The organism is Streptomyces sp. NPDC001902, from assembly GCF_042891295.1.
Lineage (GTDB): Bacteria > Actinomycetota > Actinomycetes > Streptomycetales > Streptomycetaceae > Actinacidiphila.
In genome coordinates, this window is record NZ_JBIATA010000008.1 from 57,672 (window position 1) to 115,342 (window position 57,671).

Consider the following 57,671-nt stretch of genomic DNA (forward strand, 5'->3'; position numbering starts at 1 on the left):
CATCCAGCCGTGCCATGAGCGCGGCGATGCGGCGCGTCGCCGTCCGTGTGCTCAGCCCCAGCTGACGGGCGATCGCCTGGTCCTTGAGCCCGGCACGGAGCATCGTCAGCAAGGCGACCTCCTCCGGGGTGGGGACCTCCTCGCCGGCCGCCGGTGCCGGTGCGCCGATCGGCTCGGCCCGCTCCCAGTACGCCTCGTACAGCTCGATGAGGGCATCCAGCAGACCCGAGGGGTGCACCACGGCGAGGCTGTCGTAGACCCCGCCGACCAGAGGGACGAGGGCCACCCGGCGGTCAATGATGTGCAGCTTGAAAGGGAGGCTGGGCAGGATCCGGGCCTGCTCGCCGAGCGCCGCCATCTCCAGCACCGTCTCGAAACGGCCGGGCCGCTCCATGGACTCCGGGCAGTAGACCGAGCGGACGTCGACGCCGCGGCGGGCCCAGGCGGCGGTCGACGCCTTCTCGGCCTCGTTGGTGTGGGGGAGCCCGTCCGCGCGGTCCAGGTACGGCGGCTTGTCGAGGACCCAGATGTGCGTGCTGACCGAGCGGTTGAGCTCGTCGATGCGCGGCGCGACCACGTCGCGTCCCGACAGCACCTCCACCAGGCTGCCCGGATCGCTGCGCAGCCGTCCGGCCCGGTACTCCTCGGCGAGGTCGTCGACGACCGACCGCAGCCCGGTGAAGGCCGCCTCGGCCTCCAGCCGCCGCTGGTCGAGCAGGGCGGTGAGCGCGGTGGCGGGACCCACGGGGCGGTACCCGCCGCTGCCGTCACGGCGCAGCAGACCGAGCCCGGCCAGCCGGGCCACGGCGCGACGGACGCGGTCCGGAGGGACCCCGGCGGTTCTCGCGTACTCCGTGGGACCGAGGTCCGCCCGGGCCAGGAAGGCGCGGTAGACCTCCTCGTCGAACCGGCTGATACCCAGGGCCTGCAGCACGTACGCGCTCCTCGTGGTGGCGTGGTCCGCCAGCTGTCCGAAGACGCCACAAGATTATCTGGACATCAACCCGCCGTGGGCCGTTCACTTTTGAATCGTTGCCAACACCCGTACCGCGGAGCGGCGGTCCCGCATCGGCCCCCGTGCACCCCGCCGCGCCCGGGACGCGCAGTGATGTCCCTGGCCTCTTCCCTCTGGAGGACCGAACGTGACCTCGAAGTCACGCACCAGACCGGCCGCCCTGGTGGCGGCCACCGCCGTCGCACTGGCCCTTTCGTCCGCCGTGCCCTCCCAGGCCGCTCCCCCCGCTCCCGCCGCCGGTCCCAGGCCGGTCCCCGTGGCGGGCCACCTCGCCGCCGGCCGCTACATCGTCACCCTCGCCGACCGGCCGATCGCGGCCTACCGGGGCGGAGTCGACGGCATACCCGGCACCGCCCCGGCGCCGGGCGCCAAGGTCGACCTGGCCGACGCGGACGCCGTGCGCTACCGCGCGCACCTCACCGAGGCCCAGCGCGCCACGGCCGCCTCGGTGGGCGCACGGATCAAGCGCCAGTACGCGGTGGTCACCAACGGCTTCACCGCCGATCTGTCCGCCGCGCAGGTGGCGGAACTCTCCAAGGCCCCCGGCGTGCTGTCGGTCGCGCCCGACACCCTCAACAAGGTCTCCGACGACCGCAACTCCCAGGACTTCCTGGGGCTCACCGGGCGGCACGGGCTGTGGTCCGCCCTCGGTGGCGCCAAGAAGGCCGGCCGCGGTGTCGTCGTCGGCGACATCGACACCGGCATCTGGCCCGAGAGCCGCTCCTTCACGGCCGCACCGCTGGGCACCGCGCGGCCCACCGCCAAGGACCCGTACCGCCCCTACCGCAAGGGCGACAAGGTTGTCATGCGGAAGGCGGACGGCGGCACCTTCACCGGAACCTGCCAGGCCGGAGAGGAGTTCACCGCCGGTGCCTGCAACAGCAAGCTGATCAGCGCCCGTTGGTTCGGCGACGCATGGCTGGCCCGCGTGCCACCGGAGCGCCGCGCGGACTACGTCTCCGCACGGGACGGCGAGGGCCACGGCACGCACACCGCGTCCACCGCGGCGGGCAACAGCGGCGTCGACGTCACGGTCGAGGGGCGCCGGCTCGGCGAGGTCTCCGGCGTCGCGCCGGCCGCCACGATCGCCGTCTACAAGGCGTTCTGGACCGGCAAGGCGGCCGGCGACAGCGGCGGCATGACCTCCGACATCGTCGCGGCCGTCGACCAGGCGGTCGCCGACGGCGTCGACGTCCTCAACTACTCCGCGGGCTCGATCGTCGAGACCGCGCCGGACTCCCCGGTCCAGGCGGCCTTCCGCACCGCCGCGGCCGCGGGCGTCTTCGTCGCCACCGCGGCCGGCAACTCCGGCCCCGAGGTCTCCTCCGCCGACAACGTCGCCCCGTGGACGACCACGGTGGCCGCGAGCACGCTGGCGCCCTACGAGGCCACCGTGCGCCTCGGCAACGGCGACACCTACGTCGGCGGAAGCACCACCGTGGACTCCCCGCTCGGCCCGAAGCCCCTTGTACTGGCCGAGAAGGTGAAGAACCCCGGTGCCTCGACGACCGACGCCGCCCTGTGCCAGGACGGCACCCTCGACCCGGCGAAGGCCGCCGGCGCGATCGTCGTCTGCGACCGGGGGGTCAACCCGCGCGTCGACAAGTCCCACGAGGTGCAGCGGGCCGGCGGCGTCGGCATGGTCCTGGTCAACGTCAGCGACCTCGACACCGACGGCGACCTGCACGCGGTGCCCACGGTGCACCTCAACACCCCCGGTGCCACCGACGTCCGGGCGTACGCCGCCACCGCCGGGGCCGAGGTGAGCCTGCTCCCGGGCGGCACGACCGGCCAGCCGTACCCGCAGATCGCGCCGTTCTCCTCGCGCGGACCGTCGACCACGAACAACGGCGACCTGCTCAAGCCCGACATCGCCGCCCCGGGCGTCGGCATCCTCGCGGCCGTGGCGCCCGCCTCCAACTTCGGCCACGACTACGACTTCATGACCGGCACCTCGATGGCGACCCCGCACATCGCCGGCCTCGCGGCGCTCTACCTCGCCGAGCACCCCACGTGGTCCCCGATGGCGGTGAAGTCCGCCATGATGACGACCGCCGTCGACACGAAGACGGCGACCGGCGCGAAGAACACCGACCTGTTCGCGCAGGGCGCCGGTGAGGTGCGGCCGGCCGGCATGTTCGAGCCGGGCCTGGTCTACGACTCCACGGAGAAGGACTGGCTCGCCTACCTGGAGGGGCTCGGTGTCGACACCGGCAGCGGTGTGAGGGCCGTCGACCCCAGCGACCTCAACTACCCGACGATCGCCGTCGGTCAGATGGTCGGCTCCCAGACGGTGACCCGGACCGTCACCGCCGTGGACCCGGGTACGTACCGGGCCTCCGTCTCGGTGCCAGGGGTCAAGGCCACCGTCCACCCGTCCGTGCTGCACTTCCGCAAGGCCGGGCAGAAGGCCACCTTCACCGTCACCTTCCAGCTGACGACGGGAAGGTCCGGCGAGACGGTGACCGGCGACCTCACCTGGCGGCACGGCCGCACCGCCGTGCGCAGCCCGGTCGTCCTCACCCCGTGGAGCCTGCTGGCCCCGGCGCAGGTGACGGGTCCCGCCGGCAGCGGCAGCGTCTCCTTCCAGGTGACCCCCGGCACGACGTCCCTCCCGGTGACCCCGCGCGGACCCGTCGCGGCCACCCCGGTCCACAACACGGTGTCCACGGACAAGCCCGAGCAGGACTTCACGTTCACGGTGCCTGAGGGCACCCAGGCCGGGCAGTTCTTCGTGACCCCGGACAATCCCGAGGCCAAGCTGTCCCTGCTGCTCGCGTACGACCCGGGCGACGGCCAGACGCCTTACGTCGTGGGGGACCTGGCGCTCGACCAGACCAGGCCGGTGGTGAGCCTGCCGAGCATGAAGGCGGGCACCTACCTGGCCATCGTCGTGACGCTGGGCAGCCAGCCGGAGCTGACGGAGATCCCCTTCTCCTTCCAGGCCAACCTGATCGGCCCGGACAGCCCGGCGACGGCCGGCACCTTCACGGTGACCCCGGAGCATCCCGCCACGAAGCCCGGCGTCCCGCTGACGCTGACCGCCTCGTGGAAGGGCGTCCCCGCCGACCGTCCCGCCACCGGTTACATCGGCTACCCCAACGCGGCGGGAACCCTCGTCACCATCGGCTGACGGGACCGCACGCGACGGCGCCGGCCCCCTCGTCACGAGGGGGCCGGCCGGCACCGGTCCGTTCCGGGCGGCCGGATCAAGGACGTACGGCCCCCGGCCCGAAGGGCCCGCCCGGCAGGCTCTTCGGCTTCCGGCGCGAGCGAGCGGCGGACGGGGCGTCGTCGTCGAGTCCGCCGCGGAGCCCCGCCACGGCGAAGGCCACCGCGGAGGCCAGCAGCGCCAGCGCCAGCGGCCCCCAGACCGCCGGGATCGACCACATCGGCCAGTCGTTGTCCGCCTGCACCCAGAGCGTCACGATCGCCGTGACGCCCATGGCGACGCCGTGCCACAGCACGGCCTTCGCCGCGTTCGCGTGACGCGGCCCCGGCGCGAAGAGCGACCACAGCGCCCCGACGAGCCCCACCAGGCCGAACGAGAGGCCGGCGAGCGCGCCGCCGAGGCGGTCCTCGGGCCACTCCAGAGGCCCGTCGCTCGTCTCCTGCCACGTCCCCGCGGCATTCCGTACGTCGACGACCTGCCCCCGCCAGATCAGGCCGACGACCTTGTCGCCCGGCTCCAACTGCGACAGCACGGGACCGGGCCAACGGAAGGTCAGGTGCCACGGCTTGCCGGACGGCAACGACAACTCCGCCTCGGGCGACTCCCGCTCACCGCTGTGCGTGTCCACCGACCGCACGGTGAACGACTGCTCCCACCGGCAGTCCGACACCTCGACGGGTACGGAGACGCACGGCGGCGCCGCGCGGAACTCCCGCTCCCGCTCCAGCGCACCGCGCGTCAGGAAGACCATCGCCACCCCTATGGCCAGCGCCGCCACGGCGATCAGCAGCCATGTCCAGGCCGGTGACTTCTGTTCCGCCGATCCCACTGCGTCTCCCCACCCCCGTGCGACCCCCGCGTGCCCATCCGACCACGTCGGGCCGTGGGCCGCTCAGGCCCGCGACCGGCAGCGTGGGACGCGCCGGATTGCCGGGTCAGGGCAACGAGGGGAGCTCCGGGGCAACGGCGACGCGGCCGGCCCCTCCGTGCGGAGGGACCGGCCGCGCTTCGTGCGGACGCGGATCAGGCCAGACCGGTCGCCCGGATCACCGTCTGCGTCACCGTGTCGCCCCGCTTGTCCGAGGCACGCACGCGCAGCGACAGGAACTCGGCCCGCCGCGGCGCGTCCAGACGGACGCGGGCGGCGCCGTCGTCCGCGCCGCGCAGCGCGAGCTTGTGCCACGTCCGGCCGTCGTCGTACGAGACCTCCACCGCGTCGGTGCCGACCCGCCCGGCCGACGCACCCGGCAGCGGGGAAGCGCTGACCGTGAGCTCGGCGTCGCGTCGCGCGGCGCCGGCCGCGTCGGTGCGGATCCCGTAGTCGAGCTGCAGCAGCGGGAGCACCTGCGGGTCGTCCGTGCGCGGCGTCGCGGAGGTGAAGCCCCACTCGGTGCGGGTCGCGGTGGAGTACGGGTACCCCTCCGTCCGCTCGGTGGACGTCACCAGCCGGTACCGGCCCGAGGCCGCCGGGACGTCCCCGCCCAGCCAGCCGCCCTCGGTGCGGGTGACCAGATCGCCGCCCCGGTAGAGCTCGTTCACCTGGGAGGTGGTGCCCGGCCCGACCACACCCGCGTGGTCGCGGCCGCCGTCGCCCCAGGCCGGGATGGTCACGTCGAGCGCGTCACCGCTGCGCCGGGGCAGCCACTGGCTCTCGTTGAGGCGCGGGTGCTCGACGGGGCCGAACCACTGGACGTCGGTGGTGCGCCCCGCCGGGTAGCCGACCAGCCCGGAGAACTGGATGGAGCGGATGCCGTTGGCGGCCTCCTCCATCCAGGTCGCCTCACCGGCCGGGGTGACCCAGTCGGTGCGCTCGGCGCCCGCCGTCGACAGCCGGGTGCCGCCGACCTTGACCCCGAGGTAGGGCTGGATGTCGTAGCGGAACTCGTCGACCTCCGTGCCGGGTTCGTTGCGGAAGCCGACGTCGACCCTGGCCAGTCGGTGTTCGGCGGGCGCGTAGGCCTGCGTCTGCGGGATCGTGCCGTGCCAGGTGTGCACCAGGTCGTACAGGTAGTCCGTCTCGGCGTGGCCGACGACGCGCATCGGCACCGAGCCGGTACGGCTGTCCTGGATACGGCCGATCAGGGTCTCGCCCTCGGTCCGGGAGACTCCCGCGATGACCAGGTCGGTGCGGCGGACGGGCTCCCGCAGCCGGCCGTTCTGGTCGTTCACCACGACGAGCAGCGCGACGCCGGCCTTCTGCGCGGCGGTGAACTGGTCGTCGGCCGCCGCGGCGGCGACCCGGTCGTCGTCGTCCGCCACGAAGCGGACCACCGCCACCTTGCCCTTGGCGCCGGCGGCCGCGTACTCCGCCGCGGTGCCGTTGCCCGCGAACACGGCGGGCAGGGTCTTGGTGCCCTCGGCCGGGCGCCCGGAACCGGGCTGGAGCCACAGGTCGTCGAAGACCTGGTCGCCGGAGGACAGGGCCAGCAGCGGCTGCTGCATGCGCCAGCGCACCGTGTACGCCAGGTCGCCCCCGGAGGCCTTCGGCATGGGCAGCGCCCACACGCTGTCGAAGCCGTCGCCGACGGTCGCGGTGTCGGTGATCGCCGGGGAGCCGTCCTTGAAGGACTGGCTGAAGTCCATGCGGATGTCGCTGTCCGTGGACGTCTTCGGCGTGACGACCTGGGTCCTGCGCAGCTTCGTCCCGTCCAGCGTCGCATCGGTGTCGGCGTCCGCGACCACGACGCCGGTGCGGGCCAGCAGCGCCCGGCCGAAGGAGGACTCGCCGTGGACGCCGCGGACGGCGCCCCAGGTCCAGACGGTGTACGTGCCCGGCGGGACGACGGTGTCCAGCACGCCGTCGAGGTCGGTGTAGAGGGCCTGCGCGAACTCGTCGCCCTTGCGCTGGTACATCACCAGGCCGACCAGCGGGTCGCCGGCGCGGTCGGTGACGTGCACGCGCAGGTGGTGGTACTCGTCCCGGGTGCTGACCGCGAGCAGGGTGCGCGTGGCGGCCTTGCCGTCGACGACGCCCTCCACATGCCCGGTGAAGCGGGATCCCGCAGGGGCCCGGTCGAGCGCGGTGGTCACGGTGGTGGAGGCGGTGCCGTGGGCGGGCACGGTGAGTTGACGGTCCGTCACAGTGAACAGACCCTCGGGTGCCCCCGGCGCGTCCACCCGTGGGGTTACGGTGACCGCGGTGTCACCGGAGTTGGCCCACTCCACGGTACGGGTCACGGTCCCGCCGGAAGCGCCGCCCGGGGGGTGGATGCCGGCGTCGGCCGTGGCGGTGGCCACGAGGGTGCTGCCGGTCGCGGCCACCGCGTCCACGCGTCCGTTGCCGCCGGAGTCCGCGGGGATGTCCGGGGTCGCGACGGACGTGGAGACCAGGGCGTCCTTGATCCGGGCCCCGTTCCAGTCCGGGTGCTCGGCCGCCACCAGGGCGGCCACGCCCGCGACGTGCGGGGTGGCCATCGAGGTGCCGCTGAGGGTGGCGTACGAGCCCGTCCCGAAGGGTGCCCACTGGGAGCGGGCCGCCAGGATGTCGACACCGGGGGCGGTGATCTCCGGCTTCATCGCGTCGTCCCGGAAGCGGGGGCCGCGACTGGAGAAGTCCGCGATGGCGTCGGAGGAGTCGACGGCGCCGACGGTGAGCGCGGCGTCGGCGGCGCCGGGCGCGGCCACGGTGCCCTCGTACGGGCCGGCGTTGCCGGCGGCTATGGTGAACAACGCGCCCGTCTCGGCGCTGAGTTCGTTGACCGCCTGGCTCATCGGGTCGGTGCCGTCGGTGGGCTGGTCGCTGCCGAGGCTCATGCTGACCACGCGGGCCTTGGCCTCACGGGCGGCCCACTCCATGCCGCTGATGATCCAGGAGTCGGAACCGCTGCCCGCGTTGCTGAGGACCTTGCCCACGTGCAGCCGCACGCCGGGGGCGACGCCCTTCTCCTTGCCGCCGGACGCGGCGCCGTTGCCCGCGATGGTGGACGCCACGTGGGTGCCGTGGCCGTGGTGGTCGTCGACGTCCTCGCCGGGCACGAAGCTGCGGGAGTCGGCGACGACGCCGTCGAGGTCGGGGTGGCCGGTGTCGTAACCGGTGTCGAGGACGGCGACGTCCACGCCCTGGCCCGTGTCGCCCCCGGCCCACACCTCGGGGGCGCCGATCTGGGCGACGCTGTCGGCGAGGTCGGCCTTGACCTTGCCGTCGAGCCACACCTTGCGTACGCCGCCGGACAGGGCGGGGCCGCTCGCCGCCGCCTTCGCGGCCGCCTGCGGGGTGGGCCGGCCGGTCAGGTCGGCCCAGAACTCCGCCGCCTGGTCGTGGTCCTGGGTGGTGGCGGTGCTGTCGATGCTGGTCAGCGCGCGTGCGCCGGTGGCCCCGTCGGGGAGGGACGGCGCCGCGAGCTTGCGCCGGGCGTCGGAGGAGTAGGTCAGGATGACGGGAAGGCCCTTGGACCGGTCGTCGTCGTAACCGTCGGCGATGAGCCGCGTGACGTTGAAGAGGTCGGTGTCGAGCAGTCCGGCCGCCACGTACCGCTCGGCGGCGAACGGGTAGACGTAGGTGTCGCCGTTCTGCGTGGTGATGCGGGCGTCCGCGCGGTGGCCGCCGGGGCCCTGCACGGTGACGGAGGCACGACCGTCGCCGCCCGGCGTGACGGTGACCCGGTCGCCGGTGATGAGGGTGACGGTGCGCGGGCTGGAGCCCGAGTGGGCCCGGCCGGTCACGACCACGTTGTCCGTCGAGGAGGAGGGGGTGGCGTGGTCACTGGCAGACGCCGGTGGGATCGCCATCAGCATTGCCGCGACGCCCGCGACGATCGGCAGGCCGGTTCGGCCCGGGAAGAGCGGTCTCACAGGGGATCCTTCACGTTAGATCCATCCAATGTCCGCCGCATGCTAGCGAGTTAAACGATTCAACGGGCCGGGAAACGAGAGTGGAACAGCGGCGTCTTTCCGCCCGCTGTCGGGATCACGACAGGGCGAGAACCCCGGCCGCCGTCGCCGCGAAGGGCACGGGGGCGAACGCCGTCGAGGCGTGCCACGAACTCCTTCTCGACGTGGCACGGTTCATGGCGGCCGATCTCGAGACCGTGATCCGTGGACGCCCCGTTCCGTGGTCTCGCGGTGCCGCTCCACCGCCTCCGTCGGGCTGCCGGCGCCGGGCCGCCGCCCGGGTTGGGCGGTGTCCGCCGCAGGCTCGGCGGTCGGATGCGTGCGAGAGGTCCTCGTGCCAGGGGTGGCGGCTGTGCCCGCGGGGCCACGGACGGCCCAACGAGCGGATCGGCCGAAGGTCGCCAACCTCGCGCGTAGTTACGATTCTCCCGATATGGCAAGTTTCGCTGCATATGAGCCGTGGCCGCTGCCGTCCGATCACCGGGAGCACACTTGTTCGCACTCCTGCTGTCTCGTCACCATGGTTCCCCTCCTTCGTCCCCCGGGGGCCGGGGCCTTCGGGGGAGGAGCGGCCGAATACAGCCCGGGCGATGCTCCCGTCGATCCGGGCGGCTCGTGGTCGCGGGGCTCCTGGCCGCCGGTCCGCTGTTCGTCCCCGGCGGGGAGGCCGCCGCGAGCGTGCCGGTGACGATCACGTTCACCTCTCCGGGCGAGCACGCCTTCACCGTCCCCGCGGGGGTGACCTCGCTGACGGTCACGGCCGTCGGCGCCCGCGGCGGCAACGCCGGCGGGTCGGGGGCCACGGTGACCGGGTCCGTCGCCGTGACGGGCGGAAGCACTCTCTACGCCAACGTCGCGAGGGGCGGCGCGGCGCCCGCCGCGGGAGGCGGAGCGGGTGGTGGGGGGAGTGATGTGGCCACGTGCAGTTCGGCCGGCGCCGCCTGCGTCCTGACCGGTGATCCGGCCACGGACCCGCGCCTGATCGTGGCCGCAGGAGGCGGCGGCGGGGCAGCCGAATCCGGGGGCGGGGCAGCCGGCGGCGCCGGTGGCGACACCGGCGAGGCCGGTGAGACCAGGGCGGTGGTCAATGCCGCCGGAGGCGGCGGCGGGGGAACCGCGACCGTGGGCGGGGTGGGCGGTGCGGCATGCGTCGGCGCCAACGGCGGCACCGGGAGCCCGGGTGGGGCCGGGCTCGGCGGGGCCGGAGGCGGTATCGGATTCGGCGGTGGCGGAGGCGGTGGCGGGTGGTTCGGCGGGGGCGGCGGAGGGAGCTGCGCGGTCAGCGGCTCGGCCTCGTTGGGCGCCGCGGGCGGCGGGGGCGGGTCGAACCGCGTCCCGGCCGGCGGGACGTCCGCGACGGCGTCCGACCCCGCATCGGTGACGATCACCTACCAGGTACCCGACCTGGTGATCACGACCACCTCGCTCCCCGGCGGCGTGGCCGGCAACCCCTACTCGGCGACGATCGCCACCTCCGGCGGCGTCGGCGCGCCCACCTTCGCGGTGACCTCGGGCTCGCTGCCTCCGGGCCTCACCCTGAACCCGGGCACGGGGCAGATCGCCGGGACCCCCACCACCGCCGGGGCGTTCACCTTCACGGTGACCGCCTCCGAGACGGCCCCCGCGCAAACGGCGCAGCAGGCCTTCACGTTGACGGTCTCCGCGGCGACGTGCGCCACCGTCACCCCGACCATCACCGGGACCAACAGTGCCAACGTCATCTTCGGCACCCCCGGCAACGACGTGATCTTCGCCCTGGGCGGCAACGACGTCGTGGACGGCCGCGGCGGTGACGACCTGATCTGCGGCGGGGCCGGCAACGACACGCTGACCGGCGGGGCCGGCAACGACCGCATCGAAGGCGGTGACGGAAACGACGCCCTGACCGGCGGTGACGGCGACGACGCCCTCTTCGGTGACGCCGGCAACGACGCCCTCTCCGGCGGTCCCGGCACCAACACCAACAACGGCGGACCCGGCACCGACGCCTGCGTCAACCCGGCCACCGGTCCCGGCTGCAATCCCTGACCGCTCACCGGCCCGCCGCCGCGGCGGCGGGCCGGACGTCCGCGCGGAGCCGACGGCGGCTCGACGGGGCCGACCGGCCGGGGCGTCGCACCGCGGCCCGGCTGACGTCCGGCGACGGCGCTACCGCGGTGTGCCGAGGCGGTCGACGAGGTCGTGCCAGCCGGCGTCCAGCCGCTCGATGGGCATGCCCCGGGCCGTGAGCAGGTACTCCACGAGCACGGTGTCGAGGTAGGCCTGCAGCGTGTGCCCGGTCAGTTCGACGTCGCCGGGGGCGCCCGCCTGCCGGAGCAGCAGGGTCAGGTGCGTGAGCCTGAGCTGGTACGACGGGTTGAAGCGGCGGCTGTGCTCCCGGCGCGCGGCGAGGTACAGGTCGCGATGGGCGTGCTCGTGGCGCATCACGGCGGGACCGAAGGCGCGCAGCCGCTCCAGCGGCGGGGCGTCCGGTCCCAGGGGCGGCGGACCGGTGAGGAAGGCCGCCTGGATCTGCTGCTCGATGTGGTCGATCAGCGCGAGCATCAGCCCCGTCCGGTCGCCGAAACGCCGGAAGACCGTCCCTTTGCCGACCTCGGCCGCGGCGGCGACGGCCTCCATGGTCACGTTCGCCGCTCCGTGCTCGGCGGCGAGTTCGGCCGCCACCTCCAGCAGGCGCCTGCGGTTCCGTGCGGCGTCGGCGCGCAGCCGTGGTGGCTCGCCCGCCGGTGTGAGGGTGAGGCCGGCGGGTCCGGCGGAGGCGTCGCGCACGGGGAGGACGGCGCGGTGCGGCTCGGTCATGGCCACAGCGTAGCGGTGGGAATAGAAGTGGACCGCGGTCCGTTTGGCTGGTACAACATGTAACCGGACCACGGTCCGCTTTCGGTTCCTAGCAGGGAGTTCGCCCATGTCCGTCCGCATCCTCGCCCTCGTCGGCAGCCTCCGCGCCGGTTCGCACAACCGCCAGCTCGCCGAGGCCGCCGTCAAGCACGCTCCCGAGGGCGTCGAGATCACGCTCTACGAGGGTCTGGCGGAGGTCCCCTTCTACAACGAGGACATCGACGTCGAGGGCGCGGTGCCCGAGGCCGCCGCCCGTCTGCGCGCCACCGCCGGCGCCGTCGACGCGTTCCTGCTGTTCTCGCCCGAGTACAACGGCACCATCCCGGCCGTCCTCAAGAACGCCATCGACTGGCTGTCCCGCCCGCACGGTGCCGGTGCCCTGTCCGGCAAGCCGGTCGCCGTGGTCGGCACCGCCTACGGCCAGTACGGCGGCGTGTGGGCCCAGGACGAGGCCCGCAAGGCGGCCGGCATCGCCGGCGCCTCCGTCCTCACGGACGCCAAGCTCTCCATCCCCGGCTCCGTGACCCGCTTCGCGCAGACGCACCCGGCGGACGACTCCGCGGTCGTCGAGGGTCTGACCCAGGTCATCGAGCAGCTCTCCCAGGCCGGTGCCGGCGTCGCCGCCTGAGCCCCCTCCACGCCCGGACCCCGCGGGCCGTCGCCCGCGGGGTCCTCGCGTCTTCCGATCCGGCCCCGTGCACGGCGGTGCGGGCGGGCCGTCAGGAGGCCCGCCCGCACCGATGGGATCCGGCGCCCCGCGTCAGCGGAGGCCGAAGGCCCGGATCACGGTCTGGGTGACCGCGTTGCCCGCGGAGTCGTGCGCACGCGCCCGGAGCGAGACGAACCGGGCCTGCTTCGGGGCCGACAGCTTGAAGCGGCCGTCGTGCCCGCAGGCGGTCTTCCGCCAGGTACGCCCGTCGTCGTAGGACACCTCGAGGGAGACGGCCGCGAGGGAGCCCGCGCCGACGGCGCCCGGGAGGTGGGCGGCCGTGACGGACAGCGCGTCGTTCCGGGCGGCCCTGCCGTCCGCGTCCGTGGCGATGCCGTAGTCGATCTGCGGCAGTGGCAGCACCGCCGCGTCGTCGCCCGCCGGGGCCTTGGACGTGAACTCCCACTCGGTGTGCGTGGTGGCGGAGTAGGGGCTCACCGAGGCGTCACGGCTCGCGTCCAGCACCAGGCGGTAGGGCAGCCGGCCCGTACCGGGGGCGGTGCCCCCCATGCTGGTGTTGGTCGTGCTCTGGCCCAGGCGCGTGCCGCCCTGGTAGAGCGTGAGCGTCTGCCGTGTGCGCTCGTAGTCCATCGACATGCCGACGTGGTCCGCGCCACCCCATGCGGGGATGTCGAAGGCCAGCCAACTGCCGCTGCGGGTCGGCAGCTTGTAGTTGTCGTTGAGGTACGGTCGCTCGACGGGCTTGAACCACTCCTGGCTGTGCCGGCTGCCCGCCCGGTACGTGGTGCGCGGTTCGACCTCGTACAGCAGACCGTCGACGTACGCCTCCTGGCCCCAGGAGTAGCCCGGTCCGGTGGAGACCCAGTCGACCCGTCGCGAGTTCACCGGCTCCCGCATCGTCAGGCCGATGCCCCAGTTGGAGTACACGGGCCAGTCGAAGCGGAACTCGCCGCCGCCCTGGGCCGGGTCGGGGCTGTCGAAGGTGACGTCGACCCGGGCCAGGTTCTTCTTGCCGCCCTTGACGACGAGGTGGCCGGGGATCTCGTTGTGCCACGTCCACATGAGGTCGTAGACGTACGGGCTGACCGGCTGCGAGCCCACCTTCAGCACGGCGCCCCGTGCCGACGCGCGGCGCAGGAGCCGTTCGCCCTCGTCGGTGCTCAGCAGCGCGACGTCGATCCGGGCGGGCGTGAAGGGGTCGTCGGTGTAGCTCCGCAGCTGGCGTCCCGGCTGGTCGTTCACGACGAGCAGGAGCCTGGCGCCCGCCGCGACCGCCGCGGCGGCCTGTTCGGCGTCGCCCACGGTGCCGCCCCGGCGCACGACCACCGCCTTGCCGCGCGCGTCGAGCCCGGCGTAGTCCGCGCTCGCGCCGTCACCGGCGGCCACCAGGGGGAACGCATAGTGGCCCTGGGCGAGTGCGGTGACGTCCTCCTGCCGCAGGACGTCGGTGAACGCGTCGTTCCCGGCGGTGACGGACAGCGCCGGCTGCTCCTTGCGCCAGCGGGCGCCGAGGTGGAAGTCGCCGTGGGTGACCTCGTGCGTGGTGGGCTGGGCCCAGAGGCTGTCGTAGCTGGTCTGGGTCTCCATGTAGTCGCGCCAGCTGCCGCCGCCCATCGCGCGGTTGTACTCCAGGCGCTGGTAGGTCACCTCGGTCGGCTGCGGTGTCGTCATGTCGACCCGCTGGAGCTTCGTCGCGTCCAGCGTCACCGTGCGGTCGCGGTCCATGACGACCTCGGGGTCGCCGAGCAGTGCCATGCCCATCGAGTGGGGACCGTGCACGCCGCGCACGTCCTTGAAGGACAGTACGGAGTAGACGTCGTCCGGGAGCCAGGTCTCCAGCCGCCCGGTCTGGTCGACGAGGTAGAACGCCGGGTCGAAGTCGCCGGAGCGCAGCACCTCGACGACCCCGGACATGGGCTTGCCCTCGCCGTCCTTGAGGACCATCGTCAGCCTGTGGGCGGCGTCGCCCAGCGACACCGCCGTGTGGGTGACCGTCCTCCCCGCCGTGTCGGCCGCGACGACCTGACCTGACCAGCGGCCGTTCCCGGTCGCCTTCGAACCGTCGATGGTGACGGTGACCTCGGCGGTGCCGTGCGCCGGCACGACGACCCGGGACGCGGACAGCGCGAACAGCCCCGCGGGGGCGTTCGGGGCCTGGACGGACAGGGCGAGCGTCACCGGGGAACCCCCGGTGTTGGTGTACGTGACCGGGCGTGCGACCGCGGCGGCACCGTCACCGGCCTCGGCCTGGCCGGTGAACGCGGTCGCCGAGGCGAACACCTCGGCGCCGAGCGCCGAGGGCACGTCCACCCGCCCGCTGCCCGCCTGGAACGCGTCGTACTGCGGGGTCTGCTTCGAGCTGCTCACCAGCAGGTCCTTCAGCTGGGAGCCGGTGAGCCCCGGGCGCGCGGCCGCGAGCAGGGCCGCGGCGCCCGCGACGTGCGGGGTGGCCATCGAGGTGCCGCTGAGCGTCTGGTAGCTGCCCTCGCCCTCCGGCGCGTACTGCGAGCGGGCCGCCAGGACGTCGACGCCGGGCGCGGTGATCTCCGGCTTGAGACCGCCGTCGCCGACGCGCGGACCCTGGCTGGAGAACCAGGCGACGTCGTCGGAGGAGTCGACGGCTCCCACCGTCAGGGCGGCGTCCGCCGCTCCCGGCCCGCCGATGCTGCCGGGCGTACCCATGTTGCCCGCGGCGATGACGAACAGCGCTCCGGTCTGCGCGCTCAGGCGGTCGACCGCCGCACTGAGGGGGTCCGTGCCGTCGGACGGGGTGTCGGAGCCCAGGCTCATGCTCACGACGTCCGCGTCCTGGTCCACCGCGGCCCATTCCATACCGGCCAGCACCCAGGAGTCCTGGCCGGAGCCCGAGTCGGCCAGCACCTTGCCCACGTGGAGGTCCGCGCCGGGGGCGACGCCCTTCTCCTTGCCGTCCGAGGCGGCCCCGGTGCCGGCGATGGTGGACGCGACATGGGTGCCGTGCCCGTTGCGGTCCGTCACGTCCTCGTCCGGGACGAAGGTCCGGGTGGCGGTGATCCGGCCGGACAGGTCCGGGTGCCCGGTGTCGACACCGGTGTCGAGGACGGCGACGTCGACACCCTTGCCGGTGTCGCCGGCCGACCACGCCTGCGGGGCGCCGATCTGGGCGGTGGTGTCGGCGAGATCGGCCTCGACCTTGCCGTCGAGCCAGATGCGGGCGATGCCGGAGCCGAAGGCGGGGGTGTCGCCGGAGGTGGTCTTGGCGGCGCGCGATCCGGCACCGGGCGCGGAGGTGACGGCCTGCCAGAAGTCGGCGGACCGGTCCCTGTCCTCGGTGAGGGCGGCACCCTGGACGCTGCTGAGGTCCCTGACCCGGGTGGCACCGGGCGGCGTCGTGGAGCGCAGGCCGGCGGCGGTGCCGTAGGAGACGATGAGCGGCAGATGGTCGAGGTGCGCGTCGTCGTAGCCGTCCGCGACGAGCTTGCTGATGTTGAACAGGCGCCGGTCCAGGGTGCCCGCCGCCACGTAGGGGAGGGCGGATTCCGGATAGACGTAGAGGTCCCCGCGGGACTCCATGATGTGCGCGCGGCTCTGGGACCCGCCCGCGCCGCGCACCTCGACGGTGCCTCCGGCGGTACCGGACTGCCGGGTGATAACGATGTCACCCGTGATCAGGGTGACCGTGTGGACGCCCGCGGGCACGTTGCCCCGTGCGGCCGGGGCGTCGGAGCCGGCGCTCCCGGGCGAGGCGGCCTGGGCGGCGGACAGGGCGGCGGGTTGCGCCATCGACAGGAGGGCGGCGCCGGCGGCGGCGAGCACGCCCCAGCGTCTGGGTGATGGTCTCAAGGGATCCCCTGGCTGTTCCGTGGGGCCGGGGTCGGCCCGACGACGGTTCCGACTGCCCCGGTGGGGGCGGTCGCATCCTGGCCCCAAACCCGGGGACGGGGGCAGGGCGTGCGAGGTGATCTTTCCCACGTCCGCAGTGCGACCGTACGGGTTTGGGGTCGTCAAACCCGTCCTCACGTGCGGAAGTTGCCGGCCGGACCGATGGCGCGGCGCACCGTTGCGAGCCCGGCGGGCGCCGAGGCGTCGGTGGCACGCGCCGGTGGCCCCGCCGTCCGGACGGGGCCACCTGACGCCGCGCTGCACGACCGGGCGCCATCCGCGCTGCTAGAAAGGGACGGAAATCCTCATATCCGGCAAAAAGGAAAGGGGGTCGGCGTGGGCTACGCCGCGTCCTTCGGAGCGGGCCTGGTCGTCGGCATCATGTACGGCCTCCTCAGGGTCCCGTCCCCCGCGCCGCCGTTCATCTGCCTCGTCGGCCTGGCCGGCCTCCTGATCGGCTCCTCCGTGCCTGAGTGGCTCGCGTGAGGTCCCTGCTCTCCCGGTGCCTCATCTCGTTCTCCGTGGGGGCCCTGGCGGGTTTCCTGTACTGGCTCATGGGCGTCATGTCGCCCGCCCCGCCGTGGATCTCGCTCGCCGGGCTGCTCGGCATCCTCGCGGGCGAGGCGGCGACGCGGCACCTGCTGACGCGCCGCCGGAAGCGGCCCGACGGCCCGGCGGAGGGGCCGCCCCCGGCTAGTCCGTGAAGGGGGCTTCCCGGTCCGGCCCCAGCCACGTCGTCAGGGCCCACCACCAGTGGAGGGCGTCCAGCGGCCCGGACGTGGCGTCCGCGGGCGGCTCACCGGTGATCTGCCGGTGCCGGCCGAGCCGGTAGCGCACGGTGTTGGGGTGGGTGAACAGTGCCGCCGCCGTCTGGTCCAGACGCCGTCCGTGGTCCAGGAACGCCAAAGCGGTGAGGGCCAGTTGGCGATGGAAGGCGTCCGAAGGATCCAGGGCGCCCAGGAGCCTGCCGGCCAGGAACGAGCCCAGCAGCGGTTGCTCCCCGGTCGCGATCTCACCGGCGAAGTCCGTCAGCTGCCGCACCCCGAGCCGTCCGCGCCGGCCGCCGGCGGTCAGCGCGCGGACGCACAGCCGGTGGACGGGCGGCAGTTCGTCCGGCGCAACGGCGGGGGAGAGGACGACGAGCCCGCCGGCCGCCTCCGGCCCGAGTTCCCCGCGCGCGGGCATCCGCGGGAGCAGGCCCGCCGGCCGGCCCTCGACCCGTCCGGCGATCCCGCGCAGCGCGGTGACCCGGTCCGTGAGGCGGCGGGCGCCGGCGGCGTCGAGGCCGTCCGCGACGAGGCAGTGGTACGTGCCGCCGGCCCGGAGCCCGGCCCGCGCCAGGTCCCCTGCCGGCGGCGGGGTGCCGCCCGTCAGGAGCCGGCGCAGCACCCGCGCCCGCAGGCCGTCGGAGGCGGGCGGCAGTTCCTGCTCGGCCGTGCGGTATCCGTTGATCACGTGGCGTTCGACGGCGTCGCCGTACTCCACCTCATCGACCTGGCCGACCTCAAGCGGCAGATCGACGCCCGCGACCGCGAGATCGACAACCCGTACACCAAGGACGCCCAGGTGATGGGGATCCGCAACGCCCTGGCGTACCCGGGCGACTTCCTCAGCCGTACCGCCACGGCCCACAAGATCATGGACCCGGCCGCGGGACCGCTGATCGCGGTACGGCTGAACATCCTCACCCGCAAGACGCTCGGGGGACTGCAGACCGACCTGTCCGGCCGGGTCCTGGACGCGGCGGGGGAGCCGGTGCCGGGTCTGTACGCCGCCGGTGAGGTCGCCGGTTTCGGCGGTGGCGGCGTCCACGGTTACCGCTCCCTGGAGGGCACGTTCCTCGGCGGCTGCCTCTTCTCCGGCCGTCAGGCCGGGCGTGCGGCGGCGGCCGCCACGGCGACCTGAGGGGCATGCCGTCCGCGGCGGGCCGGTGGCCATCGGCCCGCCGCTGTCCGGGGAGCGGGCGGAACGCTGATCGATTTCGGACAAGATTTGTTGCCGCCATGACAATGATGTCATCCCGATGTCACGCTGTGTCCGCACCCGCACACGGACGGCGTCATCCCGCACTGCGAGCTCCGCCCCGCCCGGCCCACCCCGCCGACGGGTCCGCACGGCCACCGTCAGCCGACCGCCGCAGGAGGAGAACTCCTTGTCCCACTTACGCACCCTGCCCCGTCACGCCAGGGCGACCGCCGTCGCCCTGACCGCCGCCGCCGCACTGCTCGGCGCGGCCCTTCCCTCAGGCCCGGCGCTCGCCACCGGCCAGGGACGGGGCAGCACGACGATCGTCGCATCCCCCCACACCGGCGCGTTCCCCGCGCGTCTGTCCCCGTCCGCCCGCGCCACGCTGATCCGCGAGGCCGGCTCCGCGGCGCCCGCGACCGCCAAGGCGCTGCGCCTCGGGCAGCAGGAAAGACTCGTCGTCAAGGACGTCGCCAAGGACGCCGACGGCACCGTGCACACGCGGTACGAACGCACCTACGCCGGACTCCCCGTGCTCGGCGGCGACCTCGTCGTCCACCGCGACGGCAACCGGCTGACCCAGGACCGCGCCACCGACGCGACGCTGTCCGTGCCCGGCACACGGCCCGCGGTCGCGGCGGCCACCGCCGGGAAGAAGGCCCTCGCCGCCGCGCCCCGGACCGGAAAGCCACGCGCGGCCGGGGAGCCGCGGCTCGTCGTCTGGGCCGCGACCGGCAGGCCGGCACTGGCCTGGGAGACCGTCGTCACCGCCACCCAGGCCGACGGCACCCCCAGCGAACTGCACGTCGTCACCGACGCCCGCACGGGCAAGGAGCTCTCCCGCTCCGAAGGCGTCAAGACCGGCACCGGCACCGGCGCCTTCGTCGGCACCGTCCCCCTCGGCACCACCGAGGCCGGCGGTGCCTACGAGCTCCGCGACCGCACCCGGGGCGGCCACTACACCACCGACCTGAACAACACGACTTCCTCCGGCACCGGCACCCTCTTCACCGACGCCGACGACGTCTGGGGCGACGGCACCGCCGCCAACCGCCAGTCCGCGGGCGTGGACGCCCACTTCGGCGCCGGCGCCACCTGGGACTACTACCAGGACACCTTCGGCCGCAACGGCATCTACAACGACGGCGACGGGCGCTACAGCCGCACCCACTACGGCAGCAACTACGTCAACGCCTACTGGAGCGACACCTGCCGCTGCATGACCTACGGCGACGGCTCGGGAAACACCCACCCCCTCACCGCCATCGACGTGGCCGGGCACGAGATGAGCCACGGCGTCACCAGCGCCACCGCCGACCTCAACTACAGCGGTGAGTCCGGCGGCCTGAACGAGGCCACCTCCGACATCTTCGGCACCATGGTCGAGTTCCACGCGGACCTCGCCGCCGACACCCCCGACTACCTCATCGGCGAAGAGATCGACATCAACGGCGACGGCACCCCGCTGCGCTACATGGACGAGCCCTCCAAGGACGGCGACTCGCGCGACTACTGGTCGTCCTCGCTCGGCGGCGTCGACGTCCACTACTCGTCGGGCCCGGCCAACCACTTCTTCTACCTGCTCGCCGAGGGCAGCGGCCCGAAGACCGTCAACGGCGTGGCCTACGACAGCCCCACCTACGACGGCGTCCCGGTCCCCGGCATCGGCGCCGCCAACGCCGCCGCGATCTGGTACCGGGCACTGACCACGTACATGACCTCGACCACCGACTACGCCGGAGCCCGCACCGCGACCCTCCAGGCCGCGGCCGACCTCTTCGGCGCCTACAGCCCGACGTACATCACTGTCGCCAACACCTGGGCGGCCATCAACGTCGGCCGCCGCATCGTCGACGGCATTGACCTGATCCCGCCCGGCGACCAGATCAGCGGCGTCGGCCAGACGGTCTCCCTGCAGGTCGAGGCGACCACCAGCAACGCCGGCGCCACCCTGGAGTACGAGGCCACCGGGCTGCCCGACGGCGTAGGCATCGACCGGGACACCGGCCTGATCTCCGGCACCCCGGACTCCACCGGCACCCACGAGGTCACGGTCACCGTCACCGACAGCACCGGCGACACCGCCTCCACCGCGTTCACCTGGACGGTCGCCTACGTCTACGGCAACAGCACCCGCGTCGACATCCCCGACGCCGGGGCCGCCGTCGAGTCGCCGATCACCGTGACGGGGCGTGGCGGCCACGCCTCCGCCGTCACCCAGGTCCACGTGAAGATCGTCCACACCTGGCGCGGCGACCTCGTCGTCGACCTGGTCGGGCCCAGCGGCAGCACCTACCCGCTGCTCAACCAGACCGGCGGGTCCGCCGACAACGTCGACCAGACCTTCACGGTCGACGCCTCCGCCGAGACGATCGACGGCACCTGGAAGCTCCGCGTCCGCGACGCCGTCGCGATCGACACCGGCTACATCGAGAACTGGACCATCACCCCGTAGCGGACCACACTCCGCTCCGCCGGCGGGCCGGGCCACCCCCCTCCCGGCCCGCCGGCGCCCCACGTCCCCGATAACCCGTTGCCGCGGGCGGACACGACGGGTGATCATCGCGGGATGATCACGACCCCGCCCGACGGCCGCGCCGGAATCGACGCGTCACTGGTCAAGCGCCTGCTCGCGGCGCAGTTCCCGCAATGGGGCCACCTGCCCGTCACCCCGGTGGAGGCCGACGGCTGGGACAACCGCACCTACCGCCTCGGGCACGCCATGACGGTCCGTCTGCCCACCGCCGAAGGCTACGTCCCCGCGGTGGCCAAGGAGAACGAGTGGCTGCCCCGGCTCGCGCCCTCGCTCCCCGTCGCCGTCCCGTCCGTCCTCGGCATGGGCGCCCCGGGCGAGGGCTACCCCTTCCCCTGGTCCGTACGCGGCTGGCTGCCCGGCGAGACCGCCGCGCCCGAACGCATCGCCGACCTCACCCGGTTCGCCGTGGACCTCGGCGAGTTCCTCCTCGCGCTCCAGGGCTGCGACCCCACCGGCGGCCCGTCCGCCGGCCCGCACAGCTGGTACCGGGGCGCGTCGCCCGCCCACTACGACCAGGAAACCCGCCGCTGCCTGGCCCTCCTCGACGGCCACGTCGACACCGCCCGCGCCCGCGCCGTCTGGGACGCCGCCCTCGCCGCCGAGTGGCACGGCCGACCCGTCTGGTTCCACGGCGACATCGCCTCCGGCAACCTCCTCGTCCGCGGCGGTGAACTCGCCGCCGTCATCGACTTCGGCACCTCCGGCGTCGGCGACCCCGCCTGCGACCTGGTCATCGCCTGGACCATGTTCTCCGGCGCCGGCCGCGAGGCGTTCCGCCGCACGGTCCGCCAGGACCCCGCCACCTGGGCCCGCGCCCGCGGCTGGGCCCTGTGGAAGTCACTGCTCGTGCTCGCCGACACCCTCACCACCGACCCGGCCCGCGCCGAGGTCAACCGGCACGTCATCACCGAAGTCCTCGACGACCACGACCACTTCGCGCGGACTGCCGTGGCGGGGTGAGGGGCCGGATCAGGCATCCGCGGCGGTGCCGGGCCACCGGAGGACCAGACGGGTGAAGACCTTGTCGATCACGTGTCCCGCCGGGAGTTCGTGGTCCGGGGTGCCCGCGGGATGGACGGACAGGGCCGGATACCCGGTGCCGCGGACGCGCCGGTCCCAGGCGCGCACGCATGCGACCAGGCGCTCGGCCGACAGGGGCCCGGCCGCGCCGTAGGCGTGGACGACGAGTTCCAGGCGCCGCCCCCGGGCCTCCGGCCCGCCCGGGACCTCGGCGTGGGTGAGATGGGCGAGGGAGCCATCCGCCACCACGGCGGCGGCGTCCCCGCTCCTGGGAAGGGCCACGCGCCCTGGACGCCGTGAACCGCCCCGCACCAGGCGGCAGAAGCCGGGCAACGTGGTGGCCGCGAACAGCTCAAGCGTCTCCAGGGACTCCTCGGCCGCGACGGTGACGCCGGCCCTCAACTCATGACGCCCGCCGCGCAGCGTGTCCCCGACGCCGGCCGTGTCCGGCACGGTGCCGTCCCCGAAGCGCAGCTGCAGCCCGGCGCCGGCAAGGTCGACCACCGGAAGGGTCCGTGCCGCGGCCCCGCGGTCGCGGACGAATCCGCAGTACGTCCATCCGCGGGAGCGCAGCACCTCACCCTCCTTCTGGAGGGCGATGGCGCGGGTGTAGCCGTGGATCTCCAGAGGCAGGACGAGGTACCGCCCGTCGGCGAGCTGACGGACCCACTCGGGGGAGACGTCCCAGGTCCGGTAGGTGATCACACTCGCGTCGAAACCGCCCCGCGGGACGTGACCCGGCGCCCCGTGCCCGCCGTCGCCGAGTACGACGGTGACGCGGCCGCTCCCTGCCTCCGCGGTGAGGCGCCTGGTGCGACGGACCACGTACGGGTCGACGTCGACCGTGACGACCCTTCCTGCCGGACCGACGACGTGGGCGATGAGTTCCGCGTTGTACCCCCCGGATCCGGCCTCGAACACCGTCATGCCCGGCTCCAGGCGCATCTTCTCGAGCATGTCGGCCTGCAGCCACGGCGCGGAGACGGAGCTGACGGACTCCCCGCTCGCCGTGCGCCGGGTGACGACGGCGAGATCGTGGTCGTACGCCGTGGCCGGCGGGCTCTCGGGGACGTACCTGTGCCGCGGCACGGACCGGAGGGCCTCCTGGACCCCGGGCGAGGGGGCCCAGCCGCCACGGACCACGTGGTCGGCCATGCGCTCGCGCAACCGCGCCGCCGGTGCCGGTTCGCCCTCGACCGGGGGTTGCCGGCCGGCCGTCTCATAGGTCGTCGTGGACGGCTGGTCCGGCACGACGCCGGGCCATACGGTGGCGAGGGCCTGCGCGGACGGCGCGAAGACAGGCCCGAGCGCGGCGAGGGCGTGCAGCTCGTGCCACTCCCACCGGAGGAAGCGGTCCGGCTCGCGCACGGTGGGTTCGCCGGACCAGGAGACGGCCCGGACGACGGCGGAGAGGCGGCGGACGCGGCCGCGGTCGTCGTGGAGGATCGCCACCAGATGGACGTCCTGCGTCCCGCAGGACAGGCCGGTCTCCTCGGCCAGTTCCCGTACCGCGGTCTCCGGGAAGGTCTCGCCCGGTTCGACGCGGCCGCCGGGCAGTTCCCACATGCCCTCGGCGGAACGCCCCAGGAGCACGCGGCCGCAGCCGTCCGTGACGACCACGCACGCACCGGCGACCGCTGCCGCGTCCGGTTCGCCCGCCTTCTCCACGGCCGTGAACGCCGGGCGCGGATCGCGCAGCACGAGCACGGCGAGCCCCTCGGCGTCGAAGCGGTCCACCGAGGCCCACCCCTCGACGAGGACGCCGATCTCGTCCTCGTCCAGGGCGATGCTCCTCCGCTCCTCCGGGGTGTTCGCGGCCAGGGGCGTGATCACCACCAGGGCACCCCCGGTGCGGAGGCGGGCGGCGAGACGGTGCAGTACGCGGGAACGATCACGGAGGAACGCGACCACCAGGCGCAGCGTGATGAGGTCGTAGCCGGCTTCGTCCAGCTCGGCGGGGGCCTCGCGCTCGACGTCGCCGCACAACCACCGCACGCCCTCCAAGGCGTACGCACGCTGTGCGGCCCGCTCCAGGGCGCTCTCCGTGAAGTCGACGCCGTCCACCGCGTACCCGAGCCCCGCCAGGTGCAGGGCCAGCTCCCCGGTGCCGCAGCCCACGTCCAGCGCGCGCGACCCGCTCACGGCCGGAACGTGCTCGGCGAGCAGGTCGCGTTCCGTTGCTGTGAGCCGACGGAAATCCCGCCCCGCGGTGTAGTGCTCGTCCCATGCTGTCCGGCTCGTGTAGGCCAACGGAACACTCCTGTCGCGTGGGTGACGGGCGGGCCGGGCAATGGCCGTTCCACCGGGTCCAACGAGCAGGAGGGGCCCGACGACCGGGCCGCTTTCAGCCGTTATGGGGGCGTTGTCACGTCGGGGGCACGGCGTTTGTGCCGTACACCGACCCTTGGCGCACCGGCACTCCGCACGTGGCGGTGATGGCCGAAACGCCGGCCGGCTCAGCCCGCGCGTTCCGCCGCGCTGCGCTCCACGCAGAACTCGTTGCCCTCCGGGTCGGCGAGCACCACCCAGCCCGTGCCGTCGGGGCGGCGCCGGTCGTCGACCTGCGTCGCGCCGAGCAGGAGGAGGCGCTCGACCTCCTCGTCCCGGGTGCGGTCCTGCGGCTGGACGTCCAGGTGCACGCGGTTCTTGACGGTCTTGGGGTCAGGAACGGTCACGAAGAGGATGCCGGGGCCGCCGTCGACCTCGATCAGGGCCTCCTCGTCACCGGGCTTGTCGTCCTCGTGGAGCGGACGGTCCAGGACGAGGGACCAGAAGCTCGCCAGACGGTGGGCGTCGGCGCAGTCGATCGTGATGTGGCGCATTGCGGAGGTCATGGGGCGGATTCTGGTCCACGGCGCCGGACCGGGGCAACGCGGTTGTGTCAGGGGCGGCCGATAGCGTTCACGCGTTCCCCCACCGGATCCCGTGAGCCCGGAAGCAGGAAGCGACAGCCGTGAGCGACGGCGTCCTGTCGGTCATACCGACCGACCCCCGATGGCAGCCCGACCGTGACGCGGCAGAGCGTGCCGCCGCCCTCGTCGCCTCGCTGGAACCCGGGGATCCCGACGGTGCGGACATCGAGATCGAGGTCAGCCGGTACGACACCATCACGCTGGTCGAGTGCGGCGGCAATCTGGTTGCCATCGGCTGCCCGTGCGGTGGCCCCGTCGACACCGCCTGGTGGTCGGCCGTGTTGGACGCGCACCGGGACGAGGGCTTCGTGACGCTGTCGGTTGATCGTCCCGTGCTGCGGGGGTGCCACGGTGCTGGACGAACTGCGCTACGACTGGCCGTGCGGGTTCGCGCGCTTCGAGATCGCCGTGTGGAACCCCCGCCGTGCCTGGTTCGGCGACGACGAACTGGCAGCCGTCGGTGAAGCGCTCGGCCACCCCGTCCGGCAGATCAGGGCTCACATCTGAACGGGCCGGGCACCGGCCCGTCAGTCCGCGCGCCCGGTCGCGGCCACCGTCACGCCGAGGCCGATCATCGCCAGCCCGCCGGCGCCGCCGATCGCGGACAGGCGGCGGTCGGAGCGGCCCAGCCAGACGCGGGCGGCGGAGGCGGTCAGACCCCACAGGGTGTCGCTGACGAGGCCGATGCCGATGGGGACGAGGCCGAGGAGCAGCATCTGCGCGGGCAGCGACCCGGCGGAGTGGTCCACGAACTGGGGGAGAACGGCGGCGAAGAAGACGATGCCCTTGGGGTTGGTGACCCCGACCGCGAGGCCGTCCGCGACGGTCCGCAGGTCGCCGCGGACGGGCCGCTCCGGGCCGCCGTCCATCGCGCCGACCGTGAGCTCCCGGCGGTGCCGGAACGCCTTCACGCCGAGGAGGACGAGGTAGGCGGCCCCGGCCAGTTTCACCACCAGGTAGAGCGTCAGGGACCGCTCGATCAGCGAGCCCAGGCCGAACGCCACGGCCACCACCAGCAGGTACGAGCCGATGAAGTTGCCCAGCACCGACGCGAGGGCGGTGCGGCGGCCGTGCGCCAGGGCGCGGCCGATGACGAAGAGCACGCTGGGCCCGGGGATGACGATGACGAGCAGGGACATCGCCGCGAACGCGAGCAGCCGGTCGGTGGACACCATGGTCCCTCACCTCCGCGGCCATTGAACCAGGTGCCCGGGGGCCCCGCCGGTCGTGCGCCGGCCGGCAGGGAACCCCGGGGACGGGACCGGGACCCGTCAGTCCCGGCCCACCACGGCCTGGGCGTACGGGACCAGCCGCACCGGCCCGACGAGCCCGGTGCGCTGCGAGGCGGCACCGCCGTACACGGACGGGTCGCTGACGCGCAGCCGGTTGAGCAGCGGCGTGGCCACCTCGACCTCGATCGTGTTGCTGCCGCGGCGGAGCAGCCCGCCGAGATCCACCACGGGGTTGATGTGGCTGGTGACCGGTGCCGGCCGCCCGTTGACGCTGACCCGGAAGGTGTCGGTGACCTCGCCGAGGTCGAGCAGGGCGCCGAGGCCGCCGCTCCAGGACCGGTCGAGTTCGACGGTGGCGCGGTAGCGGCCGATGCCGGCGGCGTCCGTGAGCTCCGGGATGGCGTTCCACGGCGCCAGGGCGTCGAGGGCGATCCGGTGCCGGACGACGGTGGTGCGGTCAGGGTCCGCGCCGGGACGCCAGTCCTCCGCGTCCAGGGTCCAGGAGGTGAGCTCCCGGGGCGCGGGCACCTCCCCGACCACGGTGCCGACCGAACCCCCGCGCGACAGCGCCGTGGTGTAGGTGCCGGCCGCGCGGGCGCGCAGGACGAGCCGGCCGTCGTCGAAGCGCACGTCGTCCGCGTCCGTGGTGACGGCGTGGGTACGGCCGGGCTTGCCGTGGAACCGTCCCGGCGGTGCGAAGGCCACGACCATCGACTCGGCCGGCTGCAGCGCCACCCGGAAGGTGAACAGGTCGCCGTCCTGCGCGTACAGGGCCAGCGGCCGGGCCTCGCCCGTCCACGGGTCCAGCAGGTACGGCACCGCGCCCGAGCGGGTGCGGCGGACCGTGACGGCGTGGTCGATCGCGGCGACGGGGGGCTTCACGGTCTCGGCGTGCTTGCCGTTGACGAGGTAGAACCAGTCGACGCCCTCGTCGAAGCGGTGCATCGTGAGCAGCGTCGAGGGCACGGCGTAGCTCACGTCGGGCACCAGACCGAGGTCCGTGAGGGCCTGGCCCACCGCCGTCTTGTCGGTGACCTGCCGGACCCGCGGCTGTGCCAGCAACTCGGCGACGAGAGCACGGAGTTGCGGCAGGGTGGAGTCGTCCTCCACGCCGGGCGTCGTGACCGTCGTCCAGTCGCCGAGCAGGACGACCGGCAGCCCGGCCCGTGTCAGGCGCAGCAGGTGGCGCGCGTCCGCGAGGGTGAGGGTGACCGCCGAGCCGGAGAAGAAGTCGCCCTCGACGAACAGCGCCCGGTAGGCGGGGCCGTCGGGGGCCAGCCGGCCGTCGCGGACCTTCGCCGACGGCAGGTCCAGCAGGGGTCCGCTGAGGAACTGGTGGGTCCAGCCGAGCGGCACGCCCGTCGAGGTGAACCAGGACGCGCCGATCCCCGTCGCGGTGTAGCCGGTCTGCCGGAAGACGGCGACGTCGATCCGGGAGGTGCCGCGCTGCATGGCGTGGTGCACCCGGGACAGGTACCCGGACACGTCGGTGACGTGCCGCCAGGTCGGGTGCCGCGGGCCCCAGGACTCGCCGTAGCCGACGGTGCCGTTGTAGGGGGTGAAGGCCGCGTAGCCGGGCCACTTCACCCCGGGCAGCGTGGCGTACGAGAAGCCGTGCACGACGGTCTGGTTGACGCCGGCCGCGTACGCGCCGCCCATGGTGCGCAGGAACTTCTCCCACGTGGTGCTGTACGCGGAGCCGGTGTAGGCGCCGGCCTCGCAGGACAGCACCGTGTGGCCCGCCATGTCCCGGCCGCCGGCCAGGCAGCGGTAGTCGTCGAGGTTCTTGAAGCCCAGCGACTCGCCCTCGGGGATGTCCAGCAGCGCGGCGGACCGGATGGCGTCGGTCTGCAGGCCGTACGGCTGCGCGCGCATCCCCAGGCCCAGCGAGTGCGCCCAGTCGCGCAGCGCCGTGAGGTGGTGGTTGTTGTACAGGTCGCTGACGGTGTCCCAGAAGTCGTGCCGTATCTGGCGGGTCGCGACGGCGTCGTAGGCGTAGACCTGGTTGCCGCCGCTCATCGCGATGACGGGCAGGACGGGCAGCAGCGGGTAGCCGTTGCGCTTCTCGAAGGCGGCGGGCAGCCCGGGGGTCCAGGGCAGCGCCTTGGTCTCGATCTCCAGGGAATCCTCGAACAGGACGCCGCCGGCGCTCTTGAGGAGGCCCCTGATCTCCTTGGTGAGCAGGTTCCGTTCCCAGAACCCGGTGACGGCGGCGGTGCCGGCCGCGCTGAAGTGGTCCACGACGTACGCGGTGGGCGAGGTGTGCGGACCGCCCTCGGGGGTCTGCCCGGTGCCGCGCTGCCAGAAGGCGGTGAGCACCCAGTCGCCCCCGCCGGGCGCGGTCCAGTCCACGGCGCCGTCGGCGACGTGCGCGGTGAGGTCCTGGACGCTCGCGCGGTCCAGGCCGGTCTCCTTGCGGGTGGCGTTCTCGGGGGCGATCCGGGTGGCCAGCAGGCCGAGCAGCCGCTGACGGGTGACTCCGGACGCGGGGGCCGCGGCGGGGGCCGGCACGGGGCCCGAGTAGGCCGTCCCGGCGGCCACGGTGAGGGCGCCGAGGGCGAGTTCCTGCACTGCGGCGTCGCTGTCGGGGGTGATCCCGGGGACGGCCGCGGGCCAGCTGGGGCCGATGGTGAGGTCGATGGTGACGCCCCGTCGGCGGGCCTGGTCCAAGGCCGCGTGGACACCGGCGACCCAGGCGGGGCTGCCCCAGCCGTGGTGCTCGGTGTCCAGGACGGAGGTGTCCTTCACGCTGTGGTGGACGGCGGCGATCTCGGCGCCGCCGAACCCGGCGTCGGCGATCTGGTCGACCTCGCGTCTGATCTCGTCGGGGTCCACCAGCCCGTCCGGCCACCACCAGCGGAACTTCGGCCGCACCGCGCTCCCCGGCTCGGCGAACGCGCCCGCCGCGCCGCCCGCGCCCGCGGTCCCGGTCCCGGTCCGCGCTTCGGCGGCGGCAGCGGGCAGTGCGGGGGCCAGCGCCGCCGCGGTTCCCGCGACGGCGGTGGCGATGAGGAGGCTGCGACGGGAAACCCCGGCGGCCTCGGGGCGGTTGCTGTCGTCGTGCATGGTTCCGTAGCTCCCCGGAGTGAGAGGTGGAGGTGCCTTTCATCCCGGAGTGATCAGTGCCGAGATGCACCGCGCTGCTGATCGAACCGTACATTGAACCGTTTCAATCTTCGCGGAGGCTACAGCGAGGTCCCGGGTGGGGGCAAGGTCCCGGCGGGCGCGAACCTCGACGGGTGTGATGGGGGAGGCCTGCACGGCCGTCAGGAGCGGGCGTGCCGACAGCCTGCGCCGGACCTCCGCGGCGGGTGCGGGGCGTGGATGAGAACGTTTCAGGCGGGGATCGCGCGGCACGCGGTCGCGATGGGTTCCGAGGTCGCCGGGAGGGTGCGGCGCAATCCGCCGTGCGGGCGGGACTCGATGAAGTCCGGCACGCCCGGCGCATTCCCGCGTTTCCACCGTATAGCGCACGGGGGGCCTTGCCGCAAGGCCCCCATAGGGGGCGAAAATCGCTCCTCACGCGCCGGGAAATGGCGCAGGACGGGAGCGAGATGCGTTTTCTGTTGTCCACGATCGGGACACGCGGCGAAGTCCAGCCGCTGGTCGCGCTGGCGGTGGAATTGAAGGCCATGGGGCATGAGGCGGTGGTGTGCGCGCCTCCCGATTTCCGTGAGTGGGCCGGGTCCCTGGGAATCACGTACGTGCCCGTCGGACCCGAACTGCGCGGGACCGCGAAGCAGAGTGCCGGAACCATTCCGACCCCGGAGCAACGGCGCCTGATGATCGAGGGCACGGTCGCCGCGCAGTTCGAGGCCGTGGGCGCGGCCGCCGAGGGCTGCGACGCAGTCGTGGCGGGCGGGGCCCTGGCCGTCGCCGCCCGCTCGGTGGCCGAACAGCGGGGCATCGGCTACGTGTACGCGGCGTTCGCCCCCGTCACCCTGCCCTCCGAGCGGCACGCACCGCCCGTCTTCGGCATGCTCGGGCAGCGACCCGCGGCCGGGAACGCCGACCACCGCGCACTCTGGGCCGAGGACGCCGCACGCTGGAACGCCCTGTGGGCCGGCCCCCTCAACGCCCGCCGCGCCGCCGCCGGACTGCCGCCGGCCGAGGACGTGCGCGCCCACATTTTCACCGCCTCCCCGTGGCTCGCCGCGGACCCGGTGCTGGCCCCCTGGCCGCAGCCGTCCGCATCACTCGACGTGCTCCAGACGGGCGCCTGGCTGCTCCCGGACGACCGGCCGCTGTCCCCCGAGGTGGAGGCGTTCCTGGACTCCGGGGAGCCACCCGTCTACTGCGGCTTCGGCAGCGTGCGCGCACCGGACGGCGTCGCCGGCACGGTGATCGGCACCGCCCGCGCGCTCGGACGACGCGTCGTCGTGTCCCGGGGCTGGGCCGATCTTGCGCCCGTGGACGACGGTCCCGACTGCCTGACGATCGGCGAGGTGAACCAGCGGGCGCTCTTCCCGCGCGTCGCCGCGGTGCTGCACCACGGCGGCGCCGGCACGACCACCGCGGCGACGGCCGCGGGGACACCGCAGGTCGTCCTCCCGCAGATGTTCGACCAGTTCTACTTCGCCGGCCGCGTCGCCCGGCTCGGCATCGGCAGCGCCCATCCCGCCGGCGCCCCCGCAGCGGACCCGCTGCGCACGGCGCTCCGCGCCGCCCTCGCCCCGGAGGTGGCCGACCGGGCCCGGTCCGTCGCCGGCACCGTCCGCACCGACGGCGCGCGGACCGCCGCGCGGCGCCTGGCCGAGGGGGTCTGACGCACCGGTCGCCCAGCCGGCCCCGCCCGCTCCTCGAGGCCTACTGGTCGACGGTGAAGATCACGGCACGGCCCGCCCGTGCCGCCGCCCGGTAGAAGTCCTTCAGCCCGGGCAGGAACGCCTCGGTGTAGGCCAGGTCCTCCGCGTCGCCGGTGCCCTGGTAGGACTCGAAGGTGAGCGTGGCGAAGCGCTCGCGCAGCCATACGGCGTCCAGCGGCTCCAGGGCCGCCGCGACCTCGGGAACCTGGTCCGCGGTGACGTGGCAGACGATGTAGTCGTCCTCTTCGTGGAGCGGTACCCCGCCGAGGATGACGTGCGACAGGGGGAACTCGCCGTTGTCGAAGCTCAGGTCACCGTCCGTGAAGCACCGGTGCAACGCGTCCCAGGACGAGTCGAGTTCGCACAGGTGGTCGCTGTCCCAGCGCTCCTCGATCTCCTCGACGACCGCGGTCAGCGCGTCGTCGTCCTCGCAGGCCAGAATGCGTGCGGAGTCGGTTTCGTCCAAGGCGAAGAGAACGGCGCGGGTCCCCATCGTGCCCTCCCGGCGGGTGCGCGGATGCGGTGCGGTGCGATCCAACCACACGGCCGTCCGGGCTCCGCTACGTTCGGGCCATGCGGATCACCAAGTACACCCACGCCTGCGTGCGCATCGAGCACGAGGGGCGCGTGCTCGTCGTCGACCCCGGGACGTGGAGCGAGCCGGCCGCGCTGACCGGGGCGGACGCCGTACTCGTGACGCACGAGCACATCGACCACATCGACGTCCTGCGCCTGGCCGGGCTCGGCGTACCGGTCCACGTTCCCGCCGACGCGGACGTCCCGCGGCTGGAGGCGATCCGCGTCACCCCCGGTTCGGAGTTCACCGCCGCGGGTTTCCGCGTGCGCGCGGTCGGCGGCCGTCACGCGCCCGTCCACGCGGGCCGGCCCGCCTGCGCCAACCTCGGTTACGTCATCGACGACGCCGTCTACCACCCCGGTGACGCCCTGCACGTGCCCGGGCAGCCGATCGAGACGCTCATGGTTCCGCTCCAGGCCTCCTGGCTGAAGACGACCGAGGCGATCGACTTCGTCAACGCGGTCGCACCGCGCCGGGCCTTCGGGATCCACGACGGCCAGATCAACGAGCGGGGACTCGGCAGCGTCAACGGCTGGCTCGCGGAACGGACCGACCACGGGTACCGGTACCTGCGGCCCGGTGAATCCCTCCGAACGTGAGGGTGCTTCCCCCGGAGACGGCGACGGCGACACCGGCAGACCGGCGGCCGGCCGGCGCTTCGGCGCCCACCGCCCACGTCCACGCACGGATGGCCCGCGGGTGAACGCCGTTCGTCGGGAAGCGGTACCACGGGGGCCGGCGGCACTACGATCGCGCGATGGCTGACGACACCTTCCTCGCGCACGGCCCCCGGGTGGCCATCCGGCGGATCACCGCACGGGACCACGAAGAGATCGGCGCGCTCTCCCGGGAGAGCGCCGCACTGCACGCGCCCTGGGTGCCCGCGTGGGAGCACACCCCCGAGTCCTTCCGCGCCTGGGTCGGGCGCTTCGACCACCCGACGCACGAGGGATTCGTGATCTGCCTCCCCGGGACCGGCGCCATCGTCGGCGGGGTCAACATCAACAACATCGTCAGGGGCACCATTCAGAGTGGTGCCCTCGGCTACGTCGCGTACGCGTCGACCGCGGGTCGCGGCTACATGACGGAGGGGCTCCGGCTCGTGATGGCGTACGCCTTCGGCGACCTCGGCCTGCACCGGCTGGAGGCCAACATCCAGCCCGCGAACGTGGCGTCGATCAGGCTGGTGGAGCGGCTGGGCTTCGAGCGCGAGGGGTACTCCCCGCGCTTCCAGTACCTGGACGGCGCCTGGCGGGGCCACGAACGGTGGGCCGTGACGGCCGAGATGGCGATGGGCGAACCCCGCGAGGCGGACTGAGGCACGCACGCCGCCGGGCGCCGAGGACGGTCGCGCCGCGGTGTTAGCGTCCCGCCATGGACGACAGCGTTTACGTGGGCAATGCCGGTGAGGACGCGCCGCTCGACAAGGGGTGGCTGCTGGGGCACTTCAAGGAGGCGGGCGACCCCCGGCACAGTGACGCCGTGGAGATCAAGTGGGGCGTCCATCCGGCGGGGGACGAGCGCGGGGAGTGGGTGCGCGGCGAGGAGCGGACGGCGCTGCAGGTCCTCGTCAGCGGGCGGTTCCGGGTCGACTTCCCCGGGCGGTCCGTGGTGCTGGCGCGTCAGGGGGACTACGTCGTCTGGGGCAAGGGCGTGGACCACTCGTGGGTGGCGGAGGAGGACTCGACGGTGCTGACCGTCCGCTGGCCGTCCGTGCCGGGCTACGCCGTCCCGGCCGCCGAGGAGGAGTAGCCGCCCCGCCCCGCCCCGGGCCGCAGCCCGCGGGGAGCTGGCGCGAAATTTTCGGCGGCACCGTCGAGTTGAGCCGCCGGATGCCGATGGCGGCCTCGGCGGCCCCGCACTGATCAGGGAAAAGGTCCGCAGATCCGCATCATCCGGACGGTGTGGCCTGTCCGCCACCGTGGCTGGAACTATTCGCTCGGCATCGTCACTTCACTGTTGCCGCACCGTAAATCCGCACGTGGTCGGCTCGCCGTGGGACCGCTCCCACGGTGAGCGGCTGACCGACTTTCGGACAATGATCTCCGCAGTGATGACAGTGGACGACCATGCTGAAACGATCCCCCACGTCGCGCGAGCATCACTCGCACGTCATCTCGCGGAGGCATCAAGGGCCTCCAATGTTCCCGTCCCCGACGGCCGTTCACGCGGCCGGGCACAAGGAGCTCCACGAGTGACGAACCATCCCGCTGTCACGGGCGCCAGTTCACCGCCGAATCCCTCTCCCACCCGCCGTGCGCGCGGAGCACGCGGCCGCGTCGCGGCGACCGCCGCCGTGACCCTGGCCGCACTGCTGACCCCCCTCCTCCCGGCCACCGGCGCAGCCGCCGTGTCCGAGGGCGACGGGACGGCACCGCGCAAGATCGTCGCGGAGTCCCGGCCCGGGGCGCGCTCCGTCGCCCTTTCCGCCGCGCAGCGCAAGCAGCTGCTCAAGGCCGCGTCCGACGGGCGTACCGCCACCGCCCGCGCCCTCCAGCTGGGCGACAAGGAAGCGCTGATACCCAAGGACGTCATCAAGGACGCCGACGGTACGGTGCACACCCGTTACGAGCGCACCTACGCCGGTCTTCCGGTCGTCGGCGGCGATCTGGTGGTCCACGAGCGGGCCGGCGGACGCACCGTCAGCAAGGCGTCGGCGGCCCGGGTCACGGTGCCGACGACGAAGGCCGCCGTCAGCGCCGCGAAGGCGAAGAAGTCCGCCCTCTCCGCCGCCAAGAGCGAGCGGACCCAGGACCCCGCCGCGGACGGCGCCCCCCGCCTGGTCGTCTTCCTCGGCGACGGCAAGCCCACCCTCGCCTGGCAGTCCTCCGTCACCGGCACCCAGAAGGACGGGACCCCGAGCCGGCTGAACGTCGTCACCGACGCCGCGACCGGCAAGGAGCTCCAGAGCGTCGAGGAGATCCGCTCGGGCACCGGCAACAGCCAGTACAGCGGCCAGGTGCAGATCGGCACCGTGAACAACGGCGGCGTCTACGAGCTGACCGACCCGGAGCGCGGCGGGCACAAGACGTACGACCTGACCGGCGTGGGCGGCATCGGCAACCTGGTCACCGACGACGACGACGTCTGGGGCGACGGCACGCTCTCCGACCGCCAGACCGCCGCCGTGGACGCCGCCTACGGCCAGCGCGAGACCTGGGACTTCTACAAGGGGCGCTTCGGCCGCAACGGCATCGCCGACAACGGTGTCGGGGCGTTCTCCCGCGTCCACTACGGCGACTCGTACGCCAACGCCTTCTGGGACGACGGCTGCTTCTGCATGACGTACGGCGACGGCCGCGGCAACGAGCACCCGCTCACCGAACTCGACATCGCCGCCCATGAGATGACGCACGGCGTCACCTTCGCCACCGCCAACCTCACCTACACCGGGGAGTCCGGCGGCCTCAATGAGGCGACCAGCGACATCATGGCCACGGCCGTGGAGTTCGCCGCCGACAACCCCGCCGACGTCCCCGACTACATGATGGGCGAACTCGCCGACGTCCGCGGCACCGGGAAGCCGCTGCGCTACATGGACCAGCCGTCCAAGGACGCCGATCCGGTCAAGGGCACGTCGCTGGACTACTGGACGCCGCAGCTGAAGAAGGAGGACGTCCACCACAGCTCCGGCCCGGCGAACCACTTCTTCTACCTCCTCTCCGAGGGCAGCGGGAAGAAGACCATCAACGGCGTCGCCTACGACAGCCCCACCTTCGACGGCCTGCCGGTCGCCGGCATCGGCCGGGACAACGCGACCGACATCTGGTACCGGGCGCTGACCACCTACATGACCAGCAGCACCGACTACGCCGGGGCCCGCACTGCCACCCTCCAGGCGGCCGCCGACCTGTTCGGGCAGGGCAGCGACACCTACGAGGCCGTCGGCAACGCCTGGGCGGCGGTCAACGTCGGCGCCCGCTACGTCAACCACATCGCCCTCGTGACCCCCTCCACCCGCCCCGTGGCCGTCGGTCAGCCGATGACCCGTCAGATCGAGGCGGTGGGCTCCAGCCCCGGGCGGCTGGTCTACTCCGCGCACAAGTTGCCCAAGGGCCTGTCCATCAACGCGCGCACCGGCCTGATCAGCGGTACGCCGAAGAAGGCCGGCACCTACAAGACGGCCGTCACCGTCGAGAACACCGCGCAGCACAAGGCCAAGCGCACGGTGCGAATCGACTGGCCCGTCCTGGCCTCCGGCGGGCGCTTCTTCGTCAACCCCGCCCGCTACGACATCCCCAACTGGAAGACGATCGAGTCGCCGCTGATCGTGACCGGCCGCAAGGGCAAGGCGTCCAGCGACCTCAAGGTGACGATCGACCTCGTCCACCCGTGGGTCGGCGGCCAGATCGTCACCCTGGTCGCCGAGGACGGTACGGAGATCCCGGTGAAGCCCTGGTACTGGGACACCGGCGAGGGCGAGGTGCACGCCACGTACACCGTGGACGCCTCGGCGGTCCCGGCCAACGGCACCTGGAAGCTGCGGGTCACGGACAACACCCCCGGCATCTTCACCGTCGACCCCGGCTACCTCGACCGCTGGAGCCTGACCTTCTGACCACCGTGCGCAGCCGGTGCCGCTCCGGCGCCGGCTGCGCCGTCACGGTCGGGCGCCGGACCGTGCCCCGGCACGTGAGGACGCACCCGGTACGTCTGTGGTGCGACGCCCACGACCAGCACAGGGACGACCTCGACGCCCCGGGGCGTGCCTACCTGGAACGGGTGCCGCTGGTGCGCTCCACGGCGGGCGTCGCGGAGCGCCTGGGGCGGCACCACCCGGGTCCGCCCCGTCGCCCGGCGCTTCGGGCCGGTCGACGTCGCGCTGCTGTTCGCCGGGGCCGCGCGCACGGCCCTGGTCGACGGCTGCCTCACGCTCACCGCCGCCCAGGCCGCCCAGGCCGCGCGGACACAGCCTGAGAAGGACCCGCCCGGGACTCCGCACGAAGGCCCGCGGCCGGGGACGCCCCGGTATGGACGCGCAGCGTCGATAATCGACGTATGAGTCAGCGGAACGCTTCGAACACCACGCTGGGTGACTTCCTGCGGGCGTGCCGTTCCCGGGTGAACCCCGGAGACGTGGGCCTGCCGGACGACGGGCGGCACCGCCGGGTGCCGGGACTCCGGCGGGAGGAGCTGGCGCAGCTGGCCAACGTGAGCGTGGACTACGTGGTGCGCCTGGAGCAGGGCCGTACGGTGCACGTCTCGACGGCGGTGCTGGAGTCGCTCGCGCGGGCGCTGCGCCTGCGGCCCGACGAGCGCGACTACCTGCTGCGGGTCGCCGCGGCCGGCGCAGAACCGTCCGCCTCCGCGCCGCCGCGCATCCGGCCGCAGACGCAGACCCTGCTCGACGGGCTGCAGGAGTACCCGGCCCTGCTGCTGAGCCACCGGCTGGACGTCCTCGGCTGGAACCCGCTGGGCGCGGCCCTGATCGCCGACTTCGCCGCCGTTCCGGAACCGCAACGCAACCTGGTGCGCATGGCGTTCCTGGACCCGGCCTTCCGCGAGCTCTACGCGGACTGGCGGACCGTCGCCCGCGAGTGCGTCGCCTACCTCCGCATGGGCGCGGCGCGCGACCCGCAGGACCCGCGGCTGAAGGTGCTGGTGCAGGAACTCTCCGAGGCCGACGCCGACTTCCGCCGCTGGTGGTCGGACCACCGGGTGCGGACCCGGGCCGCAGGGCAGAAGACCTTCCGGCACCCGGTGGCCGGCACGATGACGCTGGACTTCCAGAGCCTCGTCGTGGGCGACGACCCGGACCAGACCGTCTTCGTTTACACCGCGCAGCCCGGCACACCCGCCCACGAGGCGCTGCGGTTCCTGGCCACCTGGTCGGCGAGCCCCGCCGCCGTGCGCCCGTGACCGGAACTGGCTGGTACTGCCGGTCCCAGGAAGCCGTCGCCTACGGTTGATCCTTCTCTGGCCCGCCCTTCGCCGCGGGCACACGCTGGGACACGTCGACAGAACGACCCCCAGTGATCATGAGGAGCACACCACCATGACGACGTGGTTCATCACCGGCGCATCTCGCGGGTTCGGCCTGGAAATCGCCCGGCAGGCCCTCGAGCGGGGCGACAACGTCGTGGCCACCGCCCGTACCCCCCGTGCCGTGGAGGAGGCCCTCGCGGCCCACGCGGACCGGCTGCTGGCCGTACCGCTCGACGTGAACGACGAGGAGCAGGCCCGGGCCGCCGTGCAGGCGGCGGTCGAGCGCTTCGGCACCATCGACGTCCTCGTCAACAACGCGGGCAGGGGCCTGCTCGGCGCGGTGGAGGAGACCAGCGACGCCGAGGCGCGCGCGGTGTTCGACACCAACGTCTTCGGACTGCTGACCGTGACCCGTGCCGTCCTGCCCGTCATGCGGGCCCGGCGTTCCGGACGGATCGTCAACCTCAGCTCCGTCGGCGGCTTCGTCGCTTGGGCGGGCTGGGGCCTGTACTGCGCGACCAAGTTCTCCGTCGAGGCCGTGACCGAGGCCCTGCGGCTGGAGCTCGCGCCGCTCGGCATCCAGGCGACCGCCATCGAGCCCGGCCCGTTCCGGACGGACTTCCTGGACTCCTCCTCGCTGCACCGCACCGAGCGGGTCATCGAGGACTACCAGGACAGCGCGGGAGGCATGCGCGCCTGGGCCGACGACAGCAACCACGCCCAGGACGGCGACCCGGTGAAGGCGGCGGCCGCCATCATCACCGTCGCCCGGGCGGAGGAGATGCCGGCCCGGATCCCGCTGGGCAAGGCCAGCCTCGCCGACGTGGAGGACAAGCTCGCCGCAGTGGCCCGTGAGATCGGGACGTGGCGGGACCTCGCCCTGTCCACCGACTTCACCTCGTGAGCCGGGCCGGCTCCGCGGCACCGTGAAGGCCCCGGGTCCCCCGCCGTGACGGCGGGGGACCCGGGGCCCGGGCTGTGCCGGCCGGTCTCAGTGCAGCGCCTCGGGGCCGCCGTTGAGCGCGGTGAGCAGTGCCAGGGGCGTGGCCGCGGCCCAGGCCTGCGGCGAGCAGGAGTGCGGATACGGCACGGGGACCGGGTGCTCGTCCCGTCCGTACCCGGCCATCACCTCCGGCAGCCGCCAGTCGTGCGCGGCGGCCGCCTGGACCAGCCCGTGGGCGATCTCCGAGGCCTCCTCCGCCAGACCGCTGCGCGCCAGCCCCAGCACGACGACCGCGTTGTCGTGCGGCCAGATGCTGCCGCGGTGGTACGACAGCGGGTGGTAGGGGGCCTGGCCCGACGCCAGGGTGCGCACCCCCCAGCCGGAGAAGAAGTCGGGCTGCAGCAGGCGCCGTCCCACCGTCCGGGCGTCGGCCGGGTCGAGGATGCCGGACCACAGCAGGTGCCCGGCGTCCGAGGCGAGGGCGTCGACCTGCCGGTCCTCGCCGTCCAGGGCGAGGGCGGGGAAGTCCGGGCCGCTCATCCAGAAGTCCCGGCGGAACCGTTCCCGCAGGTCCGCCGCGGCCTTCTCGAGCCGTGCCGCCTCCTCGGCGTCGCCCCACACGGTCCGGGCCAGGCGCGCGGTGCGGACCAGGGCGTCGTAGGCGTAGCCCTGGACCTCGGCGACGGCGAGCGCGCCCTCGGGCCGGCGGCCGTCGGCGAAGCAGATGGCTCCTTCGGAGTCCTTCCAGTTCTGGTGCGCGAGCCCGCCGCGCGCGGCGTCGGAGGTGTAGCGGAGGTAGCCGCTCCCGCCCAGCCCGCCGTCGCGGAACATCCACTCCACCGCGGCACGGGCGTGCGGCTCCAGGCGCCGTGCGAGCCGCGGATCGCCGGTCGCCGCGCTGTGGGCCTCCAGCAGCACCAGGAACAGCGGCGTGGCGTCGGCACTGCCGTAGTAGCGGCCGTACGGCACCTGCCGGAAGTGGGCGAGTTCGCCGTGCCGGACTTCGTGCACGATCCGGCCCGGCTGCTCGAGGCGGGCCGCGTCGTACCGGGTGCCCTGGGTGGCCGCCAGCGCGAGGAGGGTGTCGGCGGCCAGCTCCGGCCGGTACGGCAGTGCGAACAGCGAGGTCAGCAGCGAATCGCGGCCGAAGAGGGTGAGGAACCAGGGGATGCCGGCCGCGGGCACCAGCAGCGGCTCGCCGGCCGGGCCCGTCGCCGGTACGCGGAGCCGGGCCAGGTCGGCCAGGCCCGCCGCGCAGGCCCGGGCGAGCTCGTCCCAGTTGGTGAGCGAACGCGGTCGCGGCCGCGCCTGGACGAAGCCGTCCTCCTCGGCGGCATGCCGGTTGCGGACCGCCAGCGGGTCCGGGGGAGCGGCCGGTTCCGCGGCGCCGTGGGGCACCGCCCGGACGCTCAGGGCGAGCTCGGCCGCACCGTGTCCGGGCAGGGACAGCCGCCAGGTGAGCAGGCGCGCGGTGCCCTCCGGCGCCAGCGGGCGGACTTCCGCGGGGGCGGGGGAGGCGGTGACGGTGGTCCGCGCGTCCCAGTCCTCGCCGCGCCGGTAGCGGAAGGTGACGCCGTCCGGCCGGTCCTCGGCGGTGCGCCGCCCGTCGGCCTTGTCGTAGTGCCGGTGGTCGCCCCGCAGCTCGAACTGGTCGGCGAAGTCCGCGTCCACCTCCAGCGCGATCTCCACCGTCGCCGGCTCCGCGCGGTTGCTGACCACGCGGACGCGCTCGGTGAGCGCACCCGCCACGACGGCCTGGCGGCGGAAGAGCGCGTACGCGGGCGGTTCGTCCCGGCCGCCCTCAGGGGTGAGCACGAAGCCGTCGTCGGAGGAGGTCAGCAGGGACGGCGCGACGCCGTCCGCGGTGAGCCGCCAGCGGCTCAGGTGCCGGGCGTCGCGGAGGAAGAGGCCGTCCGGGGTGTCGCCACGGCGTCCGGTGATGTCGCCGGAGCGGCTGGTGGAGGCGAAGGTGCCGCGGTGGACCAGCAGACGTTCGACGGTCATCGGGAGGGCTCTCCTAGCGGTGTCCGGTGCAGCAGGTCCAGGGCCAGCGCCGCGGTCCAGCTGAAGCGGCGGATGCCGCGGCCCTGGCCGCTGTGCGGTTCGACGTACTCGGCGAAGCCGGTGCGGCGGGCGTCGTCGAGCGCCTGGTCGCGCAGGGCGCCCGCCGCCTCGGTCGCGCCGTGCTGCCGCAGGCCGCGGTGGACCAGCCAGGCGGTGTTGAACCAACTGGGGCCCCGCCAGTAGCGGTTGCCGTCGTACTCGGGGGCGGTGAGGTCGTAGCTCGGCACCAGGTGCACCCGGCCGAGCCGGAAGCGCTCGCCGTGCGCCGTCGCGATCAGCGACCGTACGACGGTGTCGGGGAGGCCCGGCACGATCAGCGGTACGAGTCCCGCGACGCTGTGGCCGCCGGCGGCCCCGCCGGTCGTCAGGTCACGGGCGAGGAAGATGCCCGCGGTGGGGTCCCACAACCGGTCGACCAGCGCGGCCGTGGCCTCGGCCGCCTTCCGGCGGTGCGGTCCGGGGTCCGCGCCGGCGGCCGCGGCGATCTCGGCGAGGGCGTGCTCGGAGGCGATGAACAGGGCGTTGAAGCAGGGGTCCTCGAGGGCGAAGGCGTGCGGGGTGCGCGCGTCGTCGTAGCCGTGGTCGCGGTAGTCGGCGGCGAGCCGGACGTAGCGGCCGTAGTCGAGGTCGGTGGGGCGGTCGGCGGGCGCGCTGTGGTCGAGGTCCGCCCTGCGGAAGGACTCCGGCGGGGCCGGTTCGACCCGGGCGAGCGCCGCGTCCCAGACCGGGCTGTTGTCCAGGCCGGGCTCCCAGGGGTGCACCACGGCCGCCAGCCCGCCGCCGCCCAGGTCGCGCGAGGCGGCGAGGTAGCGGTGCCAGGCGGCGAGCCGGGGGTACATCCGGCGCAGGAAACCGCGGCGCCGGGACTCGGCCGGGTCCGCGAGGTGGACCTGCCAGGCGGCGAGGGCGTGCACCGGGGGCTGGACGATGCCGGAGGTCTCGATGTCCGCCGGCGCGCCCGAGGCGGCACCCGCGCCCGAGCTGCGCCAGAAGTCGGGGCTCGGGAAGTACGCGTCCAGGGGCACCGAGGGGTTGAACACGATGTGCGGGACACGGCCGTCGCGCCACTGCGCCCCCAGCAGGGTCTCCAGTTCGCGCTGGGCCCTGCGAGGGGCGAGCCGGGCCAGCCCGATGGCGATGAAGGCGGAGTCCCAGCTCCACTGGTGCGGGTAGAGGGTGCGCGAGGGGACGGTCGCCGCGCCCGTCCAGTTGGACAGCAGGACGCGGGCGGCGGCCCGGCGCAGCACGGCGTCCCGGTCCCCTTCGCGGTCAGGGGAGCGCAGGGCCGGTTCGAGGACGGCCGTCATCCGGCGGCCCGGTGCAGGAACGCGGGGACGGAGCGCACGGCGTCGACGGGGTCACCGGTCAGACGGCACTCCGCGGCCAGGTAGCCGTCGTACCCGGCGGCGTCCAGCGCCCCGAGCCAGGCCGGCCAGTCCAGGTGGCCGGCGCCGGGCTGGAAGCGGTTGGAGTCGCTGACCTGGGCGTGGCCGATCAGCGGTGCCACGGCCAGGATCGCCGCAGCAGGATCGGTCTCCTCGATGTTCATGTGGTAGCTGTCGATCCCGATGCGCACCGAGTCCAGACCCACGGTGCGGATCAGGTCGGCGGCCTGCTCCAGCCGGTTGACCATGTGGTCCTCGTAGCGGTTGAGGGGCTCCAGGAAGAGCGTGACACCCTCGGCGCGGGCGTGCTCGCCCAGTTCCGTCAGTCCCTTCAGGAGCACCTCGCGGTCCTCCTCCTCGCTGCGCGGCGGCTCGAAGGGCGGCAGCCTGCGGGAGAACATGCCGTACGAGGCGGGGGTCTGGGCGCCGCGGCCGCCGAGTTCGGCGATGACGCTGAGCTGCGACTTCATCTGGGCGACGGCGTCACGGCGCAGGTCGGGGTCGAAGGCGCCGAAGAAGTGCAGCATGTCGACGCAGACGGTCGGCATGACGACCCCGTCGGCCTGGGCCCTGCGCAGTTCGGGGAGCCGGTCGCGGAAGTGGAGGTCGCCCTTGCCGCGCAGTTCGATGGCGTCGTAGCCGGCTTCCTGGGCGAACTCCCACTTCTGCTGGAGGGTGTCACCGGGCAGCAGCTGTTCCTGGCAAGCGGTCTTGAACATGATCGAAGGGCCTCTCAGAACTCCAGGACGACCTGGAGCGCGTCGGCGGGACGCTCATCCAGCAGGACGTAGGCTTCGGCCGCCTCGGCGACCGGGACGACATGGCTGACGAGGGACTTCACGTCGACGCGGCCCTCGGCGACCAGCCGCAGGAAGGTCTGCTGGAGGCGTTCGACGCTCCAGCGCCCGCTGAGCTGCGGCGGGACCCCGCCGATCTGGGAGCAGATCAGCTGCACGCGGTTGTGGTGGAACTCGTCGCCGAGCCGCAGGCCCACGCCGTCGCCCTGGTAGAAGCCGGAGGCCACGACGCGCCCGCCGACCGCGACCGAGCGCAGGGCGTCGTGCAGGGCCGGGTAGGCGCCGCTGATCTCGATGGCGACGTCGGCGCCGCGGCCGTCGGTGGCAGCGCGGATCCGCTCGGCGACCGCGTCCGTGCGGGCGTTGAGGGTGGTCGTCGCGCCGTACTCCGCGGCCTTGGCGAGGCGGACGTCGAGCGCGTCGACCGCGGTGACGCGGGCGCCGTTCAGCTGGGCGAGCCTGGTAGTGAGCAGCCCGATGACGCCCTGGCCGAACACGGCGACGTCCTCACCGAGGTGGACGTCGGCGCCGAGGACGGCGTTGTAGGCGATCGCCCCGACGCGGGCGAAGGCACCGGCCAGCGGCTCCAGGCCGGCCGGGAGCACGTGCCCGATCATGCGCTCGGCGGGCACCACGCCCTCGCTGCGGTGGCCCCAGATGCCCCAGACGAGGTCGCCCACGGCGGGCATGCCGGCGACGTCCGTGAGCTCGGGTGAGACTTCCGTCACCTCGCCGACCTCGGAGTACCCCCAGCCCGCGACGGGGTACTCGATGCCCGCCGCGCCCTCGCGGAACAGGCGCGCCTCCGGGTCCCAGGTGCGGGTCAGGTACGGGTTGGTGCCGCGGTACGCGGTGAGCTCGGTGCCCGCCGAGATGCCGGAGTAGCGGGTTCGTACGCGCAGATGGCCAGGAGGCAGGGGAGCTGACTCGCTCGGGGCGACCTCCACCTGACGGGGGCCGGTGAACTGGACGACGCGTTCCACAGGGGGACTCCGGAAAGATCGGTTATGCGGTCCGTTCAGCCATCGGAGGCTGACTTACGTCGAAGATATCCGAGACTTAAGTCTTGTCAACAAGCAAAAGTGGTGCTCTGATGCAACGCGTACGTAACGCGAGGCTGACGTGAGGACGGTTGATGCGCATGTGGTCCCGACGGTCGAGGGCGCTGGCGAGCGGCTTGGCCGCCGCACTGGGGGTCGGGCTGATGTCCGGGTGCGCGGCACAGGACCCCGGCAAACCCGACGGCAAGATCACCGTCTGGAGCCTGGAGAACCTCACCGACCGCGTGGAGGCGACGAAGAAGACCATCGCCGCCTTCGAGAAGAGCAGCGGTGTGAAGGTGAACCTGGTCGGGGTCGACGAGGGCCAGCTGCCGCAGCTGATCATGTCGGCGGCCGCCGCGGGCACCCTCCCCGACGTCATCGGCGGCATACCCCTCGCGCCGGTCTGGCAGATGTACAGCAACGGCCTGCTGAACACCGGCGCCACGAAGAAGATCGTCGACGACCTGGGGCCGGGCACGTTCAACAGCAACGCCCTGAAGCTGACCGGCGACGGGGCCACCCGCCTCGGCGTGCCCAGCGACGCCTGGATGCAGATCCTCGTCTACCGCAAGGACCTCTTCGCCAAGGCCGGGCTCGCCGCCCCTGACAGCTACGACGCGATGCTCAAGGCCGCGCGCGAGCTCCACAGCGGCGGCACGAGCGGCATCTCGCTCTCCACCGACCCCGGTGACGTCTTCACCCAGCAGAGCTTCGAGGACCTCGCCCTCGCCAACGGCTGCGAACTCGCCGACACCAAGGGCGACGTCACCCTCGACAGCCCCCAGTGCGACCGCGCCTTCGACGCCTACAACAAGCTCGCCGGCGACTACGGCGCCCCGGGCACCCAGACCGTGGACACCACCCGGGCCACCTACTTCGCCGGGCGCTCCTCCATGATCGTCTGGTCCACCTTCCTCCTCGACGAGCTGGCCGGACTGCGCAACGACGCCCTGCCCAGCTGCGCCCAGTGCAAGAAGGACCCGCAGTACCTGTCCGACAACAGCGGGATCGTCACCGCGCTGAGCGGACCCGACTCCACCAAGCCCGCCCAGTTCGGCGAGGTCTCCTCGTGGGTCGTGACCAAGACCGCCGAGACCGCCGCCTCGGAGAAGTTCATCGAGTTCATGATGGGCGACGGCTACCAGGGCTGGTTCGGCATGGCCCCCGAGGGCAAGATCCCGGTCCGGGCGGGCACCGCCGACGACCCGCAGAAGTACCTCAAGGCCTGGCGCGCCAGCGACATCGGCGTGGACACCAAGAAGTCCATGGAAGAGGTCTTCTCGCCGCAGCTGCTCGACGAACTCGCCGCCGGCGTCGGCAACATGAAGCGCTGGGGCATCACCCAGGGCCAGGGGGCGCTGGTCGGCGCCACCATCGGCGAACTGCCCATCCCCAAGGCGGTGGGCGACATGACCACGGGCCAGACCTCCCCGCAGGAGGCGGCCGAGGAGGCCGACGCGGAAGTCGCGGCCCTGCAGAAGTCCCTCCAGTGAGCCGCACCCGGCCTCGTCCTTCAAGGAAGCAGTGATGAGCACCGCACAGAGCACACAGCAGCGGGGAAAGCCGGCCGCGGACAACGCGCAGGCCGGGCCCCGGCGGCGGCCCCTGACCCTGGCCCAGCGGGAGAACCGGGCGGGACTCGCCTTCGTCTCGCCCACCCTCCTGGTCGTCCTGGTCGTCGTGGTCCTCCCGATCGCCTGGACCGTCCTGCTGGCCTTCCAGCACGCCCGGCTGGTCGACATCCAGGGCATGGGCTTCCTGTCCAACTGGACCTGGGACAACTTCAGCGAGGTCTTCACCTCGCCCGGCTTCTGGACCTCCCTGTGGACCACCCTGGTCTACACGGTCGGCGCCACCGCCGGCTCCATCGTCCTCGGCCTGATCGCGGCGCTCGCGCTGCGCCGTCCCTTCCGCGGCCGGGCCCTGCTCCGCGGCACCATGCTGCTGCCGTACGTGGCGCCCGTGGTCGCCGTGACCTTCGTCTGGGAGATCGCCCTCAGCCCGCAGTTCGGCATCGTGAACGAGGTCGGCACCAAGGTGTTCGGCTGGGACGAGCCGGTCGCCTTCCTGTCCACCAGGTCCCAGGAGATCTCGCTCCTCGGGTGGCACGTCCACGTGCCGCTGGCCCTGCTCACCGTGATCGCCTTCGAGACCTGGCGCTACTTCCCCTTCGCGTTCCTGTTCCTGATGGCCCGTCTGCAGGCCGTCCCGGAGGGGCTGGAGGAGGCCGCCGTCGTCGACGGTGCCACCATCACGCAGCGGTTCCGCCACATCCTCCTGCCCCAGCTGATGCCGGTCATCGCCCTGCTGTCGGTGCTGCGCTTCATCCTCACCTTCAACAAGTTCGACGACATCTACCTGCTGACGGGCGGCGGCTCGGGCACCGACGTGGTCGCCGTGCGCGTCTACGACTTCCTCACCGCCCGCTACGACGTGGGCGCCGCCGCGGCCCAGGCCCTCGTCCTCGCCGCGATCCTCGCCGTGCTGCTCGGCATCTACTTCAAGTTCTTCGCCAAGAAGGTTCAGGAGGAGGCGTGATGGCCAGTCGCGCACAGATCGAGGACCGCACCTTCGCCGTCCTGCGCTGGGTGGTGATCGCCGGACTCGCGGTCATCACGATCTTCCCCTTCTACTACATGCTGCTGCTCTCGGTGAAGCCGATCGACCAGCTGCTGCTCGATCCCGGCAAGCTCTGGGTCGGTACCTCCGAGTTCACGCTCGACACCTACCGCACCGTCCTCAAGTCGGTCGACGACGGCGGCCAGGGCTTCCTGCGGATGCTCGGCAACTCCGCCCTGGTGGCGCTCGGCACCATGCTGCTGACCCTGCTGGTGTCGGTCCCGGGCGCCTACGCCATCACCCGGCTGAAGTTCTTCGGCGGCCGGCAGGTGAGCGCGCTGTTCCTGGCCGTCTACCTCTTCCCGGCGACGCTGCTCGCGGTGCCGCTGTTCGTCATCTTCGCCCGGATCGGCCTGCAGGGCAGCCTGTTCGGCCTCGCGATCGTCTACATCGCGCAGACCGTCCCGGTGTCCATCTACATGCTGAAGAACTACTTCATCACCATCCCGGAGAGCATCGAGGAGGCCGCCGCCCTCGACGGCGCCTCGCGGCTGCAGACCGTGCGCAAGGTCGTCCTGCCGCTGGCCGCCCCGTCGTTGATGGCCACCGGGCTGTACGTCTTCATGATCGCCTGGAACGAGTTCCTCTTCGCGCTGCTGTTCCTCGCCGCCGAACCCGGCAAGTGGACGGTCTCCCTGGGCCTGCAGCAACTCGCCAACGGCATCGAGGTGCCGAAGACCGTCCTCATGGCAGGCTCCGTCGTGCTGACGCTTCCCGTGGTACTCCTTTTCTACGCGGCCGAACGGCTCCTCACCGAGGGCCTGACCAGCGGCGCGGACAAGAGCTGAGCACCATGGCCCGACACGAGGGGGAGCGAGGACGGATGGCTACGCCCTGGAGCACCGCCGGACACCTGCTGGAACTGATCAGGACCGGGCAGGCGACCACCCGTGGGGAACTCCAGCGCGTGACGGGCCTGTCCCGCTCCACCGTCGGCCAGCGGCTGGACCAGCTCTTCGCCGCGGGCTGGCTGCGCACCGTACCCGGCGGGCAGTCCACCGGCGGACGCCCCTCCACCCACCTGCAGTTCGACTCCGGGCACGCCGCGGTGCTCGCCGCGGACCTGGACACCACCAGCGCCCGCGCCGCGGTGCTGGACCTGTCCGGCCGGGTGCTCGCCGAGCACACCGGGGAGTTGCTGCTCGACCAGGGCCCGGAGCGGGTACTGGACGAACTGGGCCGGTGGTTCGCCAAGCTCCTCGTGGCCGCCGGCGTCCCGGCGGCCACGGTGTGCGGCGTCGGCCTGTCGGTGCCCGGCCCCGTCGACTGGACCACCGGCGTGGTGGTCCGGCCGCCGATCATGCCGGGCTGGGACGGCTACCCCGTCCCGGCCCGGATGCAGGAGGCGCTCGCCCACCACGCCGGCCTGCCCGCCTCGGTACCGGTCCTCGTCGACAACGACGCCAACCTGATGGCCCTGGGTGAGCAGCGCGGCTCCTGGCGCGACTGCTCGGCCTTCGTCCTGGTCAAGGTGTCCACCGGCATCGGCGCGGGCGTCGTCATCGACGGCAGCGCCTTCCGCGGGATCGACGGCGGCGCGGGCGACCTCGGGCACATCCGCCTGCACGACGCGTCCGGCGCCCTGTGCATGTGCGGCTCCCACGGCTGCCTCGCCGCCGTCGCCAGCGGCCGCGCGCTGGCCGGGCAGCTCAGCGCCCTCGGCGTGCCGGCCGGCTCCGCCGCGCAGGTACGCGAGCACCTCGACGCCGGCCACCCCGACGCGGTGCGTCTGGCCCGCGAGGCCGGCCGGCGCTGCGGCGAGGTGCTGGTCACGGTCGTCACCCTGCTCAACCCCGGGGTCCTGATGATCGCCGGGGACCTCGCCGAGACCCACTTCGTCACCGGGGTGCGCGAACTGCTCTACCAGCGCGCGCTGCCCCGGGCCACCCGCAACCTGCAGGTCGTGACCTCCCGGCTCGGTGACCGCGCCGCCCTCGCCGGCGCCACCGCCATGGTGGTCGAGCACCTCTACGCCCCGGACCAGGCCAACGAACGCCTGACCGCCGCGGCGCCCAACTGACCCTGGAGCACCACCGTGAACACCCCTGCCCCCGTCGAGGTCGGGCTGATCGGCGCCGGCCCCTGGGCCCGCGCCATGCACGCGCGGATCCTGGCCGCCGGACCCGAGACCCGGCTCACCGCCGTCTGGGCCCGCCGGACCGAGGCCGCCCGCGAGATCGCCGCCACCTACGGCGCGGCGACGGCCGGCAGCCCCGAGGAACTCTTCGACCGCTGCGAGGCCGTGGCCTTCGCCGTGCCGCCCGCCGTCCAGGCCGAGCTGGCCGTACGGGCCGCGAAGGCCGGCAAGGCCCTGCTGCTGGAGAAGCCGCTCGGCCCCGACCTCGCCTCTGCACGCGCGGTCGCCGAAGCCGTCGCCGAGGCCGGTGTCGTCTCCCAGATGGTGCTGACCAAGCGCTACCAGGCCGAGACCCGCGCCTTCCTGCGGCGTGCACGGGAGGCCGAGGTCACCGGTGCCCGGTCCTGCTACCTGCACGGGGCCTTCCTCGGCGGGGAGTTCGCCACCGGCTGGCGCCTGGAACAGGGCGCCCTGCTCGACCTCGGTCCGCACCTGATCGACCTCCTCGACGCGGCCGTCGGCCCGATCACCTCGATCCGCGCCACCGGCGACCCCCGGCGATGGGTCGAGATCACCTGCGAGCACGAGAACGGGGCGGTGAGCCAGGCCTCCCTCTCCGGCAGCGTCCGGCTGCCGAAGCCGCGTACCCGGATCGAACTCCTGGGACCCGGTGGGGAGCTCGTCTACGACACCTCCGCCATCGACCACGAGGAGGGCTGGCCGGTGCTGCGCGCCGAGTTCGCCGCCGCCGTGCGCTCCGGCCGTGCGGGCGAGCTCGACGCGCGACGGGGACTGCGCCTGCAGGAGCTCATCGAGGCCGCCGTGCGCTGATGCCCGGCGGGTATCGCAGAGCGGGGAACAGGTCTTGGACGCGGTGCCCGCCGCGGGCGGTGAGCCAGGCCTCCCTCTCCGGCAGCGTCCGGTTGCCGAAGCCGCGTACCCGGATCGAACTCCTGGGGCCCGGTAGGGAGTTCGTCTAGGACACCTCCGCCATTGACCACGAGGAGGGCTGGCCGGTGCTGCGCGCCGAGTTCGCCGCCGCCGTGCGCTGATGCCCGGCGGGTATCACAGAGCGGGGAACAGGTCTTGGACGCGGTGCCCGCCCCGCCAGAAGACTCGGAGGTGTCACAGGACACCACGAGAGAGGCGAGCGTCATGAAGGTCTTCCTCACAGGAGGCTCCGGCTACATCGGACGGGCCACCATCGAGGCCCTGGTGCGCCGGGGGATCCAGGTCGTCGCGCTGGCGCGCACCGAGAACTCGGCCCGGGTCGTCGGCGACCTCGGGGCCGCCCCCGTGCGGGGGGAGCTGACCGATACGGACGTGCTACGGGCCACCGCGCGCGCCGCCGACGGGGTCATCCACCTGGGCCAGCACTACGGTCCCGACACCGCCGAGGTCGACCGGGCGGCGGCCGAGGCACTGCAGGACGGCGCCGGGCCGCGGCCCTACGTGCACACCGGCGGGGCGTGGGTCTACGGCGACACCGACGGCGTGGCCGACGAGGACGCCCCGCTGTCCCCGCCGCGCCTCACCGCCTGGCGGCTGGAGAACGAGAAGCGCGTGCTGGCCCGGGCCGCGACCGGCGAACGGCCGGTCGTGGTCATGCCCGGCCTGGTCCACGGCCGCAACGGCGGACTGGTCGAGGCCTTCTACGCGGCTCCGGGCCGGGAGACCGGCTCCGTGCCCTGCGTGGGCGACGGCGCCAACCACTGGTCGACCGTGCACGTCGACGACGTCGCCGAGCTCTACGCGCTGGCCCTGAACGCCGCGCCCGGCTCGGTGTACGCCGGGGTCAGCGACCTCCACCCGACCCAGGCGGAGATCGCCCACGCGGTGAGCCGGGCGATCGGCCACCCCGGGTCGGTCCGGCACCTGACCGCGGCTGAGGCCGAGGAGCGGATGGGCCCCATCGCGGAGGCCTTCGCCCTCGACCAGCGGCTCACCGGCGCCCGGGCCCGCCGGGAGCTGGGCTGGCGTCCCTCCCGGCTCGACCTCGCGGCCGACCTCGCCCGCCCCTGAGCCTCCCCGCTGAGGAGTGCGGGCCGGGCGGATACGCTCGGAGGTGTCCGTCCCGGTGAGCAGGCGAGGAGGGGCCCGTGGATCTGGATCTGCGCAAGCTGCGCTACTTCGTCGCGGTTGCCGAGGAGCTGCACTTCGGGAGGGCGGCGCAGCGCCTGCACATCGCGCAGCCCGTGCTGTCGCGGCAGATCAGGGCGCTGGAGAACGAACTCAAGGTGCTGTTGTTCTCCCGTGACCGCCGCAGCACCGAGCTCACCCCGGCCGGCACGCAACTCCTCGCCGACGCCGGACCGCTCCTGGCGGCCGCCGACGCCACCCGCCGGCGCGCCGTCCGGGCGGCCCGCGGCCTCGCCTCCTTCACCGTGGGCTTCATGCCCGGACTGATCGTCACGAGTGCCGTGCGGGAACTCTCCCGCCGGCACCCGGACCTGTCGGTCGACGTCGTCAGGACGAACTGGGACGACCAGACGGAAGTGATCCTCGACGGACGCGTCGACATCGGCTACGTCAGGATGCCCGTCGACACCCGCGGCCTGGCGACCCGCAGCCTCCTCACCGAACCCCGCGTCGCCGTCCTGCCCGCGGACCACCCTTACGCGGGCAAGCCCGCCCTGCGCATCGCGGACCTCGCCGGCGAGCACCTCCTCCAGGACCCCGCCGCCGTCCCCGAGTGGCGGGACATCGCGCGCGAGCTCGCCGACCCGCAGCCGCGGCCGGCCGTCCCGGGCTTCCGTTCCGTCGAGGAGAAGCTGGAGAGCGTGGCGGCGGGCCGCGGAGTCGTCGTGCTGCCGCTCTCCACCGCGACGTACTACACCCGCGCCGACATCGCCCATGTCGCGATCGAGGACATCGGTCCCAACCGCGTGTTCCTCGCCTGGGACGGCACCCGGCACGACCCGCTCATCGAGGAGTTCGCCGACATCGCCGTCGCCCGCGCCGACTCGTCCGCCTGACCGCTGAACGGTTTCCGCACCCGCTCCGTACTGAGGGCACGGGGACGAGAGGAGAAGCCCCGCGCGAAGGCGCGACGGGGCGGCGGAGCGGGAGAGAGACGCCGATGAAGCTTGACGTGGTGGGGGAGCCGGGGCCGACGGGCATCGCGGGCGAGTCCGACGTCTGGGTGGAGAACTGGGGAGCGCAGGCCATGTGCCGGATGGAGGACCCGGACGTGCTGTTCGTCCAGGGCGCCGCCCAAAAGCGCGTCAAGGCCGTGTGCGGCGGATGCCCCGTGCGCACCGAATGCCTGGCCGACGCCCTCGACAACCGTACCGAGTTCGGGATCTGGGGCGGAATGACGGAGCGTGAGCGCCGCGCCCTGCTGCGCCGCCGCCCCACCGTCACCTCCTGGCGCACCCTGCTGCGGACGGCTCGCCAGGCCTACGAGCGGGGTCCGCGGCAGGCCTCGGCCTGAGCACCGGAGCAGGGGGGCCGGGCCCGTCGGGCCCGGTCCGTCGGCCTCGCGGCGACCGCTGGATCGCCCCTCAGGCCGGAGCCTCGTCGCGCTTGACCGCCGCGGTCACGGGCCGGTCCTCGACGTAGGCGTCGAACCCGACGATCCTGCCCTCCTCGACGGTGAAGACGTGCACGACCGCGGAGTCGAAGGCCTGGCCGGTGTCGCGTCCGGTGCCCTGGGTCCGCCCCACGGCGACGACCTGGCCGCCGGCCTCGAAGAGCCGCTCGATCTCGATGCGGCTCTCGATCAGGTCGAAGGTCTTCCTGAAGAACGCGGCGAAACCGGCCGGTCCGGAATACGTGCCGCCGTGGGGAAGGGCCTCGGTCACCCGGATCCGGATCTCGGGGGAGGCGATGGCCGTCAGCGTGTCGCGGTCGGAGCGCAGCATCGCGTCGTACATCGCCTCGGCGACCTCGCGTGGGGCCGAGGTCCCGGATCCGGGTGTCTCGGGCATGGCGATCTCCTGAGGTGATTCAAGGATCAACTGTTGGGAAGGTTGTCGGATCGTAGGCGAGCATAGGGGAGTCGTGGACCCGCTCGCCGGGCTGTCCGCGGACTGTCCAACGGCGCGGGTCTCAGAGGGTCTTGATCAGGCCGCCGTCGATGGTGAAGTCCGCTCCGGTGACGTTCCCGGTGCGGTCGCTGGCGAGCATGAGGACGAGGTCCGCCACCTCCTCCGGCGTGGTGAGACGTCCCGTGGCGAGACCGCCGAGGCCCGCGAGGAGCTCCGCGACCGCGCTGTCGAGGTCCTTGCCCATGGCCTGGGCCACCTGGTCGGCCATCCCGTTCTCGCCGGTCCAGATGTCGGTGGACACCGGCCCCGGGGCGATCGAGTTGACCCGGACCCCGAGCGGGCCGACCTCCTTGGACAGCGCCTTGGAGAAGTTGGTCAGGGCCGCCTTGGACGCGGTGTAGTCGATCACGCCGGGGTCGGGCAGGAAGGCGTTCACGGAGCTGACCGTGACGACGGCCCCGCGGGATTCCAGCAGTCCGGGCAGCGCGGCGCGGCAGGCCCGCACCGCGCTCATGAGGTTGAGGTTCATGGTCGCCAGCCAGTCCTCGTCGGTGACCGACAGGAAGCCGCCGAGCCGCGGCTGGACGGCGCCGACGTTGTTGACCAGGACGTCGATCCCGCCGAACCGCTCCACCGCGGTCGCGACCAGTCGCTGGACGCCTTCCTGGGTCGCGAGGTCCCCGGCCACCGGCACGACGTCGTACGACCCGGCGAGCTCCGCCAGGCCCGCCCCCGGGCTGCGGGCGCCGGCGACCACGCGCGCGCCCTCCTCCGCGAAGGCGCGGACGGTGGCGAGCCCGATGCCCCGGCTGGCTCCGGTGACGACGACGGTCTTGTCCTTGAGGTGCAGGTCCATGGCGAGCCTTTCTTGATTGATTGATACAGATTTCGGGCCCGGTCGCGGTGGTGCGTTCCGGGTCGATGGTTGAAGGCTAAACCAATCTGGATCGTCCGATCAAGTAATTCCGGCCCGGCGTGACGCGCCCCACGGGGACGTGCACCAGCCTGGGCCGCAGTGCCCTGGTGAAGGACGTCGGTCCGCACAGGTAGGCGCGCGGGCCGGCCGCCACCTCGGCCTACAGGTCGGGCGCCCCCTGGTGGGCGTGGGGCGGCGCCCCCGCCGGGTCCTCGTACCAGACGTGCAGCCGGCCGCCGAGCCGCCGTACGCACTCCTCCACCTCGAAGCGCGGTGGGTGCGTCCACGGTGTGGGGTCGTGGTGGAGCACGGTGACCGGCCGGCGCGATCCGGTGGCGCTCAGCTGCCGCAGCATGCTGGCCGGCGGCGTGACGCCGATGCCGGAGGAGACGGGGGGTGACGCACCGGGCCGCCCGCTCCCGTCAGGCGGGCCGCGTCATCCGAGCCCGTCGAGGAAGGCGGTCATCGCCTGGCGCAGCGCGTCCGGGCGCTCCAGATGGAGGTCGTGGCCCGTACCGGGAACGCCGACGGCCACCGCCCGCGGCTGCCGACGGCACATCTCCTCGGCCTCCTCGGCCCCGATGATCCCCTTCTCGGCCAGGACGACCAGCGTCGGGCACCGCAGTGCCTCCCACTCCGCCCAGAAGTCCCGCTCCGCGTTCTCCCGCAGGGACGCGACCATCACGTCCCGGTCGAAGCGCGGCCACCAGCCGTCCTCGCGCCGCTCCAGGCCCTCCGCCCAGCCCCTGCCGACCGGGCCACCGCCGAGGAAGGCCGCGGCGGACTCCACCGAGGGGAAGGGCACCGGCCAGGAGTCCAGCCACGCCCCGATGTCCCCCGGAACGCCCGGGTTCGGGCCGCCGGGACCCGCCTCGACCAGCACCAGGGCCCGGACCAGGTCCGGACGGGCCGCGGCGGTCAGCATCGCGGTGTGGCCGCCGAGCGACTGGCCCACCAGGATCGCCGGCCCGGTCCCCGACTCCGCGATGACGGCGGCGGTGTCGGCGACGTAGGCCGCGCGGGAGACGTCCCCGGGACGCCGCTCGGAGGCGCCGTGCCCCCGCTGGTCCACCGCGACCACGCGATGACGGCGGCTCAGCCACCCCGCCGTGTCGTCCCATTCGCCCGCATGGCCGGCCAGGCCGTGCAGCAGGACCGCCGACGGCCCCGGACCGGGCAGGTCCCGGCACTCCAGCCGTACGCCGTCGCGGACCACGGTCATCCGGGACCACGTCATCATGAACCCCTTCCCCCTCCCGGCGCGGGCAGCCGTGCCGCGTGCCCGCCCCGCACCCTGCCGGACGCGGCGGGCGCCCGCAAACGGCGCCCCCCGGTGCCGCCCGGAGAAGGGGCCTCCGGGTGCCTTTCGGCGGTTTCTTTCCGGCCGCCCACCCCGGTGGTACGGTCCGGTCCAGTCGTGGCCCCGTCCGGAGGGTGACGAGACGCACCCGAGGATCACCGGCGAGGGAGAGGCGCGACGTGAGACGGATGACGGCCCGTCCGGCGAACGGGCACCAGGCGCGGGTGCTGCGCCTGTTGCGCGACGCGGGCCCGCAGTCGCGGGCCGTGCTCGGCGACCAGGTGGAACTCTCCCGGTCCAAGCTGGCGGTCGAGGTCGACCGCCTCCTGGAGACGGGCCTCGTGGTCCCCGACGGCCTCGCCGCCTCACGCGGCGGACGGCCCTCCCACAACGTGCGCCTCGCGCCCTCGCTGCGCTTCCTGGGCGTGGACATCGGCGCCACCTCGGTCGACGTCGCCGTCACCAACGCCGAGCTGGAGGTGCTCGGCCACCGTGCCGCGCGGTTCGACGTGCGCGAGGGGCCGGTCGCCGTGTTCGAGCAGGTGCTGGCGATGGCGGCCGAACTGCGCGCCACCGGCGCCGCGGAGAGCTTCGACGGGGCGGGGATCGGAGTGCCCGGGCCGGTGCGGTTCCCCGACGGCGTGCCGGTCGCCCCGCCGATCATGCCCGGCTGGGACGGGTTCCCCGTCCGGGAGGCCATGAGCCAGGAACTCGGCTGTCCCGTCCTGGTCGACAACGACGTGAACCTCATGGCGCTGGGGGAGCAGCACGCCGGGGTCGCCCGATCCGTGCGGGACTTCCTCTTCGTCAAGATCGGGACCGGCATCGGCTGCGGCATCGTCGTGGGCGGGCAGGTCTACCGCGGGGTCACCGGCAGCGCCGGGGACATCGGTCACATCCAGGTGGTGCCGGGCGGCATCTCCTGCGCCTGCGGCAACCACGGCTGTCTCGAAGCCTACTTCGGCGGGAGCGCCCTGGCCCGGGACGCGGCCGCCATGGCGGCCGCCGGGGAATCGGCGGCGCTCGCCGACCGGCTGGCCGCTGCCGGGACGCTCACCTCCGCCGACGTGGCGGCCGCCGCGGCGGCCGGGGACGGTGCCGCCCTCGACCTCATCCGGCAGGGCGGCAACCGCACGGGCCAGGTCATCGCCGGCCTGGTGAGCTTCTTCAACCCCGGACTCGTCGTGATCGGCGGCGGTCTCACCGGTCTGGGGCACACCCTCCTGGCGAGCATCCGCAGTCAGGTGTACGGCCAGTCGCTGCCGCTGGCCACCGGCAACCTGCCAATCGTCCTCAGTGAACTCGGCCCGACCGCGGGCGTGGTCGGGGCCACGCGACTGATCAGCGACCACGTCTTCTCGCCGGTGTGACCGACGGCGGGCACCGTCCGCCGTGGCGGGCCCGTCCCACCCCCGGTTCGCCACGTCGTCTCCGTGCGCGCCGTTCCGGGCGCGCCCACGCCCCCTGTCCCGCAGGTGAGTTGACCTCTTCCGGACTTTGTCCTGGAACCGGAAAAAGACCTTGCTGATTCCTGCGCAACTTCTTCCCCCACTGGACGGGCGCTGCTACTTTCCCATCGAAAGCCTGACGGAGCGGGACCGGCCGACGCCGGTCCGGTATCCCCATGCCGACGGCCGGGGGAGGTGAGGGGCACATGAGACGCATGACAGCTCGACCCGCCAACGCGCATCAGGCGCGGCTCCTGCGGCTGCTCCGTGACGGCGGTCCCAACTCCCGTGCCCAGATGGGGGACCAGATCGACCTGTCCCGTTCCAAGCTCGCCGTCGAGGTCGACCGGCTGCTGGAGACGGGTCTGGTCGTCGCGGACGGCCTGGCCGCCTCGCGCGGCGGGCGGCGTTCGCACAACATCAGGCTCGCCCCGGGCCTGCGCTTCCTCGGCGTCGACATCGGCGCCACCTCGGTCGACGTCGCCGTCACCAACGCCGAGCTGGAGGTGCTCGGCCACCTCAACCACCCGATGGACGTCCGTGAGGGACCGGTCGCCGTCTTCGAGCGGATCCTCGAAATGGCCGCCAAACTCAAGGCCGCCGGCCTCGCCGAAGGCTTCGACGGCGCGGGCATCGGGGTACCGGGGCCGGTGCGGTTCCCCGAGGGCGTCCCCGTCGCCCCGCCGATCATGCCCGGCTGGGACGGCTTCCCGGTCCGCGAGGCACTCAGCCAGGAACTGGGCTGCCCCGTCATGGTCGACAACGACGTGAACCTGATGGCCATGGGGGAGCAGCACGCCGGGGTCGCCCGCTCCGTGGGCGACTTCCTCTGCGTCAAGATCGGCACCGGCATCGGCTGCGGCATCGTCGTCGGCGGAGAGGTGCACCGCGGTGTGACGGGCAGCGCCGGCGACATCGGCCACATCAGGGTCGAGGCCGACGGACGCGCCTGCGCCTGCGGCAACAAGGGCTGCCTGGAGGCCCACTTCAGCGGCGCCGCGCTCGTCCAGGACGCCCTGGAGGCGGCCAGGTCAGGGCGGTCCGCCGCCCTCGCGGCCCGGCTCGAGGCGGCCGGTCAGCTGTCCGCCGTCGACGTCGCCGCGGCGGCCGCGGTCGGTGACGCGGCGGCACTCGAACTCATCCGCGAGGGGGGCAACCGCGTCGGGCAGGTCATCGCCGGGCTCGTCAGCTTCTTCAACCCCGCACTGGTCGTGATCGGCGGCGGCGTCACCGGCCTCGGCCACACGCTGCTCGCCAGCATCCGCAGCCAGGTCTACCGCCAGTCCCTGCCCCTGGCGACCGGCAACCTCCCGATCGTCCTGGGTGAACTGGGCCCCACCGCCGGCGTGATCGGCGCGGCCCGGCTCATCAGCGACCACGTGTTCTCCCCGGCCTGATCCCCCCACCGGCCAAGCGCTCCACCGGCACCACGGCACCACCGGCTCCACTGCACGCTCCGCACGCGCACGTGTCACCCGCACCCGCCGAGGGGATCGTCATGGCACCACAACCACCGGCACCGCCGCCCGCGACAGCAGCGCCGCTGCTCACCATGTCCGGCATCACCAAGTCCTTCCCCGGCGTCCGCGCCCTGGACGGCGTCGACCTGGACGTCCAGGCCGGCGAGGTGCACTGCCTCCTCGGCCAGAACGGCGCGGGGAAGTCCACCCTCATCAAGGTGCTCGCCGGGGCCCACCAGCCCGACGGCGGGGAGATCACCTGGCGCGGGGAA

At 73.4% G+C, this 57,671-nt stretch carries 45 protein-coding genes and 2 pseudogenes (2 of these 47 cut by a window edge); 28 read left to right on the forward strand and 19 right to left on the reverse strand.

From position 1 onward, the window contains the following. Positions 1-934: the 5' portion of a LuxR C-terminal-related transcriptional regulator gene (locus ACFYYN_RS15610; protein WP_500546223.1), read on the reverse strand. 53 nt of this gene lie to the left of the window's left edge; the window shows 934 of its 987 coding nt (coding positions 1-934); the start codon lies at positions 932-934; the stop codon falls past the left edge of the window. Between the two features lie 208 nt (positions 935-1,142). On the opposite strand from ACFYYN_RS15610, the gene ACFYYN_RS15615 reads away from it, so the two are divergent. Then, entirely contained in the window at positions 1,143-4,148 is a 3,006-nt protein-coding gene (locus ACFYYN_RS15615; RefSeq protein ID WP_500546224.1) for a S8 family peptidase, read from the forward strand. Between the two features lie 76 nt (positions 4,149-4,224). On the opposite strand, the gene ACFYYN_RS15620 is transcribed toward ACFYYN_RS15615, so the two are convergent. Together ACFYYN_RS15620 and ACFYYN_RS15625 are read right to left on the reverse strand one after the other, a co-directional pair. Beyond that, positions 4,225-5,016: a hypothetical protein gene (locus ACFYYN_RS15620; RefSeq protein WP_500546225.1), complete on the reverse strand. Its 792-nt coding sequence runs from the start codon at positions 5,014-5,016 to the stop codon at positions 4,225-4,227. Positions 5,017-5,210: 194 nt separating this feature from the next. After that, complete coding sequence (locus tag ACFYYN_RS15625; RefSeq protein WP_500546226.1) at positions 5,211-8,978, reverse strand: S8 family serine peptidase; 3,768 nt, start codon at positions 8,976-8,978, stop codon at positions 5,211-5,213. 654 nt (positions 8,979-9,632) lie between these two features. On the opposite strand from ACFYYN_RS15625, the gene ACFYYN_RS15630 reads away from it, so the two are divergent. Continuing rightward, positions 9,633-11,045, forward strand: a complete 1,413-nt coding sequence (locus ACFYYN_RS15630; protein ID WP_500546228.1) for a calcium-binding protein — start codon at positions 9,633-9,635, stop codon at positions 11,043-11,045. Between the two features lie 120 nt (positions 11,046-11,165). Here the strand turns inward: ACFYYN_RS15630 and ACFYYN_RS15635 are convergent, their stop codons facing one another. Beyond that, entirely contained in the window at positions 11,166-11,816 is a 651-nt protein-coding gene (locus ACFYYN_RS15635) for a TetR/AcrR family transcriptional regulator (RefSeq protein WP_500546229.1), read from the reverse strand. Positions 11,817-11,922: 106 nt separating this feature from the next. On the opposite strand from ACFYYN_RS15635, the gene ACFYYN_RS15640 reads away from it, so the two are divergent. Continuing rightward, a complete protein-coding gene (locus ACFYYN_RS15640) occupies positions 11,923-12,483 on the forward strand; it encodes an NAD(P)H-dependent oxidoreductase (protein WP_500546230.1) in 561 nt (186 codons plus the stop codon). A 132-nt stretch (positions 12,484-12,615) separates the two neighbouring features. Here ACFYYN_RS15640 and ACFYYN_RS15645 read toward each other — a convergent pair whose 3' ends face one another. Then, positions 12,616-16,347, reverse strand: a complete 3,732-nt coding sequence (locus ACFYYN_RS15645; RefSeq protein WP_500546231.1) for a S8 family serine peptidase — start codon at positions 16,345-16,347, stop codon at positions 12,616-12,618. A 375-nt stretch (positions 16,348-16,722) separates the two neighbouring features. Between ACFYYN_RS15645 and ACFYYN_RS15650 the strand changes: the two genes are divergently transcribed. Continuing rightward, positions 16,723-16,872: a DUF1427 family protein gene (locus tag ACFYYN_RS15650; protein WP_500546232.1), complete on the forward strand. Its 150-nt coding sequence runs from the start codon at positions 16,723-16,725 to the stop codon at positions 16,870-16,872. After that, on the forward strand, positions 16,869-17,090 hold the full coding sequence (locus tag ACFYYN_RS15655) for a DUF1427 family protein (protein ID WP_500546233.1): 222 nt from the start codon (positions 16,869-16,871) through the stop codon (positions 17,088-17,090). Before ACFYYN_RS15650 ends, ACFYYN_RS15655 begins: the two co-directional genes overlap by 4 nt. On the opposite strand, the gene ACFYYN_RS15660 is transcribed toward ACFYYN_RS15655, so the two are convergent. Next, positions 17,080-17,571, reverse strand: coding sequence for a helix-turn-helix domain-containing protein (locus ACFYYN_RS15660; RefSeq protein ID WP_500546396.1), 492 nt, complete (start codon positions 17,569-17,571; stop codon positions 17,080-17,082). The genes ACFYYN_RS15655 and ACFYYN_RS15660 overlap by 11 nt on opposite strands. A 297-nt stretch (positions 17,572-17,868) precedes the next feature. On the opposite strand from ACFYYN_RS15660, the pseudogene ACFYYN_RS15665 reads away from it, so the two are divergent. The 3 genes and pseudogenes from ACFYYN_RS15665 to ACFYYN_RS15675 all read left to right on the forward strand — a co-directional run. Then, positions 17,869-18,291 (forward strand): annotated as a pseudogene (locus tag ACFYYN_RS15665) (FAD-binding protein); the annotation flags it as partial. A gap of 247 nt (positions 18,292-18,538) precedes the next feature. Further along, positions 18,539-20,806, forward strand: coding sequence for a M4 family metallopeptidase (locus ACFYYN_RS15670; protein WP_500546234.1), 2,268 nt, complete (start codon positions 18,539-18,541; stop codon positions 20,804-20,806). A 114-nt stretch (positions 20,807-20,920) separates the two neighbouring features. Next, positions 20,921-21,847: an aminoglycoside phosphotransferase family protein gene (locus ACFYYN_RS15675; protein WP_500546235.1), complete on the forward strand. Its 927-nt coding sequence runs from the start codon at positions 20,921-20,923 to the stop codon at positions 21,845-21,847. A gap of 9 nt (positions 21,848-21,856) precedes the next feature. On the opposite strand, the gene fxlM is transcribed toward ACFYYN_RS15675, so the two are convergent. Next, positions 21,857-24,157 (reverse strand): methyltransferase, FxLD system, encoded by a 2,301-nt coding sequence (gene fxlM / locus ACFYYN_RS15680; protein WP_500546236.1) that lies wholly within the window; start codon positions 24,155-24,157, stop codon positions 21,857-21,859. Positions 24,158-24,363: 206 nt separating this feature from the next. Beyond that, positions 24,364-24,741, reverse strand: coding sequence for a VOC family protein (locus ACFYYN_RS15685; RefSeq protein WP_500546237.1), 378 nt, complete (start codon positions 24,739-24,741; stop codon positions 24,364-24,366). Between the two features lie 429 nt (positions 24,742-25,170). On the opposite strand from ACFYYN_RS15685, the gene ACFYYN_RS15690 reads away from it, so the two are divergent. Continuing rightward, entirely contained in the window at positions 25,171-25,326 is a 156-nt protein-coding gene (locus ACFYYN_RS15690) for a hypothetical protein (RefSeq protein ID WP_500546238.1), read from the forward strand. Between the two features lie 20 nt (positions 25,327-25,346). Here ACFYYN_RS15690 and ACFYYN_RS15695 read toward each other — a convergent pair whose 3' ends face one another. Both ACFYYN_RS15695 and ACFYYN_RS15700 read right to left on the reverse strand, forming a co-directional pair. Continuing rightward, positions 25,347-25,994, reverse strand: coding sequence for a LysE family translocator (locus ACFYYN_RS15695; RefSeq protein ID WP_500546239.1), 648 nt, complete (start codon positions 25,992-25,994; stop codon positions 25,347-25,349). Between the two features lie 96 nt (positions 25,995-26,090). Continuing rightward, complete coding sequence (locus ACFYYN_RS15700) at positions 26,091-29,117, reverse strand: glycosyl hydrolase (RefSeq protein ID WP_500546240.1); 3,027 nt, start codon at positions 29,115-29,117, stop codon at positions 26,091-26,093. A gap of 488 nt (positions 29,118-29,605) precedes the next feature. On the opposite strand from ACFYYN_RS15700, the gene ACFYYN_RS15705 reads away from it, so the two are divergent. Further along, positions 29,606-30,817 carry a glycosyltransferase gene (locus ACFYYN_RS15705; RefSeq protein ID WP_500546241.1) on the forward strand — a complete coding sequence of 404 codons (1,212 nt, stop codon included), beginning with the start codon at positions 29,606-29,608 and terminating at the stop codon, positions 30,815-30,817. Between the two features lie 40 nt (positions 30,818-30,857). On the opposite strand, the gene ACFYYN_RS15710 is transcribed toward ACFYYN_RS15705, so the two are convergent. Next, the gene (locus ACFYYN_RS15710; RefSeq protein WP_500546243.1) at positions 30,858-31,349 is read right to left on the reverse strand and encodes a DUF1877 family protein; all 492 of its coding nucleotides are present in this window, start codon (positions 31,347-31,349) and stop codon (positions 30,858-30,860) included. Between the two features lie 80 nt (positions 31,350-31,429). Between ACFYYN_RS15710 and ACFYYN_RS15715 the strand changes: the two genes are divergently transcribed. From ACFYYN_RS15715 to ACFYYN_RS15740, 6 genes are all read left to right on the forward strand, one after another. Then, positions 31,430-32,032, forward strand: coding sequence for an MBL fold metallo-hydrolase (locus tag ACFYYN_RS15715; RefSeq protein WP_500546244.1), 603 nt, complete (start codon positions 31,430-31,432; stop codon positions 32,030-32,032). Positions 32,033-32,190: 158 nt separating this feature from the next. Then, on the forward strand, positions 32,191-32,751 hold the full coding sequence (locus ACFYYN_RS15720) for a GNAT family N-acetyltransferase (RefSeq protein ID WP_500324608.1): 561 nt from the start codon (positions 32,191-32,193) through the stop codon (positions 32,749-32,751). Between the two features lie 56 nt (positions 32,752-32,807). Beyond that, the gene (locus tag ACFYYN_RS15725) at positions 32,808-33,185 is read left to right on the forward strand and encodes a cupin domain-containing protein (protein WP_499515817.1); all 378 of its coding nucleotides are present in this window, start codon (positions 32,808-32,810) and stop codon (positions 33,183-33,185) included. Between the two features lie 544 nt (positions 33,186-33,729). Then, positions 33,730-35,991 carry a M4 family metallopeptidase gene (locus tag ACFYYN_RS15730; protein ID WP_500546245.1) on the forward strand — a complete coding sequence of 754 codons (2,262 nt, stop codon included), beginning with the start codon at positions 33,730-33,732 and terminating at the stop codon, positions 35,989-35,991. 440 nt (positions 35,992-36,431) lie between these two features. Beyond that, on the forward strand, positions 36,432-37,292 hold the full coding sequence (locus ACFYYN_RS15735) for a helix-turn-helix transcriptional regulator (protein WP_500546246.1): 861 nt from the start codon (positions 36,432-36,434) through the stop codon (positions 37,290-37,292). Positions 37,293-37,428: 136 nt separating this feature from the next. Next, positions 37,429-38,262: an oxidoreductase gene (locus tag ACFYYN_RS15740; protein ID WP_500546247.1), complete on the forward strand. Its 834-nt coding sequence runs from the start codon at positions 37,429-37,431 to the stop codon at positions 38,260-38,262. 87 nt (positions 38,263-38,349) lie between these two features. Here ACFYYN_RS15740 and ACFYYN_RS15745 read toward each other — a convergent pair whose 3' ends face one another. Genes ACFYYN_RS15745 through ACFYYN_RS15760 form a run of 4 tightly spaced genes read right to left on the reverse strand, consistent with a single transcriptional unit; the run spans position 38,350 to position 43,530 of the window. Further along, complete coding sequence (locus tag ACFYYN_RS15745) at positions 38,350-40,305, reverse strand: amylo-alpha-1,6-glucosidase (protein WP_500546248.1); 1,956 nt, start codon at positions 40,303-40,305, stop codon at positions 38,350-38,352. Continuing rightward, positions 40,302-41,672, reverse strand: a complete 1,371-nt coding sequence (locus ACFYYN_RS15750) for an MGH1-like glycoside hydrolase domain-containing protein (protein WP_500546249.1) — start codon at positions 41,670-41,672, stop codon at positions 40,302-40,304. The genes ACFYYN_RS15745 and ACFYYN_RS15750 overlap by 4 nt, the downstream gene beginning before the upstream one ends. Next, the gene (locus tag ACFYYN_RS15755; RefSeq protein ID WP_500324620.1) at positions 41,669-42,469 is read right to left on the reverse strand and encodes a sugar phosphate isomerase/epimerase family protein; all 801 of its coding nucleotides are present in this window, start codon (positions 42,467-42,469) and stop codon (positions 41,669-41,671) included. The genes ACFYYN_RS15750 and ACFYYN_RS15755 overlap by 4 nt, the downstream gene beginning before the upstream one ends. 14 nt (positions 42,470-42,483) lie before the next feature. After that, positions 42,484-43,530, reverse strand: coding sequence for a zinc-dependent alcohol dehydrogenase (locus ACFYYN_RS15760; protein WP_500546250.1), 1,047 nt, complete (start codon positions 43,528-43,530; stop codon positions 42,484-42,486). A gap of 152 nt (positions 43,531-43,682) precedes the next feature. Here ACFYYN_RS15760 and ACFYYN_RS15765 point away from each other — a divergent pair, with 152 nt between their 5' ends. From ACFYYN_RS15765 to ACFYYN_RS15805, 9 genes and pseudogenes are all read left to right on the forward strand, one after another. Continuing rightward, complete coding sequence (locus tag ACFYYN_RS15765; RefSeq protein WP_500546251.1) at positions 43,683-45,083, forward strand: ABC transporter substrate-binding protein; 1,401 nt, start codon at positions 43,683-43,685, stop codon at positions 45,081-45,083. 34 nt (positions 45,084-45,117) lie between these two features. After that, positions 45,118-46,128 carry a carbohydrate ABC transporter permease gene (locus tag ACFYYN_RS15770; protein ID WP_500546252.1) on the forward strand — a complete coding sequence of 337 codons (1,011 nt, stop codon included), beginning with the start codon at positions 45,118-45,120 and terminating at the stop codon, positions 46,126-46,128. Then, a complete protein-coding gene (locus ACFYYN_RS15775) occupies positions 46,128-46,997 on the forward strand; it encodes a carbohydrate ABC transporter permease (protein ID WP_500324626.1) in 870 nt (289 codons plus the stop codon). Before ACFYYN_RS15770 ends, ACFYYN_RS15775 begins: the two co-directional genes overlap by 1 nt. A 35-nt stretch (positions 46,998-47,032) precedes the next feature. After that, on the forward strand, positions 47,033-48,229 hold the full coding sequence (locus tag ACFYYN_RS15780; RefSeq protein ID WP_500546253.1) for an ROK family transcriptional regulator: 1,197 nt from the start codon (positions 47,033-47,035) through the stop codon (positions 48,227-48,229). 15 nt (positions 48,230-48,244) lie between these two features. Continuing rightward, complete coding sequence (locus ACFYYN_RS15785) at positions 48,245-49,117, forward strand: Gfo/Idh/MocA family protein (RefSeq protein WP_500546254.1); 873 nt, start codon at positions 48,245-48,247, stop codon at positions 49,115-49,117. A gap of 56 nt (positions 49,118-49,173) precedes the next feature. Next, positions 49,174-49,335, forward strand: a pseudogene (locus tag ACFYYN_RS15790) (gfo/Idh/MocA family oxidoreductase); the annotation flags it as partial. Positions 49,336-49,441: 106 nt separating this feature from the next. After that, positions 49,442-50,308 carry an NAD-dependent epimerase/dehydratase family protein gene (locus ACFYYN_RS15795; RefSeq protein WP_500546255.1) on the forward strand — a complete coding sequence of 289 codons (867 nt, stop codon included), beginning with the start codon at positions 49,442-49,444 and terminating at the stop codon, positions 50,306-50,308. 77 nt (positions 50,309-50,385) lie between these two features. After that, positions 50,386-51,261 (forward strand): LysR family transcriptional regulator, encoded by an 876-nt coding sequence (locus ACFYYN_RS15800; RefSeq protein ID WP_500546256.1) that lies wholly within the window; start codon positions 50,386-50,388, stop codon positions 51,259-51,261. Positions 51,262-51,365: 104 nt separating this feature from the next. Further along, complete coding sequence (locus tag ACFYYN_RS15805; protein ID WP_500324632.1) at positions 51,366-51,719, forward strand: WhiB family transcriptional regulator; 354 nt, start codon at positions 51,366-51,368, stop codon at positions 51,717-51,719. Between the two features lie 70 nt (positions 51,720-51,789). Here ACFYYN_RS15805 and ACFYYN_RS15810 read toward each other — a convergent pair whose 3' ends face one another. The 4 genes from ACFYYN_RS15810 to ACFYYN_RS15825 all read right to left on the reverse strand — a co-directional run bounded on the left by ACFYYN_RS15810 (position 51,790) and on the right by ACFYYN_RS15825 (position 54,428). Next, positions 51,790-52,215, reverse strand: coding sequence for a nuclear transport factor 2 family protein (locus ACFYYN_RS15810; protein WP_500546257.1), 426 nt, complete (start codon positions 52,213-52,215; stop codon positions 51,790-51,792). A 121-nt stretch (positions 52,216-52,336) separates the two neighbouring features. Next, a complete protein-coding gene (locus ACFYYN_RS15815) occupies positions 52,337-53,131 on the reverse strand; it encodes an oxidoreductase (protein WP_500324635.1) in 795 nt (264 codons plus the stop codon). A 220-nt stretch (positions 53,132-53,351) separates the two neighbouring features. Continuing rightward, the gene (locus ACFYYN_RS15820) at positions 53,352-53,546 is read right to left on the reverse strand and encodes a hypothetical protein (protein ID WP_500546258.1); all 195 of its coding nucleotides are present in this window, start codon (positions 53,544-53,546) and stop codon (positions 53,352-53,354) included. Between the two features lie 81 nt (positions 53,547-53,627). After that, a complete protein-coding gene (locus ACFYYN_RS15825; protein ID WP_500546397.1) occupies positions 53,628-54,428 on the reverse strand; it encodes an alpha/beta fold hydrolase in 801 nt (266 codons plus the stop codon). Positions 54,429-54,679: 251 nt separating this feature from the next. On the opposite strand from ACFYYN_RS15825, the gene ACFYYN_RS15830 reads away from it, so the two are divergent. The 3 genes from ACFYYN_RS15830 to ACFYYN_RS15840 form a co-directional block, all read left to right on the forward strand. Continuing rightward, positions 54,680-55,861, forward strand: coding sequence for an ROK family protein (locus ACFYYN_RS15830; protein WP_500546398.1), 1,182 nt, complete (start codon positions 54,680-54,682; stop codon positions 55,859-55,861). A gap of 293 nt (positions 55,862-56,154) precedes the next feature. Further along, positions 56,155-57,336 (forward strand): ROK family protein, encoded by a 1,182-nt coding sequence (locus tag ACFYYN_RS15835; protein WP_500324639.1) that lies wholly within the window; start codon positions 56,155-56,157, stop codon positions 57,334-57,336. A 101-nt stretch (positions 57,337-57,437) separates the two neighbouring features. Continuing rightward, positions 57,438-57,671, forward strand: the 5' end (the start) of a protein-coding gene (locus ACFYYN_RS15840; protein WP_500324640.1) for a sugar ABC transporter ATP-binding protein. The gene runs 1,308 nt beyond the window's last position; only the first 234 of its 1,542 coding nucleotides appear in the window; its start codon is at positions 57,438-57,440; its stop codon lies off the right edge, out of view.

What these genes read in the sequence shown, in the direction of transcription:
- ACFYYN_RS15830 (WP_500546398.1), top strand. Translation starts at nt 54,680, where the DNA reads ATGACGGCCCGTCCGGCGAACGGGCACCAGGCGCGGGTGCTGCGCCTG.
- ACFYYN_RS15750 (WP_500546249.1), bottom strand. Translation starts at nt 41,672, where the DNA reads ATGACGGCCGTCCTCGAACCGGCCCTGCGCTCCCCTGACCGCGAAGGG.
- ACFYYN_RS15720 (WP_500324608.1), top strand. Translation starts at nt 32,191, where the DNA reads ATGGCTGACGACACCTTCCTCGCGCACGGCCCCCGGGTGGCCATCCGG.
- ACFYYN_RS15825 (WP_500546397.1), bottom strand. Translation starts at nt 54,428, where the DNA reads ATGACGTGGTCCCGGATGACCGTGGTCCGCGACGGCGTACGGCTGGAG.
- ACFYYN_RS15805 (WP_500324632.1), top strand. Translation starts at nt 51,366, where the DNA reads ATGAAGCTTGACGTGGTGGGGGAGCCGGGGCCGACGGGCATCGCGGGC.
- ACFYYN_RS15810 (WP_500546257.1), bottom strand. Translation starts at nt 52,215, where the DNA reads ATGCCCGAGACACCCGGATCCGGGACCTCGGCCCCACGCGAGGTCGCC.
- ACFYYN_RS15660 (WP_500546396.1), bottom strand. Translation starts at nt 17,571, where the DNA reads ATGCCCGCGCGCGGGGAACTCGGGCCGGAGGCGGCCGGCGGGCTCGTC.
- ACFYYN_RS15755 (WP_500324620.1), bottom strand. Translation starts at nt 42,469, where the DNA reads ATGTTCAAGACCGCTTGCCAGGAACAGCTGCTGCCCGGTGACACCCTC.
- ACFYYN_RS15705 (WP_500546241.1), top strand. Translation starts at nt 29,606, where the DNA reads ATGCGTTTTCTGTTGTCCACGATCGGGACACGCGGCGAAGTCCAGCCG.
- ACFYYN_RS15695 (WP_500546239.1), bottom strand. Translation starts at nt 25,994, where the DNA reads ATGGTGTCCACCGACCGGCTGCTCGCGTTCGCGGCGATGTCCCTGCTC.
- ACFYYN_RS15815 (WP_500324635.1), bottom strand. Translation starts at nt 53,131, where the DNA reads ATGGACCTGCACCTCAAGGACAAGACCGTCGTCGTCACCGGAGCCAGC.
- ACFYYN_RS15725 (WP_499515817.1), top strand. Translation starts at nt 32,808, where the DNA reads ATGGACGACAGCGTTTACGTGGGCAATGCCGGTGAGGACGCGCCGCTC.
- ACFYYN_RS15675 (WP_500546235.1), top strand. Translation starts at nt 20,921, where the DNA reads ATGATCACGACCCCGCCCGACGGCCGCGCCGGAATCGACGCGTCACTG.
- ACFYYN_RS15710 (WP_500546243.1), bottom strand. Translation starts at nt 31,349, where the DNA reads ATGGGGACCCGCGCCGTTCTCTTCGCCTTGGACGAAACCGACTCCGCA.
- ACFYYN_RS15775 (WP_500324626.1), top strand. Translation starts at nt 46,128, where the DNA reads ATGGCCAGTCGCGCACAGATCGAGGACCGCACCTTCGCCGTCCTGCGC.
- ACFYYN_RS15700 (WP_500546240.1), bottom strand. Translation starts at nt 29,117, where the DNA reads ATGCACGACGACAGCAACCGCCCCGAGGCCGCCGGGGTTTCCCGTCGC.
- ACFYYN_RS15770 (WP_500546252.1), top strand. Translation starts at nt 45,118, where the DNA reads ATGAGCACCGCACAGAGCACACAGCAGCGGGGAAAGCCGGCCGCGGAC.
- ACFYYN_RS15835 (WP_500324639.1), top strand. Translation starts at nt 56,155, where the DNA reads ATGACAGCTCGACCCGCCAACGCGCATCAGGCGCGGCTCCTGCGGCTG.
- ACFYYN_RS15745 (WP_500546248.1), bottom strand. Translation starts at nt 40,305, where the DNA reads ATGACCGTCGAACGTCTGCTGGTCCACCGCGGCACCTTCGCCTCCACC.
- ACFYYN_RS15780 (WP_500546253.1), top strand. Translation starts at nt 47,033, where the DNA reads ATGGCTACGCCCTGGAGCACCGCCGGACACCTGCTGGAACTGATCAGG.
- ACFYYN_RS15820 (WP_500546258.1), bottom strand. Translation starts at nt 53,546, where the DNA reads ATGCTGCGGCAGCTGAGCGCCACCGGATCGCGCCGGCCGGTCACCGTG.
- ACFYYN_RS15740 (WP_500546247.1), top strand. Translation starts at nt 37,429, where the DNA reads ATGACGACGTGGTTCATCACCGGCGCATCTCGCGGGTTCGGCCTGGAA.
- ACFYYN_RS15765 (WP_500546251.1), top strand. Translation starts at nt 43,683, where the DNA reads ATGCGCATGTGGTCCCGACGGTCGAGGGCGCTGGCGAGCGGCTTGGCC.
- ACFYYN_RS15635 (WP_500546229.1), bottom strand. Translation starts at nt 11,816, where the DNA reads ATGACCGAGCCGCACCGCGCCGTCCTCCCCGTGCGCGACGCCTCCGCC.
- ACFYYN_RS15640 (WP_500546230.1), top strand. Translation starts at nt 11,923, where the DNA reads ATGTCCGTCCGCATCCTCGCCCTCGTCGGCAGCCTCCGCGCCGGTTCG.
- ACFYYN_RS15795 (WP_500546255.1), top strand. Translation starts at nt 49,442, where the DNA reads ATGAAGGTCTTCCTCACAGGAGGCTCCGGCTACATCGGACGGGCCACC.
- ACFYYN_RS15685 (WP_500546237.1), bottom strand. Translation starts at nt 24,741, where the DNA reads ATGACCTCCGCAATGCGCCACATCACGATCGACTGCGCCGACGCCCAC.
- ACFYYN_RS15715 (WP_500546244.1), top strand. Translation starts at nt 31,430, where the DNA reads ATGCGGATCACCAAGTACACCCACGCCTGCGTGCGCATCGAGCACGAG.
- ACFYYN_RS15735 (WP_500546246.1), top strand. Translation starts at nt 36,432, where the DNA reads ATGAGTCAGCGGAACGCTTCGAACACCACGCTGGGTGACTTCCTGCGG.